Here is a 54,888-nt window from a genome sequence, read left to right as displayed (position 1 = left end):
TCCGCCTGCTCGAGAACGCGCAGCGGCACCTCCGCGCGAGCATCGCCGCGGGCGTGGGCGTGGGCATCTCGGAGCTCACCGCGCTCGAGGTGCTCGGCGAGTCGCCCGACCTCACGCCGAAGTGGCTGGGTCTCGAGCTCTCCCTCTCGACGGGCGCCGTGACCGCGCTCCTCGACCGGCTGGCGACCGCCGGCCACGTCGACAGGCTCGCCAACCCGCAGGACCGCCGCAGCGTCCTCCTGCGCCTCACCGACTCCGGGGAGCAGCTGCTCGCGCAGGTGGACGAGCGCTACGACGAGGTCAGCGCGGAGGTGCTGAAGGCCTCCCCCGGGCTGAACGGCATGGCGGACGACCTGGCGCGTGCCGCCGCGGTCATCACCGCGCACACGATCCGCTGATCCGCGCCAGTCGCTAGGAGTCCAGCGCCCGGGTCAGGGTCCAGACGTTGCGCCCCTCGGAGCGCTCGTGCTCGAACGTGGTCGTCAGCGCCTGGATGAGGGCGAGCCCGCGGCCCGACTCGGCGAAGACGTCCGGCATCTCCCGCGGCCCCGTGCCGATGTCCGGCGGATCGGCCGTGTCGACCAGCTCCGCGTGGATCGCGTCTCCCTCGACGCGCACGACGAGGCGGCAGACGATCGTCGTCGTCGACGTCGCGTGCTGGATGACGTTGTCGACCAGCTCGACCAGCGCCGTCTCGACGGCCATGCGGTCGCGGGTCGGCAGGTCCGGGCGCTCGCCCCAGAGCTCGGCGAGCATCTCGTGGACGACCTCGCTGTCGTCCGGGGGCGTGCGGAACCCGACGCTGCGCTTAGTCACGGTACGCGTCGCCGGCCGTGTCGAAGAGGGTGAGCACCCGGTCCAGATTGGACAGCTGCAGCACCATCACGACCTGCTCGCTGGGCGCCGCGATCCGCAGGTCACCGCCCGCCTGCCGCGCGGTCTTGAGAGCGCCGACCAGGGCGCCGAGGCCGGAGGAGTCCATGAACGTCACCGCGCTGAGCTCGACGACGATGCGGGGGCTGCCCTCGTCGATCGCCCGGCGGACGGCCGAGCGCAGCTCCGGAGCCGAGGCCGCGTTGAGCCGCCCCTCCCCCCGCAGCACGGCGATGTCGGGGGCGGTCGTCTCGGTCGTGAACGTCATGCGGGGTCCTTCTCGGCGGAGCGGTCGGCGCCCGTGCGGGTCAGCACGAGGGCGGTGATGTCGTCGGACGCGGAGCCGGAGGCGGCGAGCGCCCTCAGCGCCTGCAGGAACGCGGCGGTGTCGGCGGAGTCGCGGGCGAGGTCGACCGCGCGCGCCAGGGACTGCAGCGTCCCGTCGTAGAGGTCGAGGACGCCGTCGGTGAAGGCCAGGAGCGAGTCGCCGACCGCGAGCTCCACGGTCTGGGTGATCCAGCCGCCGTCCTCCGCGATGCCCAGCGGGAGGCCCAGTGCCGCGAGCCGCTGGAACGAGCCGTCGGCGCGGAGGAGGACGGTGAGCCCGTGGCCCGCGTCGACGAAGTCGATCCGGCCGGACGCGGTGTCGAGGCGCCCGTGGAAGAGGGTCGCGAAGGTCTCGGTGGCCGTGAAGTCGTCGTGCAGCTGGGCGCTCACCGCGCTGACGACCGCGTCGGGGTCGCCGCCCAGGCGCGCCCGGAACGCGGAGCGGATCGACGCGGCCACGATCGCCGCCGCCGTCCCCTTGCCCATCACGTCCACGAGGGTCAGGTCGACCGTCTCGTCGTCGCCGCGCCAGCTGTAGAAGTCGCCGGTGATCGTCCACCGCGGCAGCGAGAGCCCCGAGAGCTCGTAGCCGGCGGGGTGGTGGAGGGAGGAGGGAGCCATCTGCGTCTGCATGTCGGCGGCGCGGTCGCGCTCCGCCGTGTCGCGCAGCTCCCGCTCGACCCACTCGCCGAACTCCTCGAGCAGCTGCCGCTCGTCCGGGGTGAGGCTCCGGGGCACGAAGTCGATGAGGCAGAGGGTGCCCAGCTGCAGGTCGCCCTCGACCGACAGCGGCCGCCCGGCGTAGAAGCGGACGTGCGGGTACCCCGCGACGTGCTCGTGCCCGGCCCACGCCTCGTCGGCACCGAGGTCCGGCACGACGAAGGTGGTGCGCTTCTCGAGCGTCGCGTCGCAGAAGGTGCCGGCGCGCGGGTACGCGAGCACGGCGTCCGGACGCTGCGGGGACTTCGTGAACAGCGTGGTGTCGTCGAGGAAGTGGATCTCGGCCACGGGCACGCGGAAGAGCTCCTCGGCCATCCGCGTGATCCGGTCGAAGCGCTCCTCCGGAGCCGACCCCATCATCTCGAGCGCCTCGAGCGCCACCAGCCGCGGATCCTGCTCGGCCTCGATCATCCGTGCCCCCTTCCCCCTGCGCGCCGCGCCGGGACTCCCCGGAGCGCACACGCACCTCCGACCGTATCGCCCCGCTTGACGGGTGGGGGACCTTCGGCGCCTCTGTACCCCTCACGGGGTACGGCTGTCGCAGATCGCGCGGTCGGGAGCGTCGGCGGTGGCCGATCCCGGCCGTCCTCGCCTCCGCCTCTTGCGGCCGGACGGAGCGGACCCCTACTCTTCACCCGACGCTCCCCCGGCGACCCGCGAGCACCCGAAGCCCGCAGGCTCGTGGGCGTCGCCTCAGGAGCGCCCGTGCCCACCCAGCCGCGTCCCCTCCGCCGATCGCGCGCGGAGACGAACCGACCCTCTCGATCCGACGCGCCCCGGCGCGGGAGCCCGCTCGCTGCGGCGCTCCTGCTCGTGACCGTCCTGATCCTCCCGCTCGCCACCGCGCCGACAGCGTCCGCCGTCGACTCGGCGGGCGACGAGTACGACGCGATGCGCCTCGCCCTCGTCGCCGATCTGACGGGCACGATCCCGGGAAGCGGGAGCGTCGGCGGCCTCGCCGCGGCGAAGGGCCGCCTCGTCGCCGAGGCCGAGGGCTACTGGTCGACGCTCGAGACCGACGGCGGCGAGCCCTGGCCCGATCTGGTCACGGGCACCTCGGCGGTGGAGGTGTGGACCGCCTACAAGCGGGTCACCGTCCTCGCGACCGCGCTGAAGACCCCCGGCACCGCCCTCAGCGGCGACCCGGCGCTCCTCCGCGACGTCGTCACGACCGCCGACTGGCTCTCGGCGAACCGCTACAACCGCTCCACCACCGGCACCTCCCGCTGGTGGGAGCAGCAGATCGGCATCCCGCTCGAGCTGAACAGCATCACCGCCCTCCTCTACCCCGACCTCTCGGCGGCGCAGGTGCAGGCCTACCTGTCGGCCTCGACGCGCTTCGCCGACACCGTCACCCGGACCGGCGCCAACCGCGTCTGGACGGCGGCGGTCATCGCCGGGCGGGCAGTGCTTCTGAAGCAGCCGGCGAAGATCGCGGAGGCGGCCGCCGGCATCGACCCGGCGCTGCGGACGGTGGCGTCCGGCGACGGCTTCCACGCCGACGGCTCCTTCGTGCAGCACAGCGTCTTCGCCTACAGCGGCGGGTACGGGCTCTCGATGCTCGACACCCTCGACGACCTGTACGCGCTGCTCGACGGCTCCCGCTGGGAGATCACGAGCCCGGAGGGGCTCGGCGTGTACGACCGGCTCGCCTCCTCCTTCGCCCCCGTCACCTGGTGCGGCGCCGTGATGTCGACGGTCCGCGGCCGCGAGACCGCGCGGGCGGAGTCGGAGGACGGCGACGTCGGAGTCCAGCTGCAGGCGGCGGTGCTGCGCCTCGCCGACAGCGCCCCTCCCTCGGCCAGGACACGGACGAACGCGCTGGCGAAGAGCTGGCTGGCCTGCAACGCCGGCAGCCCCGTGAGCATCGAGACGGCCGGATCCGTCAGCGACGTCGTGCGCGCGCGGCTCGTCCTCGCCGACACGGGCCTGACCGCGACCCCGATCGGCTCGGGCGTCCGGGCCTTCGCCGGCATGGACCGCTTCACGCGGACCACGGCGACCTCGGGCTTCGCCGTCGGCCTGTCGAGCACACGGATCGCCCGCTACGAGTCGCTCAACGGCGAGAACCGCAGCGGCTGGTACACCGGCGACGGCGCGACCTCGCTCCACCTGGGCAGCGGGCGCCAGTACGACGACGGCTACTGGGCCACGGCGAACCCGTACCGGATGCCCGGCACCACCGAGGACACGATCGTCCGGAGCGCGGGCGAGGGCGCGTCGTCCCGCCCGACGACGACCTTCACCGGGAGCCTCGAGAACCCGTCGCGGCGGACGGGGATCGCGGCGCTCGACTTCGACGCGGCGTCGGTGAGCCTGGTCGCGAAGAAGGCCTGGTTCACCTTCGACGACGAGATCCTCGCGCTCGGCTCCGGGATCACGGCGACCGACATGTCCGGGACCGGCTGGGACGGGGTGCGCCGGCGCGCGGAGACGGTGATCGACGACCGCCGCGACGTCGCTCCCGACGCGAGGCTCCGCGTCGACGGCGTCCTCCGCGGTGCGGAGGCGACCGCCACGAGCACCGCCCGCTGGGCCTCGATCACCGGCTCCGCGGAGTCGGTGGGCTACGTCTTCCCGACGCCGATCGCCCTGACCGCGCAGGGGCGGACCCGCACCGGAGCCTGGAGCGCCGTGAGCGCCGCCGGTCCGACGGCGCCGGTGACCGGCCACTACTACTCCCTCACGACGAGCCACGGCACGAACCCGACCGGCGCCTCCTACGCGTACACGGTCCTCCCCGGCGCCTCCGAGGCGGCGACCGCCGCGTACGCAGCGGACCCGGACGTGACCGTGCTCAGCAACACCCCCCAGCTGAGCGCCGCCCGCGACCGCTCGACCGGCACCGTGAGCGCCGTGTCGTGGAAGGCCGGGACCACGAGCCCCGTCCTCGTCGGAGGCACCCGGGTCGCGAGCATCACCGGCGCCGGACTGGTCTCGATCCGGGAGGACGCGGACACGGTGACCGTCTCGACCGTCGACCCGACGCAGGTCTCGACGAGCGCGCTCACCGTGACGCTCGCGCGGCCGACCGCGGGCACGGTGTCCTCGAGCGCCGCCCTGAGCGTGACGAGCAGGACGAGCACCGCGACGACGATCACGTTCCGGCCGAGCGGGCTGAAGGGAGCGACGGCGTCCATCGTGCTCGCGAAGAGGGCCGCCACTCCGGTGCCGACGGCCACGCCCACGCCGACCGCCACCGCCGCGCCGACCTCGACGCCGACCGCCACCGCGACTCCGCTCGCCGCCGTCGGGGCCGGCACCCACCAGAACGGCTCGCCGGCCGTTGCCGTCACGGGCACCTGGTCCACGACCTCCTCCTCCGCGGACAGCGGCGGCGGCGTCTCCTTCTCGTCGACAGGGGGCGCCTCCGCCACCCTCCGCTTCACCGGCACCGGAGTCTCGTGGGTGAGCCGCCGGTCCAGCACGTCCGGGATCGACGAGGTCCGCCTCGACGGCGTCCTCGTGGCCTCGGTCGACCGCTACAGCGCCACCACCCGCTCCGCCCAGACCGTCTGGACCAGCGGGACCCTGCCCGCCGGCACCCACACCGTCACGATCACCCGCGGCAGCACACGGAATCCGGCGGCGACCGGGGGCAACCTGATCCACGACGCCTTCGTCGTGAGGGGCTGACGGCCCGGCTATCACCGGCCGCGGTGCCTGGCCAGGCCCTCGCCCGGCGGCGGGCGGGCCCGTAGCGTCGCCCGGACCGATCGACCCGCCGGGGTCACGACGAGAGGACGCGCCATGAGCAGCACGAGCGACATGATCCGGAGCCACCCCGAGGAGCTGCGCGGCGTCGATCCGGAGGTCCTGGCCGAGTGCATCGACGCGTGCGGCGCCTGCGCGCTCACCTGCACCGCCTGCGCCGACGCGTGCCTCGGCGAGGAGTCGGTCGCCGAGCTGGTCCACTGCATCCGCACCGACCTCGCCTGCGCCGACGTGTGCGCCGCGACCGGCGCCGTGCTCTCGCGCCGCGGCGTCGTCGGATCCGCGGCCGTCCGCGCCCTCGTCGAGGCCTGCCTCCTGGCCTGCCGCGCCTGCGCCGACGACTGCGAGCAGCACGCCGAAATGCACGAGCACTGCCGGATCTGCGCCGAGGCCTGCCGCCGCTGCGAGCAGGCGTGCGAGAGGCTGCTCGCGCAGCTATGAGCGCGGGCGCCACCGCGGGACACCTCCCCCACCGGACTCGACGGGCGGCTGTCAACCGTCCTGCCCTGAGCGTCCGGCGCTCCTACGGTCGGTGGCGAGCACGGCGTCGTCGGGGCTCGGAGCGATCGCAGGCGGTCCTTCCGTCCCCGACGATCCGCAGACGCTCGAGATGGAGGACGACCGTGGCCCAGACCAGCACCGAGCGCGACCGCACCGCGCCCGACCCCGACGACTCCCGCAAGCCCGACGGACCGACCGAGGTCACCAAGCGCTCCTGGGGCTACGTCCTCAAGAAGACGCTCCGCGAGTTCGGCGCCGACCAGTGCACCGACATCGCGGCCGGCCTCACCTACTACGCCGTCCTCGCGCTGTTCCCCGGGCTGCTCGCGATCGTCTCGATCCTCGGCCTCTTCGGCCAGGCCGAGACGACGACCGACACCGTGCTCGAGATCGCCGGCGGGTTCGTCTCGGCCGACGTCCTCGACACGGTCCGCGGCCCGATCCAGGAGCTCACCTCCAGCCCCGCCGCCGGCCTGGCGTTCGTCACCGGTGTCCTCGGCGCCCTCTGGTCCGCCTCCGGCTACGTCGGCGCCTTCGGGCGCGGCATGAACCGCGTCTACGAGATCGACGAGGGCCGCCCGATCTGGAAGCTGCGCCCCACGATGCTCGCCGTCACCCTCGTGACGGTCCTCCTGCTCGTCATCGCCGGACTGATCCTCGTGCTCAGCGGTTCGATCGCGCAGACCATCGGCGACGCGATCGGCCTCGGCGAGGTCGCCCTGACCGTGTGGAGCATCGCCAAGTGGCCGGTGCTGATCGCGATCATGGTCGTCATCGTCGCGGTCCTCTACCACTGGTCCCCCAACGTGCGGCAGCCGAAGTTCCGCTGGACCAGCATGGGCTCGATCCTCGCCCTCGTCGTCTGGGCGCTGGCCTCGGCCGGCTTCGCGTTCTACGTCGCCAACTTCAGCAACTACAACAAGACCTACGGCGCCCTCGGCGGCGTGATCGTCTTCCTCCTCTGGCTCTGGATCACGAACCTCGCCCTGCTCTTCGGGGCCGAGTTCGACGCCGAGCTCGAGCGCGGCCGCCAGCTGCAGGCCGGCATCGAAGCCGAGGAGCACATCCAGCTCCCGCCCCGCGACACCCGGCAGAGCGACAAGAAAGCCGAGAAGCACGCCGAGGACGTCGCCGACGGCCGCGAGCTCCGCGAGAGCGCCGGACACCCGGAGCGATGACCCCGATCGGGCGGGACCTCCCGGCCCATTAGGGGCACCGCCTTCCCAGGGCAACCCTCTTGAGGCCCCGCGGGCGGCGCGCGGAGGCTGGATGCATGCGGAAACTGCACTACTCCAGCGGCCACCTGCTCGTCGGCGACCTGACCTGCAAGGCGGTCCTCCGGTACGCCCGGGCCCTCGCGGACGTCAGCAAGTCGGATGTCGTCTCGGTGCCGGTCCTGACCGAGGGCGGCGGACGCGCCTACGCCCACCTGCTGATCGGGCCGGCGAGCCAGCTCTGGTCGGTGCCGATCGACAGCAGCGAGGTGGAGGAGCCGGACGACGCGGAAGTCATCGCCCACATCGAGCTCGAGACGCGCCGCATGCAGCCGGCCCGCCCCTCCTGGAGCGAGGAGATGACGGACATCCCGCCGCTGGACTTCCTCGAGTACACGGACATCGCCGACCTCGAGGACGCCCGGCGCGACCCGACGGACTAGGCCGCCGCCGGCTCCTCGGTGGAGCGGGAGTCGCTGAGGGACAGCGAGCCGATCGTCGCGATCACGCCGACGAGGACCGCCACGACCAGGAAAGCGACCCGCTCACCCGCGAAGAAGCTCCGGACGAGGTCTGCGCTCCACGCGCCCGCCGGGAGGGTGGTCGCCACCAGTGCGGCGATCAGCGTGCCGACGACGGCCGTGCCGATGCTGGTGCCGATCTCCTGGGCCGTGTCGTTGAGCGCCGCACCGATCGAGGTGCGGTTCGCGGGCATCGCCTCGACGAGGGCGACGGCGCAGATGGTCATGATCGTCCGCAGGCCCACCGTCATCACGACCATCATCACGGCGATCGCGAGGTAGCCCCGGTCCACCGCCCAGGACATCCCGAGCAACGCGCCGACCAGGAGCCCGGTGCCGATCAGGCAGGCCGCGCGGTGCCCCAGCTTCGCGGCGAGGCGCTCGGTGACCGGAGTGGCGGCGAGCATCGTGACGATGACGGGCAGGTTCGCGAGGCCGGCGCGCACCGGGCTCCAGCCATAGGCGTACTGGAAGTGCAGGATCAGGCCGAACAGGACGCTCGCGAAGGCGACCGAGGCGCCGAGCTGCGTGAGCGCCGCTCCCCGCGCGGGGCCGGCGCGGAAGATCGCGAGGTCGATCATGGGCGAGACGGCGCGGCGCTCGCGGACGACGAATCCCGCGACGGCGGCGACGGTGCCCGCGGCGCAGGCGATCGTGAGGAGCGACAGCCAGCCGTTCTCGACTCCGCTGGTGAGTGTGTAGCAGCCGAGCCCCACCGCGGCGACGGTGAGGGCGGTCCCCGGCAGGTCGAGCCGACCGGAGGTGAGGTCGGCGCGCTGGTCCGCGGGAACTCCGAGGCGCACGCCGATCCAGACCAGCAGCGCGATCGGGGCGTTGACGACGAGCAGCCACTGCCAGCTGACGGTGCTGAGGATCGAGCCGCCGAGGAGGGGGCCGAGGACCATGCCGGACATCCCGACGATCATCACGATCGTGATCGACCGCATGCGGAGCCTCTCGTCGTCGAAGAGCCGGAACACCAGCGACATCGTGACGGGCGCCATGGCGGCCGCGGCGCAGCCGAGCGCCGCGCGGAGGGCGATCAGCTGGCCGATGTCGGTGACGAGGACGACGGCGAGGCTGATCAGCCCGAACGCGGCGAGGCCGGTGAGGAGCACGCGGCGGCGGCCGAACCGGTCGGCGGCGGACCCGGCTGTCAGCAGCAGCCCGCCGAAGGTCAGGGAGTAGGCACCGGTCACCCACTGCAGTCCGGCGGTCGACCCGTCGAGTGAGCGTCCGATCGTCGGGAGGGCGATCGAGAGCAGCGTGTTGTCGACCATCTCGACGAAGAACGCGAGGCAGAGAGCGGCGAGCGGGAGTGCCGCGGAGCGGAGGGAGGTGTGAGCGCGGGACTCGGCGGAGGTGGTCGTCGGAGCGGACATCGAGGCGCCTTCCTATCGAACGCCGTTCGACTCTCGTACGGCGTTCGATAGTATGGAACGCCGTTCGGTAAGATGCAAGCCATGCCTGCAGATCGCCCGACGGAGACCGCTGCCGCGCCCTCCCCCGCCCGGGGCCGCCGCCGAGCGTCGCACTCGCTCGACACCGTGCTGGCCGAGGCGATCGCGATCCTCGACGAGTCCGGGGAGTCGGCCCTCACGTTCCGCGCGCTCGCGGCCCGACTCGGCGGCGGTGTGGCGAGCATCTACTGGTACGTCGGCAGCCGCGACGAGCTGCTGGAGCGGGCGACCGACGAGGTCATGGGTCGGGTCCTCGCAGACAGCGAGCCGCTCACCCACGGGCCGGACCCGATCGACAACGTCCGCGCCGTCGCACTGGCCCTCTTCGACGAGTGCGTCCGCCGACCCTGGTTCGGCATCTACATGCTCCGCACGACCGGGGTGCAGCCCAACTCGATGGCGATGTACGAGCGCCTCGGGCAGCAGCTCATGGCTCTCGACCTGACGCCCCGGCAGCGGTTCCACGCCGTGTCGTCCATCGTCAGCTACGTCGTCGGAGTCGCGGCCGACCTGGCGCAGCCGCCGCCCCGCGAGTTCCTCGAGAGCGGGATGGAGAGAGGCGAGTTCCTCGAGCACCTGGCCGACCGCTGGCGCGCCCTCGATCCGGAGGAGTTCCCCTTCGGCCACCACGCGGCCGACGTCATGGCGACGCACGACGACCTCGACGTGTTCCGCTCCGGCCTCGACCTGCTGCTGGCCGGGCTCCGGCTGCAGGCGGGGCGGGGCTGAGGCCGGGTCAGCTCCCCGAGGTCCGCCGGATCGCCACCACGGTCACGTCGTCCGCCAGCAGCCCCTCGGCCGCCAGGCGGGTGACGCCGGCGACCGCGGCGGCGGCGGTCGCGGGGGCGGCGACGGCCGCGTCGGCCACCCGGTCGAGGGCGGCGAGGGAGCCGTCGAAGAGGTCCAGCACGCCGTCGCTGCAGATCAGCAGCAGGTCGCCGGGGTGGAGTCGGAGGCCGGTCGGCTCCCACTCCTGCGTGCCGAGGAGGCCGAGCGGCAGGTGGGCGGAGGGGATGCGCTCGCGCGAGCCGTCGGCGCGGCAGACGATCCCGAGTCCGTGCCCGGCGTCGACGAGCGCGATGTCGTCGGTCGAGGCGCTGAGCCGCAGGTGGAGGAGCGTGACGAACGCGTCGTTCGCCGACAGATCCGGCTCGACGACCCGGTCGATGAGCGCCATCGTCGCCGCGGGGCCGAGGGCGGGAGGAGTGACGCGCAGGGCGGCGCGGACCGTGGCGGCGATCATCGCGGCGCCGACCCCCTTGCCCATCACGTCGGCGACGGTGACGGCGAGCCCGTCGGGCGTGCAGCGCCAGTCGAAGAAGTCGCCGCTCACCGTCCCGCTGGGCACGCAGGCGCCGGCGACGTCGTAGCCCGGGAGGTCCGGGACCGAGCGGGGCTCGAGCCGCCGCTGCACCCTCTCGCCGTCGGCGAGCTCCTGCCGCGAGCGGGCGGCGCCGGCGGTGAGCATCTGCGCGACCTGCTCGCCGCTGAGCGACGCCATGCTGAACGACACCACGACCAGCAGCACCAGCGTGATCAGCGTGGTGGTCGGGGTCCCGAACCAGGTCGCGGACAGCTCGCTGCGCAGCCCCGCGGCCAGGAACACGGCGGACCGGAGCGCGTAGTAGAGGGAGAGGGCGCCGGAGCTCAGCAGCAGCGGCCAGCGCGTGCGCGAGCGCCCGGCGCCGAGCAGCGCGATCTCGCGGGTCGACAGGCCGATGAGGAGCGCCATCGAGGCGAGGTAGAGCGGCCCTCCCGACCAGTCGTTGACGGCGGGCGAGTCGAGGCTGGACACGCCCGTCACCACCACGGTCGGAGCGACCACCAGCCACCACGGCGTCGGCCGGCCGCGGAGGGAGCGGCTCGCCGCCCAGACCGCGGCGGCGCCGGCCACGATGAGCCCGTTGCCGAGCGGATTCGCCCACACCTGGTCGGCCGTGCCGTCGCGGAGGTAGGCGAGCGAGCCGCCCATGAACAGCGCGAGCGCCGTGCACCACCAGAAGCTGAAGGACGAGCGCGTCGACCGGTAGGTGACCAGCGCGAACAGCAGGAAGAGGGTGAGGGCGGTGACCCCGAAGGCGACGCGGAGGGTCGTGGCATCGAGCAAGGCGGGTCCGTGGCCCTTCCAGGAGACCGAGCGGCGGAGCGGCGGACGGGCGCCGTGATCAAGGGGATCCTGGCACGGCGCGCGGGCCGTACGCGGCGCGCCGTGGAGGCCGGCCCCGGGGATCCGCGGCAGTGCGGCCCGTCCGCCCACCCGACGGGGGGAGCGGGAGGGGAGCTCACCCGTTCGAGGAGAGACCACCGCCCTCGCGCTCGATACAGCATCGCGTGTACCGTCGCTCCCGTGCCCGCCTCCGCGACCCTCACCCACTCCGCTGCTCTCGCGCGCCTCGGATCCGCCCTGGCGGACGAGACCCGGTCCCGGATCCTGCTCGCGCTGCGCGAGGCTCCGGCCGTCCCCTCCGACCTCGCGGACGCGCTCGGGGTGTCGCGGCAGGTGATGTCGAACCAGCTCGCGTGCCTCCGCGGATGCGGGCTGGTGGAGGCCGTGAAGGACGGCCGGTACACCTGGTACCGGCTGGCCGAGACCCGGATCGCCGGGGCGCTCGACCACCTGCTCCGCCTGGCCCTGGTCGTCGATCCGGACTGCTGCTCCGGCGACGACTGCCGCTGCGCATGACCGCCCTGCGCGCTCCGCTCCTCCCCGCCCGCCGCCGCGTGCTGCAGAGGCGGATCCGCTGGATCGTCGGCGCGACCATCGCCTACAACGTGGTGGAGGCGATCGTGGCACTCGCCGCCGGGACGGTCGCGTCGTCCACCGCACTCGTCGCCTTCGGCCTCGACTCCGTGGTGGAGGTGCTCTCCGCCGCGGCCGTCGCCTGGCAGTTCTCGGGCCGCGATCCGGAGGCGCGCGAGCGCACCGCGCTGCGGGTGATCGCCGTCTCGTTCCTCGGCCTGGCCGCGTTCGTCGCCGTCGACTCGCTCCGGGCGCTGCTCGGATTCTCGGAGGCCCAGCACTCCCCCGTCGGCATCGTGCTGGCCGCCGTCAGCCTGCTGGTGATGCCCGCGTTCTCCCTGCTCGAGCGCCGGACCGGCCGCGAGCTCGGCTCGGCCTCGGCCGTCGCCGACTCGAAGCAGACGCTCCTCTGCTCGTACCTCTCCGCCGCCGTCCTGGTGGGCCTGCTGCTGAACAGCACGCTCGGATGGACGTGGGCCGACCCCGTCGCCGGCCTCGTGATCGCCGCGGTCGCCGTCCGCGAGGGCCTGGAGGCCTGGCGCGGCGAGTCCTGCACGACGCCGATCTCCGCGCTGACGAGCGAGGACTCCGAGGCCTGCGGCTGCTGCTGACGGGGGCGGGACGGCGCGGCGCACATCGGCGGTGGACGACCTCCGTCAGGACTTCGTCGCGAGGCCGGCGGCCGATCGGACCCGCTCCGGAGCTACCGACGGCCTGCCCGCGCCTCGACGACGTGCCGGCACCCGACCCCGCCGCGCTCCAGCTCCTCGCGCTCGCGGCGGAGCCCGACGCGGACCCGCCGCGCCTCGGCCAGCGGCAGCACCGCCTCCGGATCGACGGTCGCCAGCAGGAGCGCCGCCCGCGACCTCGCCGCCACCCGCACGTCCAGGCACGGCGTCTCCTCGGCGAGCCCGAGCAGCGCGGCCACCAGCAGCTCCAGCTCGACCGCGGTCGCGTGGAGCACCAGCACCCGCGAGGCCGGGCTCGACGGGCGGCGGACGAGGAGCGTCGCTCCGGTCATCGTCGCCGCCCTCCCCTGCCCGGGACCGGTCCGGGAGGTCCGCCCCGCCTCGGCCCTCGGCGACCGCCCGCGCGACGTCGGCGTGCACGCATGGGGTTCCTTCTCTCGTCCTGCTGCGGTGCGAACCGCGCCGCACCTCCATCCCACGACTCGGGCACCGGGCCGGGGAGAGGGTTGCCACGCGCGCGTCGGCGGGTCAGGAGGCGCCGGGGCCGCCGGGGATGAGAGGGTTGCGCGATGTCCACTGCGAGCGTGCCGTCGCCGCGCGCCGGAGTCCGGACCCGGCGCTTCCGGCGCCTCGCCCGCACGGGCTTCGCCGTCAACGGACTGATCCACCTCCTGATCGGCGGCCTCGCCCTGCGCGTCGCGGTCAGCGACGAGACCTCGCGGGAGGCGGACGCGTCAGGAGCGATCGGGCGCATGGCCGACTCCCCCGTCGGGCTCGTGGTGGTCTGGGCCGCGCTGGTCGGGCTCGTCGCGCTCGGCCTCTGGCAGCTCTCCCTCGGCGGGCGCTCCTCCGCACCCGGCCTCGCCGCCCGCCTGGGCCGCCGGATCGTCGAGTCGGGCAAGGGCTTCGCCTCGCTCACGCTCGCGGGCACCACGCTCGTCTTCGCGCTCGGCGGCTCGACGAGCTCCTCGGCCACGATCCGCCGCATCAACACCGAGCTGCTGACGAGCACGGTCGGCGTCGTGATCCTCGTGATCGTCGGCGGGATCGTGCTGGGCAGCGGGATCGGCTTCGTCGCGATCGGGATCCGGCGCGGCTTCCGCAAGCTCGTCCGCATCCCCGAGGGCCCGACGGGGACGGCAGTGCTGATCCTCGGCGCGACCGGCTACATCACGAAGGGGCTCGCTCTGGGCCTGGCCGGCGGGATCTTCGTGGTCGCGGCGCTGACCGGCGACGCTCGCCAGGCGACCGGGCTCGACGGGGCCATCCACTTCCTCGACGTCCCTCCGTACGGCACGATCGCCCTGACCCTCGTCAGCGCGGGACTGGTCATGTACGGGCTGTTCCTCGTCGCCCGGGCGAAGCTCGCGAAGCTCTGAGCCGACGCGGCAGTCGTTCACAGTCGCCACCCATATCGCTGAGTATCGTTCGGAGAAACAGGAGGTCATCATGAACGGATCGTCATCGACCGGCGCGTTCGGCACCGGCACGCCCATCGAGAGCATCTGGCGCGCGATGGAGCAGGCCCGCTCCCGCATGGAGAAGCGCGTCGGCTCCCGGGTCGGCCGCGGGGACGTGCGCACCGCGGTGCTCGCGCTCCTCGCCGAGCAGCCCATGCACGGCTACCAGATCATCCGCGAGATCGAGGAGCGCAGCGGAGGCGACTGGAAGCCGAGCCCCGGCTCGGTCTACCCGACCCTCCAGCTCCTCGCGGACGAGGGCCTCATCACGGCCGACGAGCAGAACGGCCGCAAGACCTACACGCTGACCGACGCCGGCCGCGCGACGGTCGCCGAGCACGGCACCTCGACCCCGTGGAACGACTCCGACCACGTCGACTTCGGCGCCCTGCCCAAGGCGGGCCTCGAGCTCGCCCAGGCCGCGGCCCAGGTCGGACGCTCGGGCACCCCTGAGCAGATCCGCAAGGCCGTCGCCGAACTCGAGGACGTGCGCCGCCGCCTGTACGCGATCCTCGCGCAGGACTGACCCGGGTGGCCTCGGTCAGCCCGGGTCCTGCCGCCCCGGGCCACCGAGAGCGGGAGGACCGGCGGCGCTACCGCCGGATCCTCCGCTTCGCCGCGTGGCATCTCGCGGTCACCTGGTTCTTCGACCTGCTCCTGCCGCGGGTGGGGCTCACGCGCGTCGCGCTCCGCACCCGGCCCGGCCGGATGCGCCGCTTCGCCCGCAGCTTCCACGTGCTCGCGGTCGACCTCGGCGGCCTGATGATCAAGGTCGGCCAGTTCATGTCGTCGCGCCTGGACGTGCTGCCGCCCGAGATCACCCGCGAGCTGGAGGGGCTGCAGGACGAGGTCCCGCCCGTCCCGTTCCCGCGGATCCGGGCGCTGGCCGAGTCCGAGCTCGGGCTGCCGCTCGAGCGCGCGTACGCCGGAGTCGACGAGTCGCCCGTCGCCGCCGCCTCTCTCGGGCAGGCCCACCGCGCCCGGCTCTCCCCCGCCGACGCCGAGGACACCGGCTACTCCGCGGCCATCATGAAGGTGCAGCGGCCGGGGATTGACCAGATCGTCGAGGTCGACCTCGCGGCTCTGCGCCGCGTCGGCGGCTGGCTCAGCCACGTGCGCCTGGTCTCGGACCGCGTCGACGCCCCGGCGCTCGTCGAGGAGTTCGCGGTCACCAGCCTCGAGGAGATCGACTACCTGCAGGAGGCGGCCAACTCCGTCCGCTTCGCCGCCGACTTCGCGGGCGACGCCCGGGTGGCCGTCCCGGACGTGGTCTGGGAGCGCTCGACCCGCAAGGTCCTCACGCTCGAGGACGTCACCGCGATCAAGATCACCGACCACGCCGCGCTGCTGGCCGCCGGGATCGACCCGCGGGAGGTCGCTCCGGTCTTCGCGGCCGTGATGTTCGACCAGCTCTTCACCAACGGCTACTTCCACGCGGATCCGCACCCCGGCAACGTCTTCGTCACGCCGACCCCCGGGGGCGAGCTGCCCTGGCGCCTCACCTTCATCGACTTCGGGATGATGGGCGAGGTGCCGCCGAGCACCCGTGCGGGCCTGCGCCGGATGCTGATCGCCGCCGCCTCCCGCGACGGCAAGGGGCTCGTCGACGCGGCCCGCGCGGTCGGCGTCCTCCTCCCCTCGGCCGACTCCCGCGAGCTGGAGCGGGCGCTCACGCAGCTCTTCGCCCGCTTCGGCGGCATGGGCTTCGCCGAGCTGCGGGAGGTGGATCCGCGCGAGTTCCGCGACTTCGCCGTCCAGTTCGGCGACGTGGTGCGCGCGCTGCCGTTCCAGCTCCCCGAGAACTTCCTGCTCGTCATCCGCGCGATGTCGCTGACCTCGGGCGTCTGCAGCGCGCTCGACCCGGCCTTCAACCTGTGGGACTCGGTCGAGCCCTACGCGCAGCAGCTGATCCGCGAGGAGCGTGGCTCCGTCGTGCAGGACGTCGGCAAGCAGGCCGTCGACACGCTCGGCCTGATCTGGCGCCTGCCGCGCCGGCTCGACGAGCTCGTCACGACCCTCGACGACGGCGAGCTCGCGGTCACCGTCCCCACCATCGAGCGCCGGCTGAACCGGCTCGAGGGCACCGTCCGCCGCGTGATCTCGGCCGTGCTGTTCGCGGGACTGCTGATCGCCGGCGCCGTCGTGCGCCCGGACGACAGCGGCTTCGGGACGGTGCTGATGATCGCGTCGGCGCTGCCGCTGCTGCACGCCCTGCTGGCCCGCGGTCCGCGCGGCTGAGAGCCGCCGTCAGGCCGCGGCGGCCGCGTCGCATCCGTCACCTCCTCCGCCCACCTCACCGGCGGCGCGGTCGACATCGGCTACACGGACGCGGACAGCTGGCTCGCGCAGCACGGCACCGACTACGGGCTCTGCCAGATCTACGCGAACGAGATCTGGCACTTCGAGCTCGCTACCGAGCCGGGCGGCGACTGCCCGGAGCAGCTGCCCGACGCGAGCGCGACCTGAGCGGCTCTCCCGCGCTCCCGGGATCCGATGCGTCGCGAACGGTCGTCATCAGAGCCGCGTGGGAGCCGTTCGCGACGCATCGATCGCGCAGGCGGCCGGGCTCAGCGGCTGGTGAGCAGATCGACGAACTCGTCCGCCATCGCGAGCTGGGCGCTCAGCGCCTCGCGGCGCTCGCGGGCCTGCGCGACGAAGGCGTCGAGCTGCGCGCGGACCTCGGCCGGCGCGTCGTCGCCCTCGGCCTCGAGGGTGTCGATCACGCGGAGCAGCGCGGCCATCTCCTCCAGCGAGAAGCCGAGCGGCTTCATGCGGCGGATGAGGATCAGGCGGTCGTAGTCGGTGGACGTGTAGAGGCGGAAGCCGCCCTCGGTGCGGCCGGACGCCTTCACGAGGCCGATCTCGTCGTAGTGGCGCAGGGTCCGGAGCGAGAGGCCGGTCCGCTCGGCGAGCTCGCCGATGTGCATGGTGCCGATCCTGCTCACCCCTTCAGATCTACCCTTACGTGAGGGTAGGGTTGCCCGTGCTGCTGACACGCCTCTGCAAGCTTGGCATCCCCGCCCGCTTCCGCCGACCCGATGCCGCAGCCCTCCGCGCTCCTCGTCGAGCACCCCTCCCACTCCCTGGAGCCGCCGCGATGGCCCTCGCCTCGAAGACCCCTGCCCGCCCGCACGCCGAGCCCACCGTGATGACGGCGCTGCGCACCCCCCGCATCCTGACCCGCGAGGTCCTCGCCGGCCTCGTGGTCGCGCTCGCGCTCATCCCCGAGGCGATCTCGTTCTCGATCATCGCGGGCGTGGATCCGCGGGTCGGCCTCTTCTCGTCGTTCGTGATGGCCGTGTCGATCGCGTTCCTCGGCGGACGCCCCGCGATGATCACCGCCGCCACGGGCGCCGTCGCCCTGGTGATCGCCCCCGTCGCCCGCGACTACGGGATGGACTACTTCATCGCGACGGTGATCCTCGCGGGCGTGTTCCAGATCGTGCTCGGGCTGCTCGGAGTGGCGAAGCTCATGCGCTTCATCCCCCGCAGCGTGATGGTCGGATTCGTGAACGCGCTGGCGATCCTGATCTTCTCGGCGCAGATCCCCAACCTGATCGGCGTGCCCTGGCTGGTCTACCCGCTGGTCGCCGTCGGCATCGTGATCATGGTCGTGATGCCGCGCCTGACGAAGGCCGTTCCGGCGCCTCTCGTCGCCATCGTCCTCATCACCGCGGCGGTCGTCGTGACGGCGGTCGCCGTCCCCACCGTGGGCGATCAGGGCGAGCTGCCCCGCAGCCTCCCCGAGCTGTTCCTGCCGAACGTACCGCTGACCTGGGAGACTTTCACGACCATCGCGCCGTACGCCGTCGCGATGGCGCTCGTCGGACTCCTCGAGTCGCTGATGACCGCGAAGCTCGTCGACGACATCACCGACACCCCCTCCCGCAAGACCCGCGAGTCGCTCGGGCAGGGCGCCGCGAACGTGCTCTCCGGCCTGTTCGGCGGCATGGGCGGCTGCGCGATGATCGGCCAGACGATGATCAACGTGAAGGCGTCCGGCGCCCGCACCCGCATCTCGACCTTCCTCGCCGGCGTGTTCCTCCTGATCCTCGTCGTCGCGCTCGGCGACCTCGTCGCGATCATCCCGATGGCCGCGCTGGTCGCGGTGATGGTGATGGTCTCGGTGGCGACGTTCGACTGGCACAGCATCCGCCCGTCGACCCTGAAGCGGATGCCCATCGGCGAGACGGTCGTCATGATCGCCACGGTCGTCGTGGTCGTCCTCACCCACAACCTGGCGATCGGAGTCGTCGTCGGCGTCCTCGCCGCCATGGTCGTCTTCGCCCGCCGGGTCGCGCACTTCGCCACCGTCGAGCGCACCCTCTCGGCCGACGGATCGACGGCCCACTACACGGTCACCGGCGAGCTGTTCTTCGCCTCCAGCAACGACCTCACCACGCAGTTCTCCTACGCGGAGGACCCTGCGCACGTCGTGATCGACCTCTCCGGCTCCCACATCTGGGACGCCTCGACCGTCGCCGCGCTGGACGCCGTCACCACCAAGTACGAGCGCCACGGCACCCGCGCCGTGATCGAGGGGATGAACGACGCCTCCACCCGGATGCACGGCCGCCTCGCCGGGAACCTCGGCGCGGGGCACTGAGGGCGGGGCTGCGGGACCGCACGCGCAGCCCCTCAGAGCGGCGCGAGCACCAGCGACCAGAGCCAGCGCCCGCCGACGACCCGGTGCACGACCACGAACAGGGCGGTGATCGCGAGTCCGACCGGCAGCAGCACGGCGCCGGCCGCGAGGCGGTCGGCGGGCACGGCGAGCAGCAGGCCGAGCGGCACCGACGCGCAGGCTGCGACCAGCGCCGCGACGAGAGCGGCGCGGCGGTCCCGGGTCGGCTGCGGCACGACGCCGATCCGGCGCCGGACCAGCCAGTGGGCGAGGGCCCACGCGGCCGTGGTCCCGAGGGCGGTGCCGCCCGCGATCGCCGGCACGACGAGTTCGGCAGGCAGGAGGAGCCCGCCGACGAGCGCCCCCACCGCGACGCCGACGGCCGAGACGACCTGGGTCGCCAGCGAGTCGCGGGCCCGACCCAGCGCGAACATCGCCCGGTTGAGGACGTAGGTCTGGCTGAAGCCGACCAGGCTCAGGGCGAGCAGCTGCAGGACTCCGCCGATCACCGGTGTGCCGAAGACGAGCTGCGTGAGCAGTGGCGCCGCCGCGACGAACAGGAGCGTCGCGAGCAGAGTGACGGCGAGCACCGCGTCCTCGGTCCGTCGGAGGTTCACCGCCGCGGCCGCCCGATCGCCGCGGTGCAGGTCCCGGCTGAGCGGCGTGAACATCGCCGTGGCGACGGAGACGACCAGGATGCCGTGCGGCAGCAGGAGCAGCAGCTGCGCGCTCGAGAAGGAGTTGAGGCTCGGCCCGTCGACGCCGGCGCGGTTCATGGCCTGGCCGGCCGCCGTCGCCGCGTTCGAGACGACGATGTACGACACCTCTGCGACGAGGGCGCCGAGGAACACCCAGACCGCGTCCCGCGACACTCCGCCGAGCCCGGCGACGCCGAAGCGCGGCCGCAGGCGGACGCCGACGGACCGCGAGAACGCGACCGCGATCACCCCCTGCACCACGATCGCCGCAGTGGCAGTGCCGCACAGGAGCGCCACCATCTCCGGCGTCCACTCGTCGGCGGGTGTCGACGCCGCCTCGGGGTGGATCAGGAGGAACACCGCGATCCCGAGCACCGAGATCACGTTCGCGCAGGCGGGCGCCCACGCGCCCGGCCCGTACTTCTCGGCGGAGTTGAGCAGCTGCGAGAAGACGGCGAAGACGATGTAGAAGAAGATCTGCGGCAGGCACCAGTAGGCCATCTGGGTGGCGAGCAGAGCCCAGTCGGCCGACCAGCCCCCGGCGTAGAGCCCGACGATCAGCGGCGCCGCGAGCGTGCAGGCGGCCGTGAGGAGCGCCGCTCCGCCGAGGCACACGGTGAGCAGCCGCTCGAGGGTCCGCACGCCCTCCGGTCCGTCGGCCCGCGCCCGGACCATCTGCGGCACGAGCACCGCGCCGAGCACCCCGCCCGCGATGAGCCCGTACAGGTAGGTGGGCGCGGAGTTCGCGACCTCGAACACCTGCCCGCCGACCGACGCGCTCGTGCCGCCGACCGCCACGATCAGGAGCGCCAGCCGGACGAACCCGAGGATCCGCGAGACGAACGACGCGACCACCATCCCCCCGGTCGCGCTGCGCATCCGGGCAGCATAGGCGGTGCGACCCGGGTCGCTGCCCTCCGCGGCGCCCACCGGGGTCGATGCGTCACGAACGGTCGTCACGGGCGCGGGAGAGGGGCCGTTCGTGACGCATCGATCCCGAGGGGGCGGGGTGGGAGGGCGAGCGGGCGGCGCTAGACGCGCACGGGCGCGACGGAGGCGCGGCGGATCAGCCGCGTCTCCAGCTCCATGCGGGTGGCCGAGGCTCCCGAGGCGAGCGGGGTCGCCGACCGGTGCGCCTGGTGCAGCATCCGGAAGGCGATGGCGCCCATCTCGCCGATGGGCTGCTGGATCGTGGTCATCGGCGGGGTCGCCCAGGCCGACTCCTCGACGTCGTCGAAGCCGATGACGCTGAGGTCTCGCGGGATGCGGAGGCCGGCGTCGTCGGCGGCCTCGTAGACGCCGAGCGCCATCACGTCGGAGCAGGCGAAGAAGGCGGTCGGCGCGTCCGGCTCGGCGAGCATCAGCCCGGCGGCCTCGCGGGCCAGCTCGCGGTCCCAGTCGCAGTAGGCGACGCGCGGATCCTCGACCCCGGCGGCGCGGAGCGCGGTGGTGAAGCCGTCGATCCGGGCGCTGCTGTAGAGCTGGGTGCGGGTGCCGCCGAGGACGCCGAAGCGGGTGTGGCCGGCGTCGAGGAGGTGCTCGGCGGCCATGCGGCCCCCGTCCCAGTTGGTCGCGCCGACGCTCGCGACGTCGGCCGGCGGCCGCGTGCTGGGGTCGACGACGACGACGGGCAGCTCGGCGGTGGTCAGCAGGTGCAGCTGCGCGGCCGAGACGTTGACCAGCACCACGATGGCGCCGAGCGAGGGGCGGCGGAGGAGGCGGCTGATCCAGGCGCCGTCGTCGCGGGCGCGGGTGAGCACCAGGTCGACCCCGGCGGCGGAGGCCTCGGCCTCGATGCCCTCGAGGACCGGGCCGATCCAGGTGCCGCCGATGTGGCCGACGACGACGTCGACGATCTGGGCGGAGTGCGGATCCTCGACCGGCGGGCGCAGGCGCGGGCGGCGGCGGTAGCCGAGCGCGTGCGCCGCCTCCATCACGCGCAGACGGGTCGCCTCCGAGACGTCGGTGCCGCCGTTGAGCACCTTCGAGACGGTGGGGACGCTCGTCCCGGCGCGCTCGGCGATCAGCGCCATGGTCGGGCGGGTGGTCGCTCCGGAGACGTCGTCGTGGTCGGGCATGTGCTCACCGTAGCGGATGCCGACTTTCGCAACTAGCCCTGCGCCAGGACGGCTTGCTCCGCCGGGAACCGCGGTGCATGATGGTCGGACGCCGGGACTCCCGCACAGAAGTTGCGCAAGTCCTGTTCGATGACGAACCGCGGAGCGATCCGCCCGCACGTGAGGACGACGATGACCGACCACTCCCCGACCACTCCCGGCAAGACGGCCCTCGTCGTCCGAGGGGGCTGGGACGGCCACCAACCGGTCGAGGCGACCGAGCTGTTCCTGCCGTTCCTCCGCGACAACGGCTACGACGTGCGCGTCGAGGAGTCGACCGCCGTGTACGCCGATGAGGCCTACATGCGGACGGTCGACCTGATCGTGCAGTCGAACACGATGACCTCCATCCAGTGGGAGGAGTTCCTGGGCCTCCGCGCGGCGGTCGAGCGCGGCACGGGCCTCGCCGGCTGGCACGGCGGGATCGCCGACTCCTACCGCGACAACTCCGACTACCTGCAGCTGATCGGAGGCCAGTTCGCCTCGCACCCCGGCAAGCACCCGGACGAGCGCACCGGCGAGCAGTCGGACAACTACATGCCGCACACGATCGAGATGACGGCCCTCGCCGCCGACCACCCGATCACGCAGGGCATCACCGACTTCGAGCTGGTCACGGAGCAGTACTGGGTGCTGCACGACGACTACAACGACGTGCTCGCCACGACCACGCAGGCCGTCCGCCCGTGGGACCCGTGGAAGCGCCCCATCACCTCCCCCGCGATCTGGACCCGCCTCTGGGGCGAGGGCCGCATCTTCGTCTCGACGCCGGGCCACCGCGTCGAGATCCTCCAGGACGACAACGTCCGCACGATCATCGAGAGGGGAATGCTGTGGGCGTCCCGCTGAGAGTCGGCATCATCGGCGTCGGGAAGATCAGCGAGCAGTACCTCGCGAACCTCCCGACCTTCCCCGGCCTCCGCCTCGTCGCGGTCGCCGACCTGAACCAGGAGCGGGCGCAGCAGGTCGCCGACGAGCAGGGCGTCCGCGCCCTCACCGTCGACGCGCTGATCGACGACCCGGAGATCGACGCGGTGCTGAACCTCACGATCCCGGCGGCGCACGTCGAGATCGGCACCCGCGCCCTGAAGGCGGGCAAGCACGTCTTCGCCGAGAAGCCGCTCGGGCTGAACCCGGCCGAGGCCGCGCCGATGCTCGACCTCGCGGACGAGCTGGGCCTGCGCTTCGCGAGCGCCCCGGACACGGTGCTCGGGACCGGGGTGCAGACCGCGCGCCTCACCCTCGACTCCGGCGCGATCGGCACCCCGATCGCCGCGCAGGTGCACTGGGCCGCTCCCGGCCACGAGCGCTGGCACCCGGCGCCCGAGTTCTACTACCAGCCCGGCGGCGGCCCGCTGCTGGACATGGGCCCGTACTACCTGACGGCGCTCGTGCACTTCTTCGGGCCGGTCGTCCGCGTCACGGGCCTGGCCACCCGCTCCGACCGCCCGCGCACGATCGAGACCGGGCCGAAGGCGGGCACGCCGATCGAGGTGACGATCGACACGCACATCACCGCGCTGCTCGAGCACGCGAGCGGAGTCGCCACCACCGTCACCGTGAGCTTCGAGGTCTGGCGCAGCCGGGCCCCGAAGTTCGAGGTCTACGGCACCGAGGGCACCATCTCGGTCCCGGATCCGAACATGTTCTCGGACCCGGTCGAGGTCGCCGTCCGCGACGAGGACTGGCGGGTCGTCCCCGACTCCGCCGGCGTGATCGACACCGGTCGCGGAGTGGGACTGGCCGACCTCGCGGAGGCGATCGCGGAGGACCGCCCGCACCGCGCCTCCGGCCGCGTGGCCCTGCACGTGCTCGAGATCATGGACGCCGTGCTCCGCTCGAACGAGGAGAAGTCGGTCGTGACGATCGCGAGCACCGCCGAGAAGCCCGACGTGATGCCGCTGCGCACGGCGGGCTCGATCGGCGCCTGACAGCGCCGGGGGGCGACGACGGGAGGCGGGGGATCGCCGCCAGCGCGTCGCTCCCCGTTCGGGGGTGACGGCGGGGGGCGACGCCGTAGACTCGGCGGATCGACGGTCCTCAGCCGCCGCCGCACGCGGAGGGGGATCGGCCGTGGCAGTCGGCTTCCGACGGAGCGGTGAGCTCTGCGCCCTCACACGCCCCCGGCTCCGGGCGGCCGGGGACCCGCTCTCCCCCGAGGACCACCGCTCCCGGCTGTCCGGCTGGCTCAGCATGCCCGGCGGGCCGGGTCTCGTGCGCCCCTCCGCCCTCGCTCCGGGGTGGGAGGCGCCCCTGCTCCGGCTCGTGCGCGCCGGGGCGCCGGCGGAGGACCTGCACGAGGCGACCACCGGCTCCCCCGAGGGCTCGCGCCTCGCGGCCGTCGTCGAGCTCGTCCGCGACGCCCTGCACTCCGCGGACGACGATCGCGCTCTGCGGCTCACCGGCCGGCTGGTGCGCATCCGCTACGACCCGTCGGCCGACTCCTTCCTCCGCCGCTACGGGATCGCGCTGACCGTCCGCCTGCCGCTGAGCGGCGGCCTCGACGTGGAGGTGCCGCTCGACGCCCCGGCGCTGCGCCTGCTCTACGCCGAGCTGGCGGCACCCACGGATCCGGCCGCGGCTGTCGTGGCGGTCGAGACCCTGGAGCCGTCGACCCTCGCGGCGTCGACGCTCGCCTCCCTCTACTCCGCCCGCCGCCGCTGGAGCGACGTGGCCGAGTTCTCGGCGCCCGTCGAGAACGTGGACGCCGCCTCCGCCGCGGTGCTCATCCGCCGCGGCGTCGCTCTCCGCGAGCTCGGCCTGATCGAGGGCGCCCTCGAGGCATTCGACCGCGTGGTGCGCCCGACCGTCACCAGCGCGCGTCCCATGGAGCTGCGGGCGGAGGCGCTGCTCGAGCGCGCGAGCACGCTCCTCTCGGACGGGCGCACGGCTCCGGCTCGGCGCGATCTGGAGCGCGTGCTCTCCCGCTACCCGGACAGCGCCGCGGCGCACGAGCTGCTGGCGGTCACCGGGCGCTGACGCGACGGAGGGGCGCACCCTCTGCAGGATGCGCCCCTCCGGGGAGTGCGTCGGCTCAGTGCGTCGGCTCAGTGCGTCGGCTCAGCCCTCGGCCTTCGAGGGCTTGCCCTCGGCGGGCAGGACCTCGTGCGGGGTGTCGCGCTCGTCCTCGCCCTCGGCCTGCGACGGCTTGTCGGACTGGTCGTCCGGGTCCTCGACGGGGCTCGGGGTCTGGTCGCTCATCGGAGTCCCTCCGGCTCGTCGGACGTGGCGGACGGCTCGGGGTGCGCCTCGAACTCCATCCAGGCGCGGTCCAGATCGGCCTGCGCCGACTCGGGCTCGCTGGCGAAGTAGCCGTCGTAGATCGCGCGGCCGCCGTGCTCGGGCAGGTCGTCGCGACCGCCGAAGGCCTGCGCGAAGCGGCCGACCTCGTCGTCCCTCTTCTGCTGATCCCGCAACCAGGCGGGGAAGGTCTGCGTCATGGTGACACCTCTCTCTCCTGCCCTCCAGCCAATCGCCCGCCGCGGATCCGGGCAAGCCCTTCCGCCGCGGGCCCCGAGGGGCCAGGCTCCGCCCTGGAGAAGCGGCGCTCCGCCCTGGAGGAGCGGCGCTCCGCCCTCTAGAGGACATGTCCGCTACAGGGCGCCCCCGCCCCCGCCGCGGAGGAGAGCCGGCCCCTAGCGTGAGCCCGTGACCGACCCCGCTTCTCCGCGCCCCGCCCGTACCGCCGCGGGTCTGCGCCGCACTCTGCTCGCTCTGACCGCGACCGTCGCCCTGCTCGCCGGCACCGCGGCTCCCCTCGCCTCCGCCGAGCCGGACCCGGTGCCGGTCGGGAACGACCACCTCGCCAACGGCGTCGCCGCCTGGGGGCGCTACCTCAACGGGGAGTGGGACGTGCCGGCGGGCATGTCCGACCTCACGGACGTCGCGAGCAGCTACAGCCACACCCTCGCGCTCCACACCGACGGCACCGTCGAGGCCTGGGGAGCGGATCTGGAGGGCGAGCGGGACGTGCCGGCCGGGCTCCGCGAGGTGACCGCGATCTCGACCGGGTACCTCCACAGCATCGCCCTCACGATGGAGGGGACGGTCGTCGCGTGGGGCGACGACCGTCAGGGCCAGACCGACGTCCCGGCCGGACTCGGCGGCGTGACCGCCGTCGCCGCGGGCAGCCACCACACCCTCGCTCTGCGGGGCGACGGGACCGTGGCGGCCTGGGGCTCCGATCAGTTCGGAGCGACCGACGTGCCGGCGGGTCTCTCCGGAGTGGTCGCGATCGCCGCGGGCGGCTGGAACAGCCTCGCGCTGCGCGCCGACGGGACGGTCGTGGCGTGGGGCGGCGACGACAGGGGCGCGTACACCGCCCCGGCAGGCCTCCGCGACGTCGTCGCCGTGTCGGTCAGCTACTCCCACAGCCTCGCCCTGAAGCGGGACGGCACTGTCGTCACCTGGGGCGACCCCGCCGACTCCGGCTTGCCGCGGGTCCCCGCCGATCTCGGCGGCATCACCGCGATCGCCGCCGGCATCGGCTTCAGCGTCCTGCTGACGTCCGACGGCACCGTCGTCTCCCTGCACCCCGACGGCGACACGGAGCTGGACGTCCCGGCCGGGATCACCGGCGCCACCGGCATCGCGGTCGGCTTCAACCACGCCTTCGCGATCGGCCCGCTGCCGACCCTCACCGCCGACACCGCCGAGACGCTCGTCAAGACCGGGACCCGCTACTCCGCGACCTTCACGGCGTCCGGCCCGGCTGCGACCTTCGAGGTCTCGTCCGGCGCCCTTCCCGCGGGGGTGGCCCTCTCGCCGGAGGGCGTCGTCTCGGGCAGGCCGACCACCGCAGGCGACTCCACCTTCACGGTGAGCGCGCGGAACGCGTACGGCACCACGGCCGGCGTGCCGCACACGGTCACCGTGGTCCCCGCGAACACCCCGCCCGTCGTGACGGTCGCCTCCGCCACCGACGGCGCCTCCTACGAGAAGGGCTCGGAGCCGAGGGCCGCCTGCGCGATCACGGATGCGGAGAGCGGAACGTTCAGCGAGGAGGCCGTCGTCACCGGCACGCTCGTGAACGGCCTCGGCACCCGCACGGCGACCTGCACCTGGACCGACCCCGGAGGACTGACCACGACCGCCACCGCGACCTACCGGATCATCGACACCGGCGTCCCCACCATCGCCGCGACGACCACGCCGACGGCTCCGAACGCCGCGGGCTGGTTCCGCTCCCCCGTCTCCGTCGGCTTCTCCTGCGCCGACGGCAGCGGCTCCGGGATCCGCAGCTGCACCCCCGCGCGGATCCTGCGCGAGGGCCCCGGCCAGAGCGTCACCGGCACCGCCGTCGACAACGCGGGCAACCGCGCCACGACGACCCGCAGCGGCATCGCCATCGACACCACGAAGCCGCGGCTCTCGTTCACGTCGAGGCCCGAGGGGTCCTACCCCTACGGCACGGTGCTCCCGGAGGCGCGCTGCCTCGCGGACGACGCGCTCTCGGGCCTCACCGGCGACTGCGTGATCACGGGCGGCGGCCGCTCCGTCGGTCCGCACGTGTACCGGGCGACCGCGACCGACCGGGCGGGCAACGTCTCGACCCTCACCGCGTCCTACACCGTGACCCCGTGGACGATCGGCGGGCTCAGCACCTCGGTGAAGAGCGTGGCCGCCGGAGCCGCGACCGGCATGACGTTCCAGGTGACCTCGACGTCCTCCGCGGGAACGTTCCGCCACTCCGCCCTCGCCGACGTGCGCAGCGTCACGCAGAAGCAGACCTCCTGCACCGCCGGCGCCGTCCTCACCGGAGCGCCGACGACCACCCTGACCGGACGCCTCCGCTACGACACCGCGACGAACCGCTACGTGAAGGCGTGGACGGTGCCCGCGAAGCGGGGCACCTGCTGGACGCTGACGGTCACGACGGCGGACGGCAGCACGGGGAGCGCCCGGTACTCGGTGAAGTAGCGGCGGAGGACGGCCGCCGCGGTCCGGTCAGGCTCCCGCCGCGGCGTACCGCTCCGCGAGCACGCGGAACGCGGCGGCCAGCTCGGGCGGCTCGGCCCCGGCCATCGGAGCGTCGAACCGGCCGAACGACGCGGCGAGCGCCTCCCACGACCAGGCGCCGAGGGCGAGTCGGCAGCCCGCGTCGCCGAGGTCCTCCACCTCCCCGTCGCCCGCGTAGGGCAGGACCTCGGCGGCGGGCGCCGTCAGCACGACCGAGCCGCGGCACGGCCACCCCTCCCCGGGCGCTCCGCCGCGGAATCGCGCCTCCAGGAACTCGGCGGGACTCCGGACCGGCAGCGCCCGGCGGCGGAAGCGGGCACCGCGGGGTGAGCGCGGCTCGAGCCGGTCGACGCGGAACACCCGCCAGTCGTCGCGGTCGAGGTCGAAGCCGATGAGGTACCAGCGGCCCTGACGCGCGACCAGGTGGTGGGGCTCGACGCGGCGCACCGCCTCCGCGTACGCGAAGCGGAGCACCTCCGAGGCCCGGACGGCCGCCGCGACCGCGACCAGCCGCTCCGGAGGGACTGCGGGGGCCGGCGCCGCCGCGACCGTGAAGCGCAGCGCATCAGCTCGGGGCCGGAGCCGGGCGGGCAGGACCTGCCGTACCGTCGCCAGCGCACGGGCCGACGCCTCCTCGAGCCCCGCGATCGGCGCGCGCAGGGCGGCGGTGAGGGCGAGCACCTGCTCGTCGTCGAAGAGCAGCGGCGGGAGCTCGGCGCCGGCCTCGAGCCGGTACCCGCCGTCGGGGCCCTTCGCCGCGTCGATCCGGTAGCCCATCGTGCGGAGTCGGTCGACGTCGCGACGCACCGTGCGTGGCGCGATCCCCAGGCGCTCCGCGAGCACTCCGCCCGGCCAGTCGCAGCGGGTCTGCAGGAGGGAGAGGAGCAGGAGGAGCCGCTCGGTCGTCGTGGGCACGTCCCGAGGGTATTCCGAGAAGAGGACCGTTGCCGTCCTCTTCTCCTGGGAGCGTCGGGGCACCGGGTGATCGACCCGGCACGACTGCGAGGAGCGCACCATGAGCATCACCACGACGACCCACCTCAACTTCCGCGGACAGGCCCGCGAGGCACTGGAGTTCTACGCCTCGGTCACGGGAGGCCGGGTCGACGCGATGTCCTACGCGGACGCGAACGCTGTCACCGCGCCCGACGAGGCCGACCAGCTGATGTGGGGCCAGGTCGTCTCCGAGGCCGGCTTCCGCGTCATGGCGTACGACGTCCCCGCGCACACGGCTTACGACCCGGGCACGATCCCGGTGTTCGTGTCGCTGCGCGGCTCCGACGCCGACGAGCTGCACCGCCTCTGGGACGGCCTCTCGGAGGGGGCGGCGATAGTCGTGCCCCTGGCCCCGGCGGCCTGGTCGCCCCTCTACGGGATGCTGCGCGACCGCTTCGGAGTGACCTTCGTCGTCGACCTCGAGGTCGCCTGGGGCTGAGGCCCGCGGGCTCGGCGGCGGGGCGCGTCCCACTGCGGACGCGCCGGCCGCCGACTCGGTACGCTCAGCACCGGATCCGGTCGGAGGGACGCTGCATGCTGGACACGATCTCCGAGGCCCTCTCGCTGGTCACCCTCCCCCTCGGCGTGCTGTTCCTGCTCGCCGCGTTCGTCGCGGCGCTGATCGACGGACGCTGGCTGACGACGACCGCCTACCTCGAGGAGGGTCCGCCCCTCGCGCTGCACTGGGTGACCCGGGCCGGCGAGGTGCGATCGCGTCCGCTGTCCGCCGGGGACCCGCTGACGCCGACGCGGTCGGACCAGCGGGAGGTGCACTACCGCGAGGAGGATCCGCACCGCATCCGCCTGCACCGGTGGAGCGACGCGGTGCGGGCGCTGCGCCTGACCGGCCTGATCCTGCTCGCGGCGGGCGTCGTCCTCGGGATCCTGTCGACGGCGCTGGCGGTCCTCGCCTAGGCGGCGCTCCGTGCGCGAGGATCGGACCCGTGGATGCGGAACGGGTTCTCGGAGACGGTCGGGCCGACGGGGTGTGGTGCCGGCTCGGGGAGCCGCTGACGGTCGCGCAGATCGCTCGCGGCGGGCCCGCGTGGCTGTGCCTGGACGCGCAGCACGGCGCGTTCGACGACGCCGCGGTCCTCGCCTCCCTGCGCGCGCTCGGCGCCGTGAGCGGGAGGCCGCCCGTCGGCGTCCGGGTCGCCGGGCTCTCCGACGCGCTGATCGGCAGGGCGCTCGACGCCGGAGCGGACGTCGTGGTCGTCCCGATGATCGAGACGGTCGAGGAGGCGCTCGCGGCCGTCCGCGCCGCGCACTACCCGCCGCTCGGCCGCCGCAGCTGGGGGCCGATGTCCGATCTCTGGGGCGCCGCTCCCCCGTCGGCCGCCGAGGCGCGCACCGCGCTCTGGGTCATGATCGAGACGCAGGCCGGCCTCGACGCCGTCGATCGGATCCTCGCGGTGCCGGGCGTGAGCGGAGTCTTCGTCGGCCCGTTCGACCTCGCGATCGGCCTCGGACGGGACCTGTCCGACCTGCTCGCCGCGGACGGACCGGACGACCCGCTGCCGAGGATCGCCGCGGCGGCCCGGCGCGCGGGCAAGGGTGCCGGGGCCTACGCCGGCGACCGCGAGCGCGCCGGGCTGCTGCGAGCGCTCGGCTTCCCGAGGGTCGCGGTCGCGACGGATCAGTCGCTGATCGCGCTCGGCACCGCGGCGGCGCTCGACGCGGACGCCGCCGACTCCGGCTGCTGAGCCCGAGGCCGGGAACGGGGCCGGACGCCGGTCACCGGCGAGCGCTCCCGCCGGGGGGATGCACGGGCTCCGGCGGCTCGGGGACGAAGCGGAGGCCGCCGGCGGAGTTCGCGAGATCGGTGAGCGCCGAGATCCAGGCGGGGTTGATGCGGGGCATGCGGCCGCCGGCGTAGGTGTAGCGGAGCGTGTGCGAGGGGTGCAGCCAGATCGCGCTGCGGCCGTCGCTCATCCCGTTCTCGTCGCGCCAGGTGAGCAGGCACGACTCCCCCCGGCGCAGCTTCGCGGTGAGGACGATCTGCAGGTGGGCGAGCACCCGGTCCTCGACGTCGATCTCGACCGATCCGTCGTAGTGCAGCTTCCCCATCGGCGTCTCCCGGCCTCGTCCTCGGAGGACGGGCGCGCCTCCGGCCCACCATCCTCGGGTGTCGTCCAGTGACCAGTTCGGGGCGGCGACAACCGGCGGATCAGCTGGTATCGGCGGATCCGCTGGTCTCGACGGGGCGGGGCTCAGGCCGGCGGGTTCGCCGCCATGAAGTCGCGCATCGGCAGCAGGTTCTGGAGGGGCGCGAAGTACCCGAAGCGGGGCAGGTCGAAGACCACTCCCGCGACTCCGGAGGATCCCATCGCCGCGATCCACTCGAGCGCGGCCGGCATCGGCACCTTCAGCACGCGCGACGCGTCCTCGTCGGAGAGGCCGGCGTGCAGCGCCCCGGCGCGGGCGCGCTCCCCCGTGGTGAAGGCGAAGACCATCGGCCCCGACTCCAGGCCGCCGACGAAGGGGGTGGGCGCGTCGTCCGGCCCCCGCGCGATGAAGCACCACATCGGCAGGGCGTAGACGCTGCGCCAGAGCGCGTCCATCGCGGCGAAGCTCTCGGGGTCGGCGCGCAGGGCCTCCGCCCGGGCGTCGATCTCGACTGTCTGATCCATGGGGCTCCCCTCGGCGCCGGCGATCGGCGCGGACCTCCACGCTAACGATGCTCCCGTTGGGCCGCACCCGCGATCGATCCGTCAGCAGCGGCCCGTCCCGGCGGCGGGCACGGGCCGCGGGCGACGGATGGATGCGGTGGTGGCTGTGCGAGCCGTCCGCTGATCCGCTCGGCCACTGGCCCCGTCCAGGCGGTTAGGTTAGGTTAACCTTCGCAACCCCGACCACCCCCTTCGAAGGATCGCCGTGCCCGCCACTCGCACCCCCCTCCGCCTGACCGCCGTCGCCTCGCTCGGCCTCGCCGCGCTGCTGCTCACCGCCTGCTCGGGAGGAGCCGACGCCGGCTCCGAGGGCACGTCCGAGAGCAGCGCCGCCGAGAGCGGCGAGGGCTTCCCCGTCACCGTCGACCACGCCTTCGGCAGCACCACCGTCGAGTCGGCCGACCGCGTCGTCGCGACGAGCTGGACCAACCAGGACGTGGCGCTCGCGCTGGGCGTGACCCCGGTCGGCTTCACCCGCGCCTCCTACGGCGACGAGGACGGCGACGGCCTGCTGGTGTGGACGAAGGAGGCGCTCGACGCCTCCGGCGCCGAGACCCCGACCCTGTTCGACGAGACCGACGGCGTGCCCTTCGAGGCGATCTCGGACCTCAGCCCGACCGTGATCCTCTCGGCCTACTCCGGCATCACCCGGCAGGACTACGACACCCTCAGCCAGATCGCCCCCACCGTCGCCTACCCGGGCCTGCCCTGGGGCACGACCTGGCAGGACTCCGCGAAGCTCGACGGCGCCGCGCTGGGCCTCGAGGACGAGGCCGTCGCGAAGGTCGGCGAGATCGAGAGCGACATCACGCAGACCACCGCGTCCTACCCGCAGCTCGCGGGCACCACGTTCATGTACGGCTGGTACGACCCGACCGACGCGAGCACCTTCACCTACTACACGCCGAACGACGCGCGCGTGAAGTTCGTCGAGGACCTCGGACTCGACGTCGCCCCGAGCATCGCCGAGCTCTCCGGCGACTCGGAGGCGTTCAGCGGCACCATCAGCTCGGAGAACGCCGACCAGCTCGACGCCGACGTGCTCGTCGTCTACGGCGACGACACGACCCTCGCCGCGCTGCAGGCCGACCCGCTGCTCTCCAAGATCCCGGCCGTCGAGCGGGGCTCCGTCTACGTGCTCGAGGACGGCTCCTCCGCCGCCATGGCCACCTCGTCGCCGAACCTGCTCAGCATCCCGTGGGTGCTCGACGAGTACACCGCCGGCCTCGCCGCGGCCGCCGACAAGGTGTCGTGACCCGCACCGCACCCACCCGGAAGACGAGGGCGACCGCGCTGGCGGTCGCCCTCGTCGCGCTGGCCGTCGCCTCGGTCCTCTCGCTCGTGTACGGCTCCCGCGAGATCCCGCTCGGCGAGGTCTGGCCGGCGCTGACCTCGCCCGATCCGGCGTCCATCGTCGACGCAGCGGTGCAGGGGCGGGTGCCGCGGACGGTCCTCGCGATCCTGGTCGGCGCCGCACTCGGGCTCGCCGGAGCCGTGATGCAGGGCCTGACCCGCAACCCGCTCGCCGATCCGGGCATCCTCGGCCTCAACTCCGGCGCCTCGCTCGCGGTCGTGCTCGGGATCGCCGGGGTCGGCGCGACGAGCCTGCCGCAGTTCATCTGGCTCGCGTTCCTCGGAGCCGCCGCCGCCGGGGCGTTCGTCTACGCGGTCGCCTCGCTCGGCCGCGAGGGCGCCACTCCGCTGAAGCTCGCCCTCGCCGGAGCCGCCACCGCCGCCGCGCTCACCTCCCTCATCAGCGCGGTCCTGCTCACCCAGGAGACCACGCTGAACCGCTTCCGCTTCTGGCAGGTCGGCGGAGTCGGCGGCGCCGAGACCGCGAGCATCCTGCAGGTCCTCCCGTTCCTCGCGGTCGGCGCGGTGCTGGCCCTCTCCAGCGCGCGAGGGCTCGACGCCCTGGCGCTCGGCGACGACCTGGCGACCGGCCTCGGCCGGCGCGTGGGGCGCATCCGCCTGGTCGCGGGGCTCGCGGCCGTGCTGCTCTGCGGCGCCGCGACCGCGATCGCCGGACCGATCGGCTTCATCGGCCTGGTCGTCCCGCACCTCGCCCGCCGCGTCACGGGCCCCGCGCACGCCTGGCTGCTGCCCTCCTCCGCTCTGCTCGGCGCCCTGCTGCTGCTCGTCGCCGACGTGGTCGGCCGCGTGGTCGCCCGGCCGAGCGACGTCGAGGTGGGCATCGTGACCGCGCTGATCGGCGCCCCGGTGCTCATCGCGATCGTGCGCCGCTCGAAGGTGCGGGCGCTGTGAGGACCGCGGAGGCGCCCGCCGCGGTCGGCATCGCGGCCGGCCGCACGCTGCGCCGTCGGCGCACGGTCATCGGCTGCGCGGTCCTCGCGGTGCTCGCGCTGGCGCTCGTCGTCGTCTCGCTCACGGTCGGCAGCACGGTCTACTCGGTGCCGGAGGTCGTCCGCGTGATCCTCGGCGAGACCGTGCCGGGCGCCTCCTTCACCGTGGGCACGCTGCGGCTGCCGCGCACCATCACGGCCGTCCTGGTGGGCGTGGGCTTCGGGATGGGCGGTGTGATCTTCCAGACGATGCTGCGCAACGCCCTCGCCAGCCCCGACATCATCGGCATCACGTCGGGGGCGAGCGCGGCGGCCGTCGTCGCGATCGCGTTCTTCGGGCTCTCGGGCGGCGCGGTCTCGGTGATCGCGGTCGCGGCCGGGCTCGCGACGGCCCTGATCATCGCCGGGCTGGCCGAGGGCGGCGGAGTGATCGGGGCGCGGCTGATCCTGATCGGCATCGGCGTCGCGGCGATGTTCCAGAGCGTGATCGCCTACGTGCAGACCCGCGCCGACTTCGAGGACGTCCAGGAGTCGCTGCGCTGGCTGACCGGCAGCCTCAACTCGGCCGCCTGGCCCTCCGTCCCGCCGCTCGCGCTGACGATGCTCGTGCTGGTGCCGCTGGCGCTGCTGCTCTCGGGCCGGCTCGGCGTGCTGCAGCTCGGCGACGAGTCGGCGACCGCGCTCGGACTCGACGTGCGGCGCAGCCGGCTGGCCCTGCTCGCGGTCGGAGTCGGCCTCGTGGCCGTCGCGACCGCCGCCACCGGCCCGATCGCGTTCGTCGCCTTCGTCTCGGGGCCGATCGCGCGGCGGATCCTGCCGAGCGCGCGCACGCTGCTGATCCCCTCCGCCCTGGTCGGCGCGGTCGTGGTGCTCGCCGCCGACCTGCTCGCCCAGTACGTGGTCGGCGCGCTGTTCTCGGGCGCGCGCTTCCCGGTCGGCGTCGTCACCGGCGCCCTCGGCGCGCCCTTCCTGCTCTGGCTCCTCGCCCGCCGCAACCGCTCCGGAGGCTCCCTGTGACCGACGCCCCGCCCACCCTCGCCGCCGACGCGGTCACCCTCGCCTACGACGAGCGCGTCGTGGTCGACGGGCTCTCGCTCGCCGTGCCGCCCGGCCGGATCACGGTGATCGTCGGCGCGAACGCCTGCGGCAAGTCGACGCTCCTGCGCGCGATGGCGCGGCTGATCACCCCGCGCTCGGGGAGCGTCCTGCTCGACGGGCGCGCGATCCACCGGCTCCCGACGCGCCAGGTCGCGCAGCAGGTGGGGCTGCTGCCGCAGACCCCGATCGCGCCGGAGGGGATCGCCGTCTCGGACCTGGTCGCCCGGGGCCGCTACCCGCACCGGGGCCTCTTCGGCCGCGGCTCCGGATCGGACGACGACGCGATCGTCGAGGAGGCGCTGCGCGACACCGGCACGCTCGAGCTCGCCGACCGCCCCGTGGACGAGCTCTCGGGCGGGCAGCGCCAGCGGGTGTGGATCGCGATGGCCCTCGCCCAGCGGACCGACGTGCTCCTCCTGGACGAGCCGACGACCTACCTCGACGTGTCGCACCAGGTCGAGGTGCTCGACCTGCTCACCGACCTCAACCGCTCGCGCGGGACGACGATCGTGATCGTGCTGCACGACCTCAACCTCGCCGCCCGCTACGCCGACCACCTCGTCGCCGTGCGCGACGGAGCCCTGTACGCCTCGGGCACGCCCGCCGAGGTGGTGACGCCGGACACGGTGCGCGCGGTGTTCGGGATGGAGTCGCGCGTGATCGAGGACCCGGTCTCGCGGACGCCGCTGGTGCTGCCGATCGGGCGCCACCACTCGGGCTGAGCCCGGCCGGTCAGACTGAGCGGTCAGGCCGGGGCCGCGGCCAGGGAGGCGCCGTCGACGAGCGTGCAGCGGAGGAGCTGCTGCTCCCGTCGCGCGGGGTCGCCCTCGATCAGGATCTGCACGGCGCGGCGGCCCATGTCGCGCCGGGGCAGCTCGAAGCCGGCCTGCCAGCCGGTGCGGTCGGCCGATCCGGAGAGCGACACCAGCGACAGGTCGCCCGGCACCGCCACCCCCTCGGCCTCGGCGGCCTCCTGCAGGAGGACGAACTGCTCCTCCTGCTCGGCGAGGACGACCGTGACGCCCTCGGCGGCGATCCGGCGGATCCACTCCCGCGGCGACGCCTCCGGCCCCGGGACGAGGTGGAGGAAGCCGTCGCCGAGCTCGGCCCGCGCGCCGGCCATGCGGTCGGTGTACGACTCGACACCCTCGCCGTGGCCGGCGTAGGCGAAGCGGGTGTGGCCGAGGGCGCGCGCGCAGGAGATCAGCTCGCGGACGATCGACGCGTAGTCGGCGGCCACGTAGGGCACGGGCCCACCGGCGTCGTCGCGGCGGCCGATGCTGACGAAGGAGAAGCCGCTCGCGTTGAGGAACTCGAGCTCCTCGCGGGGCATGCGCTGCCCGAGGAGGATGCAGGAGTCGGCCAGGCGCAGCCGGGTGGTGCCGCCGCTCAGGCCGCCGCGACGGCCGCCGACGCGACCGCTGGTCAGCAGGAGGAGGTCGATGTCGCGGTTCTGCGCCTCCTCCTCGATGCCGGCGAGGAACGGATGGAAGAAGTCCTCGCGATCGAGCGGGAACAGGCTCTCGTAGGTGTAGACGCCGATCATGCCGGTGCCGACCTGCTTGAGGCGGCGCGCGATGGGGTCGGCGACGTACCCCGTCTCCTGGATCGCCTTGAGGATCCGCGCCCGCGTCGCCTCCGGGACCCGGGCGAGCTGCTCGCCCTTGTCGTTGAGCACGAACGACACCGTCGTCTGGCTGACTCCCGCGAGACGCGCGATGTCCTTCTGCGTGATCCGCGGCACCCGGACACCCCCGCTTCATCCTGGTAATAGGTATTACGTCTTGACCTCAGGCTACCGATGACGAAGGATCGCCGTACGCCCATCCGGGGCGAGAGAGGGCGGAACGTCGACGATGATGAATCCCGCAGACCCAGACAACCAGACCACGGCCTCCCCGAGGCCCGATCGGCAGCACAAGCCCGATCAGCAGCCCGAGCACGATCCGCAGCGCAGGCCCGACAACTCGCGCCGCCTCTTCCTCGCCGGGGGCGCCGCCGCCCTCGCCGGCGCGGCAGGGGCCGTCGGCGCCGCCACTCCGGCCGCCGCCGCGCCCCCGGCCGACGCTCCCGGGCAGAAGAAGCGCCTGAGCGTCACCGAGGGGCCGATCTCACCGCTCGACAAGGAGTTCCGCTGGGACGACCGCGCCGGCGCCGACAACACCCGCGCGGTGCAGGCGGCCATCGACAAGGCGATGACCGCTCCGGGCGGCGAGGTGTCGCTGCCCGCCGGCGAGATCCGGGTCACGGGCCTCGCGGTCGACTACCGCGGCTACCCGGTGCAGCCCGAGAACGGGCCGCCCTACGGCTACGCCGGGCCGAAGATCGTCGGCGCCGGCATGCGCCAGACGAGGATCGTCCAGATCGAGGGCTCGACCCGCGACATCTTCACCGTCTCCGGCCAGACCGGCGACGCGGCCGGCCCCGCCAACAACAACAAGGCCACCGGCGTCGTCCTCGCCGACTTCGAGATGACGGGCACGCCCTCCGGCGGCCACGGGATGTCGCTGCGCTCGCTGGTCAACTGCGAGTTCCGCAACCTGTGGATCCAGAAGACCGGCAAGTCGGGCATCTTCCGCGAGCGCGCCACCTTCGTCTCGGGCGTCGACGACGAGTACTCGTACGCCAACTCCTGGAACAAGATCAAGATCGTCGCCCCCGCGGGCTGGGGCGTGGAGGACTCGGGCAAGGCCTCCATCGGCGGCTCGATGACCAACGTCGAGGCGATCAGCCCCGGCCTCGGCGGCTTCCTCCTCGCGCCGACGAACATGACGCTGCTCGACTGCCAGGCCATCGGCGGCACGGTCGGCCTCCGGTCGATCCGCAACGAGAACCGGCGCTCGGTCAACTCCGGCCTGACCCTGATCAACTTCCGCTCGGAGGGCTCCCGCGACGGCTGGGAGGTGCTGATCGAGGCCGGCACGAGCCACATGATCGTGAACCCGAACTTCTTCCCGACCTCGGGCGCGAACTGCCTCGGCGTCGGCCTGACGAACGGCGGAGCGGACTTCGAGGTGCGCAACCTCACCGTCCTCGGCGGCTTCTACGGGCTCAGCCTCGGCCGCTTCCCGCAGCAGAAGGCGATCGTGCTGGGCAGCGACTCCTCCCAGACGCGCCTCGTGAACCCCTTCATCGAGCGCGGCGCCGCGGGAGTGGACGAGGGCTCGCTGATCGTCGACGACGGACGCCTGACCTCGTTCGAGCTCGGCCGCAGCCGGGTGGAGCGCGCGGCCGGCTACACCACGGTCGCCCGCGCCCCCGAGACCATCCCGACCCCTCCGGCCGGACAGGTCAACGAGGGCTGGGAGCGCTCCGGCGACACCTGGCGGAAGGTGGCCGTCTTCCCCGACGGGCGCCGCGTCGTCATCGCCTCCTGACCCCGGGCGGCGGCGCCCTCCGCGCCTCCTGACCCCGGGCGGCGGCGCCCTCCGCGCCGCCGCCCTCCCCCACTGCACACGGAACGAGCACCAGAACGCATGCATGACGACAGCACCCGCATCGAAGCCCGCATCGCCCGCTTCCGCGCCGAGAGCCTCCGGCCGGCTATCCACCGGGCGGTCGAGCCGCTCGGGATCGAGTCGTGGACCGCTCCGGGCGAGCCGGTCCCCTTCGACCAGGCGCGGGCCGCGTCCTACGCGCCCGCCCGCATCGGGGAGCCGTGGGGCGCCCCCTGGGGCACCGTGTGGTTCCACGTGCGCGGCGAGATCCCCGCCTCCTGGGTCGGCGTCGACGGCTGCGAGCCCGAGCTCGTCGTCGACCTCGGCTACACCGGCGCCCAGTCCGGCTTCGAGGCGGAGGGGCTCGTCTTCACCGCGACCGGCACGGTCGTGAAGGCCGTCGAGCCGTTCAACCAGTCGGTCCCGCTCGACCGGCTGCCCGGCCGCGAGGCGGGCGACCGCACGGTCGAGCTCTACATCGAGGCCGCCGCCAACCCGAACATCACCGGCGACTGGTCCTTCACCCCCACGGCGCTCGGCGGCCGCCCCGCCGACGGCGCCCTGCCGTCCGACCCGCTCTACCGCCTCCGCCGGCTCGAGCTCGGACTGCTCGACCGGGAGGTCTGGGAGCTGGAGCAGGACATGGCCGTGCTCGTCGGGCTGATCGGGCAGCTGCCCGGGTCCTCCCAGCGGCGCGCCGAGATCGTCCGCGCCCTCGACCGCGCCGTCGACGTCCTCGATCCGGACGACGTGTCCGGCACCGCCGCCGCGGGCCGGGAGGCGCTGCGGACGGTCCTCGAGCGCCCCGCCTCGGCCAGCGCGCACCACCTTCACGCCGTCGGCCACGCCCACATCGACTCCGCCTGGCTCTGGCCCGCCCGCGAGACCGCCCGCAAGGTGGCCCGCACCTTCTCGAACGTCTGCGACCTGATCGAGCGCGAGGAGGGCTTCGTCTTCGCCGCCTCCTCCGCGCAGCAGTACGCGTGGCTGAAGCGCGACCACCCGGAGCTGTTCGAGCGCGTCCGCGGCCACGTGCTCGCGGGCCGCTTCGTGCCGGTCGGCGGGATGTGGGTCGAGTCGGACACGAACATGCCCGGCGGCGAGGCGCTCGTGCGCCAGCTGCTCGAGGGCAAGCGCTTCTTCCTCGACGAGTTCGGGATCGACACCGAGGAGGTCTGGCTCCCGGACTCCTTCGGCTACTCCGCCGCGCTGCCGCAGATCATCGCCGGAGCCGGCGGGCGCTGGTTCCTCACGCAGAAGATCTCGTGGAACGAGACCAACACGATGCCCCACCACACCTTCTGGTGGGAGGGCATCGACGGCACCCGCGTGTTCACGCACTTCCCGCCCGTCGACCTCTACAACTCCGACCTCTCCGGCGAGGACCTCGCCCGCGCCGAGCGCCAGTACGCCGAGAAGGGCAGCGGCACCATGTCGCTCGTGCCCTTCGGCTACGGCGACGGCGGAGGAGGCCCCAACCGCGAGATGATCGCGGCCGCCCGCCGCACGCGCAGCCTCGAGGGCTCGCCGACCGTCGAGCTGTCCACGCCCCGCCGCTTCTTCGAGGAGGCGCAGGACGAGTACCCGGACGCGCCCACCTGGTCGGGCGAGCTCTACCTCGAGTTCCACCGCGGCACCTACACGTCGCAGGCGCGCACCAAGCAGGGCAACCGCCGCAGCGAGCACCTGCTCCGCGAGATCGAGCTGTGGGCGACCACGGCCCTCGTCCGCGCCGGGGTCCCGTACCCGGCCGACGAGCTGCGCGAGATGTGGCGGACGGTCCTCCTGCAGCAGTTCCACGACATCCTGCCCGGCACCTCCATCGCCTGGGTGCACCGCGAGGCGGAGGAGAACTACGCCCGCATCGCGCAGCGGATCGAGGAGATGATCGCCGAGGCCGTCCGGGCCCTCGCCGGCGAGGGCTCCGCGGAGCTGCTGGTGAACTCCTCCCCCTTCGCCGTCGGTGGCGTGCCGGCGCTCGCCGCGGCCGCGGCCGACCCCGCCGCGGAGCACTCGGCCCCGACGCTCCGCCCCGACGGCGACGCCCACGTCCTCGACAACGGGCTCGTCCGGGTGCGGATCGGCGCCTCCGGACTCCTCGAGTCGGTCGTGGACCTCGCGAGCGGCCGGGAGATCGTGCCCGCCGGCGCCGCCGCGGGGCTCCTCCAGCTCCACCGCGACACCCCGAACAAGTGGGACGCCTGGGACCTCGACGACAACTACCGCCGCACGGTGGAGGACCTCGTCGGCGTCGACTCGGTCCGCGCCGGCACCGTGAGCGACCCGCTCGGCCGCGAGGTGCCGGCGGTCGTGATCACCCGCTCGTTCGGCGGCTCCACGGTCGTGCAGACCGTCTCGCTGCAGATCGGCCGGGCGGCCGTCGACCTCGACCTCGACATCGACTGGCACGAGCGCCGCAAGCTGCTCAAGCTCGCCTTCCCGCTCGACCTGCTCTCGGACCGGGCGACGTCCGAGATCCAGTTCGGCCACGTGCACCGCCCGACCCACGTGAACACGACGTGGGACGCCGCCCGCTTCGAGACCGTCGCGCACCGCTGGGTGCACGTCGGCGAGCCGGGCTTCGGCGTCGCGGTCGTCAACGACTCCACCTACGGGCACGACATCACCCGCGACCGCGCCGCGGCCGGCACCCCGACGACCACGGTCCGGCTCTCGCTCCTGCGCGCGCCGCTGTTCCCCGACCCGGACGCCGACCAGGGCCGCCACCGCCTCGCCGTCTCGCTCGTGGTCGGCGCCGAGCTGCCCGACGCCGTCGAGGCCGGCTACGCGCTGAACACCCCGGTCCGCAGGCTCACCGGCGCCGCGCCCGTCGCTCCCCTGGTGTCGATCGACGACCCCTCGGTGATCGTCGAGGCCGTGAAGGCGGCGGACGACGGGAGCGGCGACGTGATCGTGCGGCTCTACGAGTCGCTCGGCCGCCGCGCCGCAGCGACCCTCCGCGCCGCCTTCGCCGTCCGGGCGGTCACCCGCACCGACCTGATGGAGCGTCCCGCCGAGCAGGTCCGCATCGAGAGCTCCGTCGAGGCGGATTCGGCCGACGTGCGCCTCGAGCTGCGCCCGTTCGAGATCGCGACGGTGCGCCTGGCGCGCTGAGCGCGAGGGGACGAGGGGCGGGAGCAGGCCGGGTCGGCTTGCTCCTGCCCCTGCGTCATGTGGTCTGCTCGATGCACACCGCCCCGATCGGAGAGGTCCCCCATGCAGTCGTTCCCCGCCCCGCCCCGCCAGGTGCAGATCGGCGACGCCGCCGCGTTCGCCGGCGTCACTCCGCGGGCGATCCGCCACTACCACCGGCTCGGCCTGCTCCCCGAGCGCGAGCGGGGCGGAGACGGCCGCAGGCGCTACGGTTACGACGACATCATCCGGCTGCTCTGGATCCGCCGCCTGGCCGACGCCGGGGTCGCACTCGAGGACATCCGGGACGCCTTCGCCGTCGCAGCCCCGGCCGGCGCCGAGGACAGCGCCGACCGCGAGGACGAGGTCGCGGGCGTCCTCGCGCGGCTGGACGCCGCGCTCGCCGCGCAGGAGGAGGAGCTGCAGCGGAAGCGGGCCTCGGTCCGGCGCATGCGGACCCTCGGCGGCCGGCTGGGGCTGCTCGACGACATCGTCTCGCGCCGCCTCGAGGGCGCACCCGAGGGCTCGCTGCGCCAGGCCGACCTCGACACCCTGCTGGTCACCGAGCGGATGTTCGGCCCGCTGGGCGCCGTCTCCCAGGCCGGCCGCTTCGTGGTCCTGGCCGCCGATCCGGCGCTGCGGGCGGAGGCCGACCGCGTCGACGCCGCCGAGGAGGCCCTCGACGACACGGTCGCCGAGGACGACCCCCGGGTGGAGCAGGTGGCGCGGGAGCGGCACGCCTTCGAGGCCCGGCTGATGCGCGTCGTCGAGGAGTCCGGTCAGCTCGAGGAGGATGAGGCGATCTTCGACGCGTGGGACGAGGCGCACCCGCCCGAGGACCCCGCGCCGGCCCCCGATCCCGCACAGGGCTCCCGCGCCCGGAGCGCCGGCGAGATCATCCGGAGCCTGCCCTACGACGTCTCGCCGGCCCGCCTGCGTGCCATGGACCTGGCGATGCGGCTCGGGATGGAGGAGGCGCCGGCGCCCTGAGACGCGGGGTCACGCCCGCGCGGTCACTCGAGGACCTCCCGCAGCACCTCCAGCGCCCGCTCGCGGTCGCCGACCCCGCCGCCCTCGTGCCCGCTGTACGGCCACACGTCGATCGACGTCTCGCCGCCGGAGACGTTGTGGGAGGCGAAGACCGTCGAGGGCGGGCAGATCGGGTCCATCAGGCCGACCGAGCGGTGCACCCGGCAGCGCAGGCGCCGCGAGAAGTGGACGCCGTCGACGTAGGAGAGGGTCCGCTCGACGGCGTCGAGGTCCTCGGGGCGGGTCGCCAGGTAGCGGGCGATCTCGACGTACGGCGCCTCGTTCGTGACGGTCGTGGCGCGGAGGACGTCGGAGAGGAAGGGCACCAGGGCGATCGCCGCGCGCACCCGGGGGCGCAGCGCCGCCGCGGCGGTCGCGAGCGCTCCGCCCTGGCTGCCGCCGAAGACCGACACCCGGTCCGGGTCCAGCCCGGGGAGCGCCTCCACGGAGTCGACGGCGAGCGCCGCGTCCGCGATCAGGCGCCGGTAGTAGTACGTCTCGGGCGACTCGATGCCGCGGGTCGTGACCCCGGGGTAGGCGGGGCCGCTGCCGTGGGGGTCGGGAGTGGCTCCGGAGCGGGCGAGGCGGCCGGCTCCCTGGCCTCGCGCGTCGACGACCAGGTGCGCGTACCCGGCGGCGGCGATCCAGAGGTGCTCGATCGGCCGGCCCCGTCCGCTGCCGTACCCGGGGTACTCGATCACCACGGGGAGCGGGGCGCCCGGGTCGACCGCGGGGGTCACCAGCCAGGCGGCGATCGGCTCGCCCGCGAAGCCGGGGAACCGCACGTCCCGCACCCGCACCAGCGGGAGGCCCGCGTCGACCGGCACGGCGCTGACGCCGGGGCCGCCCTCCCGCCCGAGCGCGAGGGTGGCCCGCCAGAAGGCGTCGAAGTCGTCGGGCTCCGCGACCTCCGCACGGAACTCGCGGAGGGCGGCGAGGGGGCGATCCGTGAACACCGGGTCAGCCTTTCAGACCGGAGTGCGCGAGCCCTTCCACGAACTGCCGCTGAGCGAGGAGGAACACGGCCAGCACGGGCACGACCGTCATCGTCGCCGCGGCGAGCTGCACGTCCCACATCTCCCCGCCGTAGGCGTCGGTGAAGCGGGTGAGCGCCTGGGGCAGGGTGAAGAGCTCGGGTGAGGTCAGGTAGACCGTCGGCTCGAGGTACATGTTCCAGGACCCGAGGAAGGTCAGGATCGCGACGGCCGACAGCGCGGGCTTGGACAGCGGCAGGAAGATGCGCCGCCAGATCCCGAAGCGGCCGAGGCCGTCCAGGCGCGCGGCCTCCTCGAGCTCGCCGGGCATCGCGATGAAGTACTGCCGCATGATGAACGTGCCCAGCACCGCCGGCGCTCCGACCATCGGCACCAGCAGCAGCGGCACGTGGGTGTCGATGAAGCCGAGCTGCCGGAAGATCTGGAACAGCGGGATGATCGTCACCTCCGTCGGCACCAGCAGGCCGGTCAGGACGACGAGGAACACCGCGTTGCGGCCCGGGAACGGGATCCGGGCGAAGGCGTAGCCGGCCAGGCTCGAGACCAGCAGCGTCACCACGGTGACCGTGACCGCGATGTAGAGGCTGTTCCAGTACTGGAGCGCGAACGGCTGGAACCGGAACGCCTCGGCGTAGCCCGCCAGGCTCGGCGAGTCCGGCAGCAGGGTCGGCGGGTTCGAGAAGATCTCGTTCACCGGCTTGAACGACGAGGCGATCATCCAGAACGTCGGCACCGCGAACGGCAGCACGAGCAGGATCAGCGTCACGACGAGCAGGGCGGTCATGAGCGGGCTGCGGCCGCGGCGGCGCTTGACGGGCGGCTCCGGGACGGCTTCGAGGCGTGGCGTGAGCGGGGTCCCCTGCTCGACGACGGCGTCAGTTCTCATAGAAGACCCATTTCCTGCGCAGCTGCCACTGCACGACCGTGAGGATCAGGACGAAGAGGAGCAGCATCAGCGAGAGCGTCGCGCCGTAGCCGATGTCGCTGAACTCGAAGGCCTGTTGGAACACGTAGTAGACGAGCACTGTCGTCGACAGCTCCGGCCCGCCCTCGGTCAGGACGGCGACCTGCGCGAACGCCTGCAGCGAGCCGACGATCGTGAGGATGGCGGTGAGGAGCAGGGTGGGCGAGATGAGCGGGAGCGTGATCCGGAAGAAGATCGCGCGGGGGCTCGCGCCGTCCAGGCGGGCCGCCTCGTAGAGGTCGCCCGGCACTCCCTGCAGCGCGGCGAGGAAGAGCACCATGTTGACGCCGACGCTGCGGATGACCTGCGTGACGATGACGCTCGCCATCGCGGTGGGCCCCTCCTGGAGCCAGTTCGGCCCGTCGAGGCCGACCAGCGAGAGCAGGCCGTTGATCGCGCCGTTGTCCTGGAGGAGGAAGCCCCAGACGAGGGTCCAGGCGACCACCGAGATGACGACGGGCGAGAAGAAGAGCGTGCGGAACAGGGCGCCGCCCGGGATCCTCCGGTTGAGCAGCACGGCCAGGCCCAGCCCGAGGGCGAGGTTCAGGACGACCACTCCCCCGGAGAAGACCGCGGTCGTGCCGAGCACCGCGCCGATGCTCGGGTCGTTGATCGCCCGCTCGTAGTTCTCGCCGCCCACGAAAGTCATGGAGCCGGTGAAGACGTTCCACTCGTTGAGGCTGAACCAGACCGCGAGCCCGACGGGCAGCAGCACGAACACGATCACACCGAGCAGCTGGGGCGCGATGAAGAGCCAGCCGGCGAGCGCGTCGCGGCGCCGGAGGTTCCAGTAGGCGCCGGCGGGAGCGGATCGGCGGCTGTCCGTCGAGGTCGCGGTCACGGGATCACTTCCCCTGGAGGACGGGCGCGATGGCGTCGCAGACGCCTCCGAGCACCTCGGCGACGTCGGCATCGGCCGACCACATGCGGTCCAGCGCCGTCTTGCCGACCGAGGTGATCTCGGCGGGGCTCGTCACCGGAGGGGTGGCGGACACGTCGGCGAGCTCGTCGACCACGACGCGGTCGAGCTGCTCGGCGCTGAGGCGCGTGTTGACCTTCGCCAGCTCCTCACCGGACAGCAGCGACTCGCGGGGCGGCGGGAAGAACTGCGCGAGCTTGGCGGAGTTCTCCGGGTTGGTCATGAACGAGAGGAAGCCGGTCGCCTCCTCCACGTGGTCGCCGCCTGCGAGCGCGGCCATGCCGGCCTGGCCGATGTTGCCGTACTCGCCGGCGGGGCCGACGGGCAGCGGGTAGATCTCGAACGGGAACGAGCCGTCGAGCAGGCTCGCGCGCGAGACCTGCGCGGTCGTGAACGCGGCGTCGCCGGCGAAGAAGTCCGCCGTCACGCCGGGTCCGGGGGTCGCGCCGCTGACGTAGACCGAGTCGTGGAAGAACTGGAACGCCTCCACCATCTCGGGCGAGTCCATCGTGCACTGGGTCCCGTCGTCGCTCCACGGCTGGGCTCCCCAGCCCGCCCAGAGGTTCGCGAGGCTCAGCCAGCCCGAGAAGTCGAAGTCGCGGATGATGTAGCCGGCCTTGCCGGTCGACTCGTTGACGGCCGCGCCGATGCGGTCGACGTCCTCCCAGCTGAGCGTCGCGGGGTCGACGGTCTGCCCGGCCTGCGCGATGAGGTCCTGGTTCACGTACAGCGCGAACGGCGAGTTGGAGAACGGGTACGCGTAGAGCTCGCCGTCCTGGCTGAACGACTGCGCCACGCTGGGCAGGATGTCGTCGTACTCGTAGCCCTCGGTCCCCTCGAAGGTCTCGGTCAGCGGAGCGAGCGCTCCGGCGTCGATCAGGTCCTTCGCGATGTCGCCGACCCAGGCGAGGTCGGGGGCGTTGCCGCCCGCGGCCTGCGTGGTCAGGGTCGAGTTGTAGTCCGCGAACGGGAGGGACTCGAAGGTCACGGACTCGATCTCGGGGTGGTCGGCGATGTACTCGTCGGCCATCGAGTCGAACAGGGCGAGCTGCTTCTCGTCGGAGGTCCAGACGGACATCCTCAGAGCGACGGGTGCTGAGTCGTCCCCGCCGCCGGCGGCGCCGCAGCCCGAGAGGGCGGCGATCACTCCGACTGCGGCGAGCGAGGCCATCAGCTTCTTCGCTGGTCTCATCGTCTCTCTTTCTCCAATGGTCTTCTCGGTGTTCCCGGTCAGTACCCGACGACGTCGGGCCAGTGGGTCTCTACGCCGCGCGACTCGAGCCTCGCCTGCAGGCGGGCGACGAGGGCGGGGTCGGCGGCGATCTCGTGGGGCGACAGGTCCTCGGCGAGGGCGAGGGCCGCCAGCTCGCCGACGGCCTCGCCGATGTTCCACTCCACGGGGTGGAGGCGGTACGCGCCGTTGGTGATGTGCGTCGTCCCGATGTTCTTGCCCCCGGGCAGCAGGTTCGTCGGGGTGCGCGGCACGAGGGCGCCGAGCGGGATCTCGAACGGCGAGCACTCCACGTCGAGGTAGTTGTCGCCTCCGGTGGTCGGGTGCAGGTCGATCCGGTACATGCCCACGCCGACGGAGTCGTCGAAGCGCGCAGGGCTCCCCGTCCCGCGGGCGGCGACGGAGACGTCCTGCTCGCGCACGGTGGTGAGCGCGCGGATCCGGCGGGACTCGCGGATGTAGGGGGCCTGCGCGAGGCCGTCGGCGGTGCCCATCACGTCGCCGCGGAGCCGGAGCCCGGGCCAGCCGCGGCCGCCGTCGGGCCGGGGCGCCTCGGTCTGGAGCCAGTAGAAGTACGACAGCGAGAGCGCGCGGGCGCCGGCGAGGTGCTTCTCCGGCTCCGGAACGTCGAGGATCGAGCTGTCGAGGTAGTCGAGCATCGGCCAGTTCGCGAGCACGATGTCGCTGTCGAGCGCGCCCGGCCGGAGGGTCTCGGTCGCGAGGATCCGGCGGAACATCCAGAGGTCGGTGTCCCCGCCCTGCGCGCGCTGGTCGGCGGTGCGGGTGTCGCCCACGGCGTTGACGTGCATCGTGCGGGTCTCGGGGCGCAGCGTCCTCGGGTTCGGCGCGGTGAAGGAGAGGAGCTTCCCGCCCCAGAACGGCACCTCGTACTCGTGCCAGTAGTCGTAGTCGGCCGGGCGCTCGATGGTGTGGTCGCCGTCCGCGCTGTCGAAGCCGAAGCACCAGGTGACGGCCTGCACGTTCATCGGGTCGGCGACGGCGGGAGCGCTGGGCTCGCCGTGCTCGTCGCGCGACTCGGACCCCGTGACGTAGTCGACCTCCGCGAGGGGGAGCAGCTCCCCCGTCTCGGTCGCGTCGACCACGTACCGTCCGGAGACGGCGAGCTCCTCGCCCGAGACCGCGTCGCGCAGCAGGACGCGCTCGATCCGGCCCGGGCCGCCGTCGACGGCGAAGGGGACGACGCCGGTGACGACGCGGATCGCTCCGCTCGAGCGGTAGGGGGCGAGCATCTCGTCGAGCACGGCGACGGCGACGCGGGGCTCGGCGCAGAGCCGGCTCACGAGTCCGCGGCCGGGGTTCAGGCGGTCGTCGCGCATCGCCTCGGCGGTGAGGGGGTAGTTGCGGCGGTAGTAGCCGCGGATGCCGTCCCGGAGGCGCCGGTAGTCGGCGGTGACGCCGAACTGCTCGACCCAGGTGTGCTCGTCCGGCGGGACGCCCTGCGAGGTGAGCTGGCCGCCCAGCCACGGGTACTGCTCGGTCAGCACGACCGAGAGGCCGTTGCGGGCGAGGGCGATCGCCGCCGCCACTCCTCCGAGGCCGCCGCCGATCACGGCGACATCTGCTTGCATCGGGGTCACGCGTCCGCCTCGTCCTCGTCGACAGTCTGGGTCATCGGCCTACTACCCGCGGGTAATACGTATTGCCGATTGATTAGACCGTAACGCACGAGTGTCCGGTTGGCAACGGTCTCCGCCGTTCCGAGCGATGCCGCGGCGACCCGCGGGCGTCCTCAGCCGGAAGCGGGCCGGATGTCAGGGCTCGGTGGCATGCTCGACCCCGAGCGCGGCCGGCGGGCGGCGGCGCGGAGCGGAGCGGAGCAGCATGATCGGGTTGGATCTCACCGGGCGCACGGCCCTCGTCACGGGGTCGGGGCAGGGCATCGGGCTGGCCATCGCGACGACGCTCGCGGAGGCGGGCGCCGAGGTGATCGTGAACGCCCGCTCCGAGCGGTCGATCCGCCGGGCGATCGAGGCCGTCGGCGCGGCGGTGCCGGAGGCGCGGGTGCGCGGAGTCGCGGCCGACGTGTCGACGGAGAAGGGCACGGCCTCCCTCCTGCGCGCGGCCGCCGACGTGGACGTGCTCGTCAACAACCTCGGGATCTTCGGCTCCGCCGATGCGCTCTCCATCGACGACGACGAGTGGCGCCGCTACTTCGAGGTCAACGTGCTCACCGGCGTGCGCCTCACCCGCGCCTACCTCCCGGGGATGATGGAGCGCGAGTGGGGCCGCGTCCTCTACATCGGCAGCGACTCCGCCGTCGTCACGCCCGCCGAGATGATCCACTACGGAGTGTCGAAGACCGCGCTGCTGGGCGTCTCGCGCGGCTTCGCCAAGGCCTCCGCCGGCACCGGGGTGACGGTGAACAGCGTGCTCGCCGGGCCGACCCACACGGGCGGCGTCGAGGACTTCGTCTACGAGCTGGTCGACCGCGAGCTCCCGTGGGAGGAGGCGCAGCGCGAGTTCATGCGCCTGCACCGGCCGCAGTCGCTGCTGAAGCGCCTCATCGAGCCGGAGGAGATCGCCCACATGGTGGCGTACCTCGCCTCCCCGCTCGCCTCGGCCACCACGGGCGCCGCCGTGCGCGTCGACGGCGGCTACATCGACTCGATCGTGCCGTAGCGCGCGCTCCCGGGGCTTCCCGGGGCGCCGGCCGTCAGCGCGGAGGGGCGACCGAGCCGCCGGGGCGCCACGGGCCGCCGATGCGCTCCTGGAGGAGCGGCGCCGCCGGGTCGGCGAGGCGGGCGAGCAGCGCCTCCACTCCGCGGCGGCCGAGCTCGCGGCCGGGCGCGACGAGCAGGTCGAGTGCCGGGTCGGCCAGGTCGGCGACGTCGGGGTCGGAGGCGAGCAGGACGATCGAGAGGTCCTCGGGCACGCGCAGCCCGCGGTGCCGCACCTCGTGCGCGAACCCGACGGCGGCGCCCCCGTTGACGATCACCACGGCGGTCGCGGAGGCGGGGTCGAACGAGCGGGCGAGGGTGCGGCCACCGGCGGGCGACTCCTCGCAGCGCAGCAGCACGCCCTCGACGCCGCGGGCCGCGCAGGCGAGCGCGAACGCCTCCTGGGTGCGCGCATAGGGGCCGAAGTCGGCCGCGGCGTCGCGGTCCGGGCCGAGCACGAGCGCCACCCGCGCGTGCCCCAGGCCGGCGAGCCGGCCGAGCGCCTCCTCGACCATCCCCTCGAAGTCGATGTCGACCCAGTCGAGGGCGGACGGGTCGCGGGTGCGCCCGATGAGGGCGAAGGGCGTGCCGGAGTCCCGAAGGACCGGCACGCGCTCGTCCTCGCTGGTGACCTGCATCAGCACGACGCCGTCGATCAGGCCGTCGGCGCGCAGGTCGGCGAGGCGGTCGGAGCCGCCGACCGTCGGCCACAGGACGATCGAGTGGTCCTGCTCCGCCGCGGCCTCGGCGGCTCCGAGCAGGAACGAGGTGGCGGTGTTGAGCGGCCGGCTCGACACGAGCGGATAGACGACCGCGACGATCCCCGAGCGGCGCCGCGCGAGGGCGCGGGCCAGGGCGTGCGGCCGGAAGCCGAGCTCGTGCATCGCCGCCCGCACCCGCTCGCGGGTCTCGGGCGAGACGGGCTTGGTGTCGTTGACCACGAACGACACCGTCGCGATCGAGACCCCCGCGAGGCGCGCGACATCCCTCATCGTGGCCACCGCGCCTCCTCCGCTCGCGCCGCCCGGCCGTGGTTGACGCGGGGCGGACGTCTCCCGCATCCTAGGAGACGCGGCCGGTAAAGCGGTTAACCCCGTGTCGGGCCGCCCACCGCCGCACCGTCTCCACCGTCGAAGAAGGAACACCGTGACCACACCCTCCTCCCCCGTCCGCGTCCTCGTCTGGGGCGAGAACCGCCATGAGCAGATCGAGGAGAAGGTCCGCGCGATCTACCCCGACGGCATGCACAGCACGATCGCCGACGGCATCCGCGAGAACCTCGGCGAGCGCGCCACCGTCTCCACCACCACGCTCGACGAGCCCGAGCACGGCCTCACCGAGGACGTCCTCGACGCCACCGACGTGCTCGTCTGGTGGGGCCACATGGCCCACGGCGACGTCTCCGACGAGATCGTCGAGCGCGTCCAGCGTCACGTCCTCTCGGGCATGGGCCTCGTCGTCCTGCACTCCGGCCACTGGTCGAAGATCTTCGGCAAGCTCATGGGCACCACCTGCACGCTGCGCTGGCGCTCGGAGCAGGACCGCGAGCTGGTCTGGACCGTCGACCCCACGCACCCCATCGCCCAGGGGATCCCGCACCCCTTCCTGATCCCGCAGCAGGAGATGTACGGCGAGTTCTTCGACGTGCCGGCGCCCGACGAGCTCGTGTTCCTCTCGACCTTCACGGGCGGCGAGGTCTTCCGCTCCGGCATGACCTGGAAGCGCGGCCACGGGCGCATCTTCTTCTTCTCCCCCGGCGACCAGGACTACCCCGTCTACCACCAGGCCGAGGTGCGCCGCGTGATCGCGAACGGCGTCGAGTGGGTGCGCTCCTCGCGCCCCGAGCGCCGCCTCCCGGTGCTGCAGCGCTACGAGACCGAGGACTTCCACAACGGCCAGGACTACGAGGGAGCGCTCGTCCGATGACGGTCCGCCTCGTCCAGGTCGGCGCCGGCGCGATGGGCCGCGCCTGGATCCGCACCATCCGCGACTCCCCGGACGCCGAGCTCGTCGGCCTGGTCGACCTCGACGTCGACCTCGCGACGGCTGCCGCGGAGGAGGAGGGGGTCGGCCCGGTCGCGGTCGGCACCTCCGTCGCCGAGGTCGCCGCGCGCTCCGGCGCCGACGCCGTGGTCAACGTGACCGTGCCGCGGGCGCATCTGCCCGTCAGCTCGGAGGCGCTGTTCGCCGGGCTGCCCGTGCTCTCCGAGAAGCCGATCGCGCCGACCATCGCCGAGGCGCTGGTGCTCGCGGCGACGGCCGAGGCCTCGGGCCGGCTCCTGATGACCAGCCAGTCGCGCCGCTACTACGCGGCGATCACCGCCTTCCGCGAGCAGATCGCCGGGCTCGGGCAGCTGGGCACCGCCTCCGTGCACTTCGCGAAGGCGCCCCGCTTCGGCGGCTTCCGCGACGAGATGGACCACGTGCTCCTGGTCGACATGGCGATCCACGCCTTCGACGCGGCGCGGTACCTGCTCGACAGCGACCCGGTCGCGGTCTACTGCGAGGAGTACAACCCGGCCTGGAGCTGGTACGCCGACGGAGCCGCGGCGAGCGCCGTGTTCGAGTTCGCCGGCGGAGTGCGCTTCAGCTACACCGGCAGCTGGTGCGCCGACGGCCTCGAGACCTCGTGGAACGGCGACTGGCGCGTGAACGGGGCCGGCGGCACCGCGCACTGGGACGGCGACGGCGCTCCGGAGTGGCAGTCGCGCGAGTCGGAGGCGGTGCGGACCGCCACGCTCGAGCCCGTGCCCGAGGAGATCGCGGGCTCGCTCGCGGAGTTCGTGCGGGTGCTGGGCTCGGGGGCGGTGCCCTCGGGCGAGGTGCACTCGAACGTGCGGAGCCTCGCGATGGTGGAGGCGGCCGTCCGCTCCTCCGAGACGGGTGCGCGGGTGCGGCTCGACGACGTGCTGGAGGAGGGGTACGCGGAGGCGCTGACGCTCGCGCGTGACGAGCGAGTCCGCGCGGCCCTCGGCTCCTGGGGCTCGGCCGCGGAGGGCCTCGCGCGCTGACCACGCCGCCTGGCGGATCTCGAGGCGTCCGTGCCGGCGTCTCGAGACCCCGCCCGGTCGCGGCTCCGCCACCGCGCGTTCGCCGGGCGGACACCTGCGGGCGGCGGTGCGTTCACCGGGGGCGGCCAGCGTGGGCGGGTTCCTTCGAAGCCGCTCAGGAGACCCGTGTCCTCTCGTCACACCCGCACCCGCACCCGCACCGCCGCCCTCGCCCTCACCGTCACCCTCGCCGGCTGCACCCTCGGAGCCGCGGCCCTGCCCGCCTCCGCCGCGGGCGACTCCTTCTTCACCCGCATCGCCACGGTGCCGGCCTACCTCAACGCGGCCGACCCGTCCGCCGACTCCGCCGTCGCCGAGATCTCGAGCGCGTCGCCCGACGGCCGCCTGGTCTACTCGACGGACTCCGCCGGGCAGCGCATCGACGTCCTCGACATCTCGGACCCCGACGCCCCCGAGCCGCGCGGCGGCGTCGGCGTGGGCGGCGAGCCGACCTCGGTCTACGCGACCGGCGAGTACGTCCTCGCGGTGGTCGACACGAGCGACGGCGACTTCGCGAACCCCTCCGGCCACGTCAGCGTGCTGCACGCCGACGACCTCGCGCCCGTCGCGAGCATCGAGCTCGGCGGCCAGCCCGACTCCATCGACGTCACCACCGACGGCTCGACCGCGGTCATCGCGATCGAGAACCAGCGCGACGAGGACCTCGCCCCCGAGGGCAGCGAGGAGGGCGACCTCCCGCAGGCGCCCGCCGGGGAGCTCGTGGTGATGGACCTCGCGGGCGACCCCTCCGCCTGGGTGCCGGAGCACGTCGACCTCACCGGTCTCGCCGGCCTCGACACCCCGTCGGACCCGGAGCCCGAGTACGTCTCGATCAACCCGGCCGACACGGCCGTCGCCGTGACGCTGCAGGAGAACAACGCCGTCGCGATCGTCGACCTGGCCACCCGCTCCGTCACCGCCTCGTACACCGCGGGCACCGCCTCCGTCAGCGGCATCGACACGCTCGACGACGACTCGATCTCGCTGACCGGCTCGATCACCGACGTCCCGCGCGAGCCCGACGCGATCGGCTGGGTCGGCGACGACCACGTCGCGATCGCGAACGAGGGCGACTGGAAGGGCGGCACGCGCGGCTGGTCGATCCTCGACGCCGCGACCGGGGCCGTGCAGTGGGACGCCGGGAACTCGTTCGACCACCTCGCGGTGCGCCTCGGGCTCTACCCGGACAAGCGCTCCGACGCGAAGGGCTCCGAGCCCGAGGGCCTGCTCTCGGCCACCTTCGACGGCGTCCCCTACGTGTTCGTCGGCGCCGAGCGGGCCAACTTCGTGGCCGTCTACGACGTGTCGGAGCCGACCGCGCCGCGCTTCGTGCAGGCGCTGCCGTCGACGCCCGGCCCGGAGGGGCTGCTCGCCCTGCCCGAGCGCGACCTGCTGGTCGTCTCGAGCGAGACCGACGACGCCGAGGCCGCCGTCCGCGCGAGCGTGCAGCTCTACGCGCTCGGCGCCTCCGCCCCCGCGTTCCCGACCGTGCTGTCGGCCGACGTCGACGGATCGCCGCTGCCCTGGGGCGCGCTCTCGGGCCTCTCAACCGACCCGGCGGCGCCCGACCGCCTGTACGCGGTGAGCGACAGCGCCTACGCGCCGAGCACACTCCACTCGATCGACACCTCCGTCTCGCCGGCGCTGCTCGACACGACCCTCACGGTGACCGAGGGCGGCGAGCCCGCCGCTCTGGATCTGGAGGGGATCGCCGCCCGCGTCGACGGCGGCTTCTGGGCCGTGACGGAGGGCGGGACAGGCGACGGCAACGCACTCCTGCGACTCGACGCGGACGCCGCGGTGACCGAGCGGATCGCCCTGCCCGCGGAGCTCGCCACCGCGCTGGGCAAGCAGGGCTTCGAGGGAGTGACCGTCGAGGACAGTGCCGCCGGTGAGATCGTCTGGACGGCGCTGCAGCGCGAGGCCTCGATCGACGCCGACGGAGTGGTCCGGATCGGGCGCTACGACGTCGCCGCCGACAGCTGGAGCTTCTTCGGCTACCCGCTGGAGGCCGTGTCCGGGGCGGACGGCGACTGGAACGGGCTCTCGGAGATCACGCTGACCCCCGCGGGCACGCTCGCGGTGATCGAGCGCGACAAGCTCAACGGGCCGGACGCCGCGCTGAAGGCCGTGTACACGGTGCCGCTGCCGACGGAGGCCGGCGCGGCGGTCGGAGAGACGCTGCCGATGCTCGAGAAGACCCTCGCGGTCGACGTGCTGCCCGCGTTGCAGGCCGGGAACGGCTGGACCCAGGAGAAGCTCGAGGGCCTCGGGATCACCGGCTCCGGCGAGGTGTTCGCGGTGACCGACAACGACGGCGTGGACGACGCGAACGGCGAGACGGTGCTCGCATCGCTCGGCTCCGCGGCGTCCGTGTTCGGGACGGGGACGGTACCGACGCCGGGACCGACTGTTGGGCCGACCGTCGAGCCGACGGTGGCGCCGACGGGTGAGCCGACCACGGCGCCGACCGCGCACCCCTCGGCCGAGCCGACCCGCGCGCCGGCTCCCGCTCCGGCCGGCGCCGTTCCTCCGCGGACCGGCTCGGGACTCGCGAGCACCGGCGTCGAGACGGGCTGGACCGCCGCGGCGGCTCTCGCCCTGCTCGCCGGTGGAGCGCTCGCGCTCGGAGTCACGCGCCGCCGCCGCGACGCGCGCTGACGGACGCCGACGGCCCGGGGGACAGTGTCCTCCGGGCCGTCGGCGTTCCCGCCGCGAGCGGGGCGAGAGCCGCCGCGGCGGTCCAGCCCGTCTCGACGCCGGTGCTCGCG

At 73.6% G+C, this 54,888-nt stretch carries 51 protein-coding genes; 30 read left to right on the top strand and 21 right to left on the bottom strand.

The features are described 5' to 3' along the window. Positions 1–398, top strand: a 398-nt coding sequence (locus C5C99_RS12300; protein ID WP_104340153.1) for a MarR family transcriptional regulator, incomplete at its 5' end; no start/stop codon positions are given. Positions 399–411: 13 nt separating this feature from the next. Here the strand turns inward: C5C99_RS12300 and C5C99_RS12295 are convergent. The 3 genes from C5C99_RS12295 to C5C99_RS12285 are packed head-to-tail and all read right to left on the bottom strand — an operon-like array spanning position 412 to position 2,331. After that, on the bottom strand, positions 412–816 hold the full coding sequence (locus C5C99_RS12295; protein ID WP_104340152.1) for an ATP-binding protein: 405 nt from the start codon (positions 814–816) through the stop codon (positions 412–414). Then, the gene (locus tag C5C99_RS12290; RefSeq protein ID WP_104227127.1) at positions 809–1,141 is read right to left on the bottom strand and encodes an STAS domain-containing protein; all 333 of its coding nucleotides are present in this window, start codon (positions 1,139–1,141) and stop codon (positions 809–811) included. Before C5C99_RS12290 ends, C5C99_RS12295 begins: the two co-directional genes overlap by 8 nt. Further along, positions 1,138–2,331: a PP2C family protein-serine/threonine phosphatase gene (locus C5C99_RS12285; RefSeq protein WP_104256699.1), complete on the bottom strand. Its 1,194-nt coding sequence runs from the start codon at positions 2,329–2,331 to the stop codon at positions 1,138–1,140. The genes C5C99_RS12290 and C5C99_RS12285 overlap by 4 nt, the downstream gene beginning before the upstream one ends. Positions 2,332–2,733: 402 nt before the next feature. Here C5C99_RS12285 and C5C99_RS12280 point away from each other — a divergent pair, with 402 nt between their 5' ends. From C5C99_RS12280 to C5C99_RS12265, 4 genes are all read left to right on the top strand, one after another. Next, positions 2,734–5,556 carry a polysaccharide lyase 8 family protein gene (locus C5C99_RS12280; protein ID WP_146085506.1) on the top strand — a complete coding sequence of 941 codons (2,823 nt, stop codon included), beginning with the start codon at positions 2,734–2,736 and terminating at the stop codon, positions 5,554–5,556. A 114-nt stretch (positions 5,557–5,670) separates the two neighbouring features. Beyond that, the gene (locus C5C99_RS12275; protein ID WP_104227130.1) at positions 5,671–6,075 is read left to right on the top strand and encodes a four-helix bundle copper-binding protein; all 405 of its coding nucleotides are present in this window, start codon (positions 5,671–5,673) and stop codon (positions 6,073–6,075) included. Between the two features lie 182 nt (positions 6,076–6,257). Beyond that, the gene (locus C5C99_RS12270; protein WP_104340150.1) at positions 6,258–7,313 is read left to right on the top strand and encodes a YihY/virulence factor BrkB family protein; all 1,056 of its coding nucleotides are present in this window, start codon (positions 6,258–6,260) and stop codon (positions 7,311–7,313) included. 95 nt (positions 7,314–7,408) lie between these two features. After that, a complete protein-coding gene (locus C5C99_RS12265; RefSeq protein ID WP_104224284.1) occupies positions 7,409–7,792 on the top strand; it encodes a hypothetical protein in 384 nt (127 codons plus the stop codon). On the opposite strand, the gene C5C99_RS12260 is transcribed toward C5C99_RS12265, so the two are convergent. Then, complete coding sequence (locus C5C99_RS12260; RefSeq protein ID WP_104227133.1) at positions 7,789–9,252, bottom strand: MFS transporter; 1,464 nt, start codon at positions 9,250–9,252, stop codon at positions 7,789–7,791. The two genes, C5C99_RS12265 and C5C99_RS12260, sit on opposite strands and share 4 nt — an antisense overlap. Before the next feature lie 81 nt (positions 9,253–9,333). On the opposite strand from C5C99_RS12260, the gene C5C99_RS12255 reads away from it, so the two are divergent. After that, positions 9,334–10,059, top strand: a complete 726-nt coding sequence (locus C5C99_RS12255) for a TetR/AcrR family transcriptional regulator (protein ID WP_219812305.1) — start codon at positions 9,334–9,336, stop codon at positions 10,057–10,059. A 7-nt stretch (positions 10,060–10,066) separates the two neighbouring features. On the opposite strand, the gene C5C99_RS12250 is transcribed toward C5C99_RS12255, so the two are convergent. Continuing rightward, positions 10,067–11,437, bottom strand: a complete 1,371-nt coding sequence (locus C5C99_RS12250; RefSeq protein ID WP_104340149.1) for a PP2C family protein-serine/threonine phosphatase — start codon at positions 11,435–11,437, stop codon at positions 10,067–10,069. A 240-nt stretch (positions 11,438–11,677) separates the two neighbouring features. On the opposite strand from C5C99_RS12250, the gene C5C99_RS12245 reads away from it, so the two are divergent. Beyond that, positions 11,678–12,013, top strand: coding sequence for a helix-turn-helix transcriptional regulator (locus C5C99_RS12245; protein ID WP_104224288.1), 336 nt, complete (start codon positions 11,678–11,680; stop codon positions 12,011–12,013). Continuing rightward, complete coding sequence (locus C5C99_RS12240; RefSeq protein WP_104250993.1) at positions 12,010–12,681, top strand: cation diffusion facilitator family transporter; 672 nt, start codon at positions 12,010–12,012, stop codon at positions 12,679–12,681. Before C5C99_RS12245 ends, C5C99_RS12240 begins: the two co-directional genes overlap by 4 nt. A gap of 92 nt (positions 12,682–12,773) precedes the next feature. On the opposite strand, the gene C5C99_RS12235 is transcribed toward C5C99_RS12240, so the two are convergent. Further along, positions 12,774–13,091 carry a hypothetical protein gene (locus C5C99_RS12235; protein ID WP_104261209.1) on the bottom strand — a complete coding sequence of 106 codons (318 nt, stop codon included), beginning with the start codon at positions 13,089–13,091 and terminating at the stop codon, positions 12,774–12,776. A gap of 237 nt (positions 13,092–13,328) precedes the next feature. Between C5C99_RS12235 and C5C99_RS12230 the strand changes: the two genes are divergently transcribed. The 3 genes from C5C99_RS12230 to C5C99_RS12220 all read left to right on the top strand — a co-directional run bounded on the left by C5C99_RS12230 (position 13,329) and on the right by C5C99_RS12220 (position 16,457). Beyond that, complete coding sequence (locus tag C5C99_RS12230) at positions 13,329–14,138, top strand: DUF1206 domain-containing protein (RefSeq protein ID WP_104335920.1); 810 nt, start codon at positions 13,329–13,331, stop codon at positions 14,136–14,138. A gap of 70 nt (positions 14,139–14,208) precedes the next feature. Next, on the top strand, positions 14,209–14,745 hold the full coding sequence (locus C5C99_RS12225; RefSeq protein ID WP_104224292.1) for a PadR family transcriptional regulator: 537 nt from the start codon (positions 14,209–14,211) through the stop codon (positions 14,743–14,745). Positions 14,746–14,750: 5 nt separating this feature from the next. Further along, the gene (locus C5C99_RS12220) at positions 14,751–16,457 is read left to right on the top strand and encodes an AarF/ABC1/UbiB kinase family protein (protein ID WP_104227141.1); all 1,707 of its coding nucleotides are present in this window, start codon (positions 14,751–14,753) and stop codon (positions 16,455–16,457) included. A gap of 329 nt (positions 16,458–16,786) precedes the next feature. On the opposite strand, the gene C5C99_RS12210 is transcribed toward C5C99_RS12220, so the two are convergent. After that, complete coding sequence (locus C5C99_RS12210) at positions 16,787–17,146, bottom strand: MerR family DNA-binding transcriptional regulator (protein WP_104282598.1); 360 nt, start codon at positions 17,144–17,146, stop codon at positions 16,787–16,789. Between the two features lie 170 nt (positions 17,147–17,316). Between C5C99_RS12210 and C5C99_RS12205 the strand changes: the two genes are divergently transcribed. Then, a complete protein-coding gene (locus C5C99_RS12205) occupies positions 17,317–18,825 on the top strand; it encodes a SulP family inorganic anion transporter (protein WP_104340148.1) in 1,509 nt (502 codons plus the stop codon). A 32-nt stretch (positions 18,826–18,857) separates the two neighbouring features. Here C5C99_RS12205 and murJ read toward each other — a convergent pair whose 3' ends face one another. Further along, positions 18,858–20,420 (bottom strand): murein biosynthesis integral membrane protein MurJ, encoded by a 1,563-nt coding sequence (gene murJ / locus C5C99_RS12200; RefSeq protein ID WP_104234036.1) that lies wholly within the window; start codon positions 20,418–20,420, stop codon positions 18,858–18,860. Between the two features lie 152 nt (positions 20,421–20,572). Next, complete coding sequence (locus C5C99_RS12195) at positions 20,573–21,619, bottom strand: LacI family DNA-binding transcriptional regulator (RefSeq protein ID WP_104224297.1); 1,047 nt, start codon at positions 21,617–21,619, stop codon at positions 20,573–20,575. Positions 21,620–21,790: 171 nt separating this feature from the next. Here C5C99_RS12195 and C5C99_RS12190 point away from each other — a divergent pair, with 171 nt between their 5' ends. The 3 genes from C5C99_RS12190 to C5C99_RS12180 all read left to right on the top strand — a co-directional run bounded on the left by C5C99_RS12190 (position 21,791) and on the right by C5C99_RS12180 (position 24,637). Continuing rightward, a complete protein-coding gene (locus C5C99_RS12190) occupies positions 21,791–22,507 on the top strand; it encodes a ThuA domain-containing protein (protein ID WP_104227162.1) in 717 nt (238 codons plus the stop codon). Further along, on the top strand, positions 22,492–23,589 hold the full coding sequence (locus C5C99_RS12185) for a Gfo/Idh/MocA family protein (protein ID WP_104340146.1): 1,098 nt from the start codon (positions 22,492–22,494) through the stop codon (positions 23,587–23,589). The genes C5C99_RS12190 and C5C99_RS12185 overlap by 16 nt, the downstream gene beginning before the upstream one ends. Positions 23,590–23,731: 142 nt before the next feature. Then, positions 23,732–24,637 (top strand): tetratricopeptide repeat protein, encoded by a 906-nt coding sequence (locus tag C5C99_RS12180; RefSeq protein ID WP_104340145.1) that lies wholly within the window; start codon positions 23,732–23,734, stop codon positions 24,635–24,637. Positions 24,638–24,718: 81 nt separating this feature from the next. On the opposite strand, the gene C5C99_RS17170 is transcribed toward C5C99_RS12180, so the two are convergent. Next, positions 24,719–24,859 carry a hypothetical protein gene (locus tag C5C99_RS17170; RefSeq protein WP_159940045.1) on the bottom strand — a complete coding sequence of 47 codons (141 nt, stop codon included), beginning with the start codon at positions 24,857–24,859 and terminating at the stop codon, positions 24,719–24,721. Then, positions 24,856–25,098, bottom strand: coding sequence for a hypothetical protein (locus C5C99_RS12175; RefSeq protein WP_104227148.1), 243 nt, complete (start codon positions 25,096–25,098; stop codon positions 24,856–24,858). The genes C5C99_RS17170 and C5C99_RS12175 overlap by 4 nt, the downstream gene beginning before the upstream one ends. A gap of 208 nt (positions 25,099–25,306) precedes the next feature. On the opposite strand from C5C99_RS12175, the gene C5C99_RS12170 reads away from it, so the two are divergent. After that, the gene (locus tag C5C99_RS12170) at positions 25,307–27,577 is read left to right on the top strand and encodes a PxKF domain-containing protein (RefSeq protein WP_104340144.1); all 2,271 of its coding nucleotides are present in this window, start codon (positions 25,307–25,309) and stop codon (positions 27,575–27,577) included. A 27-nt stretch (positions 27,578–27,604) separates the two neighbouring features. On the opposite strand, the gene C5C99_RS12165 is transcribed toward C5C99_RS12170, so the two are convergent. Next, positions 27,605–28,531, bottom strand: coding sequence for a YafY family protein (locus tag C5C99_RS12165; RefSeq protein ID WP_258063690.1), 927 nt, complete (start codon positions 28,529–28,531; stop codon positions 27,605–27,607). A gap of 100 nt (positions 28,532–28,631) precedes the next feature. Here C5C99_RS12165 and C5C99_RS12160 point away from each other — a divergent pair, with 100 nt between their 5' ends. From C5C99_RS12160 to C5C99_RS17160, 3 genes are all read left to right on the top strand, one after another. Further along, a complete protein-coding gene (locus C5C99_RS12160) occupies positions 28,632–29,051 on the top strand; it encodes a VOC family protein (protein WP_104333947.1) in 420 nt (139 codons plus the stop codon). Positions 29,052–29,146: 95 nt separating this feature from the next. Beyond that, on the top strand, positions 29,147–29,527 hold the full coding sequence (locus tag C5C99_RS17165) for a hypothetical protein (RefSeq protein WP_181074600.1): 381 nt from the start codon (positions 29,147–29,149) through the stop codon (positions 29,525–29,527). A gap of 29 nt (positions 29,528–29,556) precedes the next feature. Beyond that, a complete protein-coding gene (locus C5C99_RS17160) occupies positions 29,557–30,315 on the top strand; it encodes an HpcH/HpaI aldolase/citrate lyase family protein (protein WP_159940053.1) in 759 nt (252 codons plus the stop codon). 31 nt (positions 30,316–30,346) lie between these two features. Here C5C99_RS17160 and C5C99_RS12150 read toward each other — a convergent pair whose 3' ends face one another. Together C5C99_RS12150 and C5C99_RS12145 are read right to left on the bottom strand one after the other, a co-directional pair. Continuing rightward, entirely contained in the window at positions 30,347–30,679 is a 333-nt protein-coding gene (locus C5C99_RS12150) for an ATP-dependent DNA ligase (RefSeq protein ID WP_104224304.1), read from the bottom strand. A 143-nt stretch (positions 30,680–30,822) separates the two neighbouring features. Then, a complete protein-coding gene (locus tag C5C99_RS12145; RefSeq protein WP_104224305.1) occupies positions 30,823–31,242 on the bottom strand; it encodes a hypothetical protein in 420 nt (139 codons plus the stop codon). 244 nt (positions 31,243–31,486) lie between these two features. On the opposite strand from C5C99_RS12145, the gene C5C99_RS12140 reads away from it, so the two are divergent. Genes C5C99_RS12140 through C5C99_RS12125 form a run of 4 tightly spaced genes read left to right on the top strand, consistent with a single transcriptional unit; the run spans position 31,487 to position 35,404 of the window. Beyond that, entirely contained in the window at positions 31,487–32,536 is a 1,050-nt protein-coding gene (locus tag C5C99_RS12140) for an iron-siderophore ABC transporter substrate-binding protein (RefSeq protein ID WP_181074599.1), read from the top strand. Beyond that, positions 32,533–33,546: an iron ABC transporter permease gene (locus tag C5C99_RS12135; protein ID WP_104224306.1), complete on the top strand. Its 1,014-nt coding sequence runs from the start codon at positions 32,533–32,535 to the stop codon at positions 33,544–33,546. The genes C5C99_RS12140 and C5C99_RS12135 overlap by 4 nt, the downstream gene beginning before the upstream one ends. Further along, a complete protein-coding gene (locus C5C99_RS12130; RefSeq protein WP_104238784.1) occupies positions 33,543–34,601 on the top strand; it encodes an iron chelate uptake ABC transporter family permease subunit in 1,059 nt (352 codons plus the stop codon). The genes C5C99_RS12135 and C5C99_RS12130 overlap by 4 nt, the downstream gene beginning before the upstream one ends. Further along, positions 34,598–35,404, top strand: coding sequence for an ABC transporter ATP-binding protein (locus C5C99_RS12125; protein ID WP_104340142.1), 807 nt, complete (start codon positions 34,598–34,600; stop codon positions 35,402–35,404). The genes C5C99_RS12130 and C5C99_RS12125 overlap by 4 nt, the downstream gene beginning before the upstream one ends. A gap of 23 nt (positions 35,405–35,427) precedes the next feature. Here C5C99_RS12125 and C5C99_RS12120 read toward each other — a convergent pair whose 3' ends face one another. Then, complete coding sequence (locus C5C99_RS12120) at positions 35,428–36,426, bottom strand: LacI family DNA-binding transcriptional regulator (RefSeq protein WP_104227154.1); 999 nt, start codon at positions 36,424–36,426, stop codon at positions 35,428–35,430. A 112-nt stretch (positions 36,427–36,538) separates the two neighbouring features. Here C5C99_RS12120 and C5C99_RS12115 point away from each other — a divergent pair, with 112 nt between their 5' ends. The 3 genes from C5C99_RS12115 to C5C99_RS12105 all read left to right on the top strand — a co-directional run bounded on the left by C5C99_RS12115 (position 36,539) and on the right by C5C99_RS12105 (position 42,241). After that, complete coding sequence (locus tag C5C99_RS12115) at positions 36,539–38,059, top strand: hypothetical protein (RefSeq protein ID WP_104340141.1); 1,521 nt, start codon at positions 36,539–36,541, stop codon at positions 38,057–38,059. Positions 38,060–38,158: 99 nt separating this feature from the next. After that, complete coding sequence (locus tag C5C99_RS12110) at positions 38,159–41,233, top strand: glycoside hydrolase family 38 C-terminal domain-containing protein (protein WP_104340140.1); 3,075 nt, start codon at positions 38,159–38,161, stop codon at positions 41,231–41,233. 102 nt (positions 41,234–41,335) lie between these two features. Then, positions 41,336–42,241 carry a MerR family transcriptional regulator gene (locus C5C99_RS12105; RefSeq protein WP_219813629.1) on the top strand — a complete coding sequence of 302 codons (906 nt, stop codon included), beginning with the start codon at positions 41,336–41,338 and terminating at the stop codon, positions 42,239–42,241. A 23-nt stretch (positions 42,242–42,264) separates the two neighbouring features. Here the strand turns inward: C5C99_RS12105 and C5C99_RS12100 are convergent, their stop codons facing one another. From C5C99_RS12100 to C5C99_RS12080, 5 genes are read right to left on the bottom strand one after another with little or no spacing between them, the layout of a single operon-like run. Beyond that, entirely contained in the window at positions 42,265–43,236 is a 972-nt protein-coding gene (locus C5C99_RS12100; protein ID WP_104340138.1) for an acetylxylan esterase, read from the bottom strand. A gap of 4 nt (positions 43,237–43,240) precedes the next feature. Continuing rightward, positions 43,241–44,161 (bottom strand): carbohydrate ABC transporter permease, encoded by a 921-nt coding sequence (locus tag C5C99_RS12095; protein ID WP_244229554.1) that lies wholly within the window; start codon positions 44,159–44,161, stop codon positions 43,241–43,243. Then, on the bottom strand, positions 44,151–45,080 hold the full coding sequence (locus C5C99_RS12090; protein ID WP_104234014.1) for a carbohydrate ABC transporter permease: 930 nt from the start codon (positions 45,078–45,080) through the stop codon (positions 44,151–44,153). The genes C5C99_RS12095 and C5C99_RS12090 overlap by 11 nt, the downstream gene beginning before the upstream one ends. 4 nt (positions 45,081–45,084) lie before the next feature. Then, on the bottom strand, positions 45,085–46,350 hold the full coding sequence (locus tag C5C99_RS12085; RefSeq protein ID WP_104224315.1) for a sugar ABC transporter substrate-binding protein: 1,266 nt from the start codon (positions 46,348–46,350) through the stop codon (positions 45,085–45,087). Positions 46,351–46,388: 38 nt separating this feature from the next. Then, entirely contained in the window at positions 46,389–47,978 is a 1,590-nt protein-coding gene (locus tag C5C99_RS12080) for an FAD-dependent oxidoreductase (protein WP_104234052.1), read from the bottom strand. A gap of 256 nt (positions 47,979–48,234) precedes the next feature. Here C5C99_RS12080 and C5C99_RS12075 point away from each other — a divergent pair, with 256 nt between their 5' ends. After that, positions 48,235–49,029 (top strand): SDR family NAD(P)-dependent oxidoreductase, encoded by a 795-nt coding sequence (locus C5C99_RS12075; protein WP_104339128.1) that lies wholly within the window; start codon positions 48,235–48,237, stop codon positions 49,027–49,029. A 34-nt stretch (positions 49,030–49,063) separates the two neighbouring features. Here the strand turns inward: C5C99_RS12075 and C5C99_RS12070 are convergent, their stop codons facing one another. Next, entirely contained in the window at positions 49,064–50,059 is a 996-nt protein-coding gene (locus C5C99_RS12070) for a LacI family DNA-binding transcriptional regulator (protein WP_258063691.1), read from the bottom strand. Between the two features lie 154 nt (positions 50,060–50,213). Between C5C99_RS12070 and C5C99_RS12065 the strand changes: the two genes are divergently transcribed. The 3 genes from C5C99_RS12065 to C5C99_RS12055 all read left to right on the top strand — a co-directional run bounded on the left by C5C99_RS12065 (position 50,214) and on the right by C5C99_RS12055 (position 54,778). After that, positions 50,214–50,993: a ThuA domain-containing protein gene (locus tag C5C99_RS12065; protein ID WP_104224317.1), complete on the top strand. Its 780-nt coding sequence runs from the start codon at positions 50,214–50,216 to the stop codon at positions 50,991–50,993. Next, on the top strand, positions 50,990–52,078 hold the full coding sequence (locus C5C99_RS12060; protein WP_104224318.1) for a Gfo/Idh/MocA family protein: 1,089 nt from the start codon (positions 50,990–50,992) through the stop codon (positions 52,076–52,078). Before C5C99_RS12065 ends, C5C99_RS12060 begins: the two co-directional genes overlap by 4 nt. 165 nt (positions 52,079–52,243) lie before the next feature. Further along, entirely contained in the window at positions 52,244–54,778 is a 2,535-nt protein-coding gene (locus C5C99_RS12055; RefSeq protein ID WP_104340137.1) for an esterase-like activity of phytase family protein, read from the top strand. Positions 54,779–54,888: the final 110 nt, after the last annotated feature.

This window comes from Rathayibacter sp. AY1C4 (assembly GCF_002932195.1).
Lineage (GTDB): Bacteria > Actinomycetota > Actinomycetes > Actinomycetales > Microbacteriaceae > Rathayibacter.
Note: the sequence above shows the minus strand (reverse complement) of the source record. Positions and strands in the feature narration are given on the sequence as shown.

Excerpts from the sequence above, each read along its gene's own strand:
- C5C99_RS12290 (WP_104227127.1), bottom strand. The coding sequence starts at position 1,141 with ATGACGTTCACGACCGAGACGACCGCCCCCGACATCGCCGTGCTGCGG.
- C5C99_RS12285 (WP_104256699.1), bottom strand. The coding sequence starts at position 2,331 with ATGATCGAGGCCGAGCAGGATCCGCGGCTGGTGGCGCTCGAGGCGCTC.
- C5C99_RS12275 (WP_104227130.1), top strand. The coding sequence starts at position 5,671 with ATGAGCAGCACGAGCGACATGATCCGGAGCCACCCCGAGGAGCTGCGC.
- C5C99_RS12265 (WP_104224284.1), top strand. The coding sequence starts at position 7,409 with ATGCGGAAACTGCACTACTCCAGCGGCCACCTGCTCGTCGGCGACCTG.
- C5C99_RS12260 (WP_104227133.1), bottom strand. The coding sequence starts at position 9,252 with ATGTCCGCTCCGACGACCACCTCCGCCGAGTCCCGCGCTCACACCTCC.
- C5C99_RS12255 (WP_219812305.1), top strand. The coding sequence starts at position 9,334 with ATGCCTGCAGATCGCCCGACGGAGACCGCTGCCGCGCCCTCCCCCGCC.
- C5C99_RS12240 (WP_104250993.1), top strand. The coding sequence starts at position 12,010 with ATGACCGCCCTGCGCGCTCCGCTCCTCCCCGCCCGCCGCCGCGTGCTG.
- C5C99_RS12235 (WP_104261209.1), bottom strand. The coding sequence starts at position 13,091 with ATGACCGGAGCGACGCTCCTCGTCCGCCGCCCGTCGAGCCCGGCCTCG.
- C5C99_RS12230 (WP_104335920.1), top strand. The coding sequence starts at position 13,329 with ATGTCCACTGCGAGCGTGCCGTCGCCGCGCGCCGGAGTCCGGACCCGG.
- C5C99_RS12225 (WP_104224292.1), top strand. The coding sequence starts at position 14,209 with ATGAACGGATCGTCATCGACCGGCGCGTTCGGCACCGGCACGCCCATC.
- C5C99_RS12210 (WP_104282598.1), bottom strand. The coding sequence starts at position 17,146 with ATGCACATCGGCGAGCTCGCCGAGCGGACCGGCCTCTCGCTCCGGACC.
- C5C99_RS12205 (WP_104340148.1), top strand. The coding sequence starts at position 17,317 with ATGGCCCTCGCCTCGAAGACCCCTGCCCGCCCGCACGCCGAGCCCACC.
- murJ (WP_104234036.1), bottom strand. The coding sequence starts at position 20,420 with ATGCGCAGCGCGACCGGGGGGATGGTGGTCGCGTCGTTCGTCTCGCGG.
- C5C99_RS12195 (WP_104224297.1), bottom strand. The coding sequence starts at position 21,619 with ATGCCCGACCACGACGACGTCTCCGGAGCGACCACCCGCCCGACCATG.
- C5C99_RS12190 (WP_104227162.1), top strand. The coding sequence starts at position 21,791 with ATGACCGACCACTCCCCGACCACTCCCGGCAAGACGGCCCTCGTCGTC.
- C5C99_RS17170 (WP_159940045.1), bottom strand. The coding sequence starts at position 24,859 with ATGAGCGACCAGACCCCGAGCCCCGTCGAGGACCCGGACGACCAGTCC.
- C5C99_RS12175 (WP_104227148.1), bottom strand. The coding sequence starts at position 25,098 with ATGACGCAGACCTTCCCCGCCTGGTTGCGGGATCAGCAGAAGAGGGAC.
- C5C99_RS12160 (WP_104333947.1), top strand. The coding sequence starts at position 28,632 with ATGAGCATCACCACGACGACCCACCTCAACTTCCGCGGACAGGCCCGC.
- C5C99_RS17165 (WP_181074600.1), top strand. The coding sequence starts at position 29,147 with ATGCTGGACACGATCTCCGAGGCCCTCTCGCTGGTCACCCTCCCCCTC.
- C5C99_RS12150 (WP_104224304.1), bottom strand. The coding sequence starts at position 30,679 with ATGGGGAAGCTGCACTACGACGGATCGGTCGAGATCGACGTCGAGGAC.
- C5C99_RS12145 (WP_104224305.1), bottom strand. The coding sequence starts at position 31,242 with ATGGATCAGACAGTCGAGATCGACGCCCGGGCGGAGGCCCTGCGCGCC.
- C5C99_RS12115 (WP_104340141.1), top strand. The coding sequence starts at position 36,539 with ATGATGAATCCCGCAGACCCAGACAACCAGACCACGGCCTCCCCGAGG.
- C5C99_RS12110 (WP_104340140.1), top strand. The coding sequence starts at position 38,159 with ATGCATGACGACAGCACCCGCATCGAAGCCCGCATCGCCCGCTTCCGC.
- C5C99_RS12105 (WP_219813629.1), top strand. The coding sequence starts at position 41,336 with ATGCAGTCGTTCCCCGCCCCGCCCCGCCAGGTGCAGATCGGCGACGCC.
- C5C99_RS12095 (WP_244229554.1), bottom strand. The coding sequence starts at position 44,161 with ATGAGAACTGACGCCGTCGTCGAGCAGGGGACCCCGCTCACGCCACGC.
- C5C99_RS12085 (WP_104224315.1), bottom strand. The coding sequence starts at position 46,350 with ATGAGACCAGCGAAGAAGCTGATGGCCTCGCTCGCCGCAGTCGGAGTG.
- C5C99_RS12080 (WP_104234052.1), bottom strand. The coding sequence starts at position 47,978 with ATGCAAGCAGATGTCGCCGTGATCGGCGGCGGCCTCGGAGGAGTGGCG.
- C5C99_RS12070 (WP_258063691.1), bottom strand. The coding sequence starts at position 50,059 with ATGAGGGATGTCGCGCGCCTCGCGGGGGTCTCGATCGCGACGGTGTCG.
- C5C99_RS12060 (WP_104224318.1), top strand. The coding sequence starts at position 50,990 with ATGACGGTCCGCCTCGTCCAGGTCGGCGCCGGCGCGATGGGCCGCGCC.